Source organism: Colwellia sp. E150_009, from assembly GCF_053543955.1.
In genome coordinates this window covers 1-44,595 of sequence record NZ_JBHFOM010000039.1, presented here as the reverse complement: position 1 = coordinate 44,595, position 44,595 = coordinate 1, and the positions used below count along the sequence as shown (strand labels likewise).

34 protein-coding genes are annotated in these 44,595 nt (G+C 35.0%); 8 read left to right on the top strand and 26 right to left on the bottom strand.

The genetic code is table 11. The annotated features are described in order from the left end of the window. Nucleotides 1–328 precede the first annotated feature (328 nt). The 5 genes from ACE1OF_RS15245 to ACE1OF_RS15225 form a co-directional block, all read right to left on the bottom strand. Nucleotides 329–1,381, bottom strand: coding sequence for an XrtA/PEP-CTERM system-associated ATPase (locus tag ACE1OF_RS15245; RefSeq protein ID WP_448895510.1), 1,053 nt, complete (start codon nt 1,379–1,381; stop codon nt 329–331). Between the two features lies 1 nt (nt 1,382). Beyond that, complete coding sequence (locus ACE1OF_RS15240) at nt 1,383–2,996, bottom strand: TIGR03016 family PEP-CTERM system-associated outer membrane protein (protein WP_448895509.1); 1,614 nt, start codon at nt 2,994–2,996, stop codon at nt 1,383–1,385. Then, entirely contained in the window at nt 2,956–3,858 is a 903-nt protein-coding gene (locus ACE1OF_RS15235; RefSeq protein WP_448895508.1) for an XrtA-associated tyrosine autokinase, read from the bottom strand. Before ACE1OF_RS15235 ends, ACE1OF_RS15240 begins: the two co-directional genes overlap by 41 nt. Before the next feature lie 3 nt (nt 3,859–3,861). Beyond that, nucleotides 3,862–5,451, bottom strand: coding sequence for an XrtA system polysaccharide chain length determinant (locus ACE1OF_RS15230; protein ID WP_448895507.1), 1,590 nt, complete (start codon nt 5,449–5,451; stop codon nt 3,862–3,864). A gap of 338 nt (nt 5,452–5,789) precedes the next feature. Then, nucleotides 5,790–6,428, bottom strand: coding sequence for an XrtA/PEP-CTERM system exopolysaccharide export protein (locus ACE1OF_RS15225; RefSeq protein ID WP_448895506.1), 639 nt, complete (start codon nt 6,426–6,428; stop codon nt 5,790–5,792). A 320-nt stretch (nt 6,429–6,748) separates the two neighbouring features. Between ACE1OF_RS15225 and ACE1OF_RS15220 the strand changes: the two genes are divergently transcribed. Then, complete coding sequence (locus tag ACE1OF_RS15220; protein ID WP_448895505.1) at nt 6,749–8,152, top strand: TIGR03013 family XrtA/PEP-CTERM system glycosyltransferase; 1,404 nt, start codon at nt 6,749–6,751, stop codon at nt 8,150–8,152. A gap of 16 nt (nt 8,153–8,168) precedes the next feature. Here ACE1OF_RS15220 and ACE1OF_RS15215 read toward each other — a convergent pair whose 3' ends face one another. From ACE1OF_RS15215 to ACE1OF_RS15140, 16 genes are all read right to left on the bottom strand, one after another. Continuing rightward, on the bottom strand, nt 8,169–9,161 hold the full coding sequence (locus ACE1OF_RS15215; RefSeq protein WP_448895504.1) for a polysaccharide deacetylase family protein: 993 nt from the start codon (nt 9,159–9,161) through the stop codon (nt 8,169–8,171). Then, nucleotides 9,158–10,330: a hypothetical protein gene (locus ACE1OF_RS15210; RefSeq protein ID WP_448895503.1), complete on the bottom strand. Its 1,173-nt coding sequence runs from the start codon at nt 10,328–10,330 to the stop codon at nt 9,158–9,160. Before ACE1OF_RS15210 ends, ACE1OF_RS15215 begins: the two co-directional genes overlap by 4 nt. After that, on the bottom strand, nt 10,330–11,490 hold the full coding sequence (locus ACE1OF_RS15205) for a glycosyltransferase family 2 protein (RefSeq protein WP_448895502.1): 1,161 nt from the start codon (nt 11,488–11,490) through the stop codon (nt 10,330–10,332). Before ACE1OF_RS15205 ends, ACE1OF_RS15210 begins: the two co-directional genes overlap by 1 nt. A 3-nt stretch (nt 11,491–11,493) precedes the next feature. Further along, complete coding sequence (locus tag ACE1OF_RS15200) at nt 11,494–12,015, bottom strand: serine O-acetyltransferase (protein ID WP_448895501.1); 522 nt, start codon at nt 12,013–12,015, stop codon at nt 11,494–11,496. An 11-nt stretch (nt 12,016–12,026) separates the two neighbouring features. Beyond that, a complete protein-coding gene (locus ACE1OF_RS15195; RefSeq protein ID WP_448895500.1) occupies nt 12,027–13,238 on the bottom strand; it encodes a glycosyltransferase in 1,212 nt (403 codons plus the stop codon). Between the two features lies 1 nt (nt 13,239). Continuing rightward, entirely contained in the window at nt 13,240–13,878 is a 639-nt protein-coding gene (locus ACE1OF_RS15190) for a polysaccharide deacetylase family protein (protein ID WP_448895499.1), read from the bottom strand. A gap of 84 nt (nt 13,879–13,962) precedes the next feature. Next, the gene (locus ACE1OF_RS15185) at nt 13,963–15,099 is read right to left on the bottom strand and encodes a glycosyltransferase (protein WP_448895498.1); all 1,137 of its coding nucleotides are present in this window, start codon (nt 15,097–15,099) and stop codon (nt 13,963–13,965) included. Further along, nucleotides 15,089–16,429, bottom strand: a complete 1,341-nt coding sequence (locus ACE1OF_RS15180; RefSeq protein WP_448895497.1) for a phenylacetate--CoA ligase family protein — start codon at nt 16,427–16,429, stop codon at nt 15,089–15,091. The genes ACE1OF_RS15185 and ACE1OF_RS15180 overlap by 11 nt, the downstream gene beginning before the upstream one ends. A 26-nt stretch (nt 16,430–16,455) precedes the next feature. After that, nucleotides 16,456–17,538: an acyltransferase family protein gene (locus ACE1OF_RS15175; RefSeq protein WP_448895496.1), complete on the bottom strand. Its 1,083-nt coding sequence runs from the start codon at nt 17,536–17,538 to the stop codon at nt 16,456–16,458. Between the two features lie 132 nt (nt 17,539–17,670). Continuing rightward, nucleotides 17,671–19,002, bottom strand: a complete 1,332-nt coding sequence (locus ACE1OF_RS15170) for an O-antigen ligase family protein (protein ID WP_448895495.1) — start codon at nt 19,000–19,002, stop codon at nt 17,671–17,673. A 79-nt stretch (nt 19,003–19,081) separates the two neighbouring features. Continuing rightward, nucleotides 19,082–22,753 carry an FG-GAP-like repeat-containing protein gene (locus ACE1OF_RS15165; protein ID WP_448895494.1) on the bottom strand — a complete coding sequence of 1,224 codons (3,672 nt, stop codon included), beginning with the start codon at nt 22,751–22,753 and terminating at the stop codon, nt 19,082–19,084. 82 nt (nt 22,754–22,835) lie between these two features. Beyond that, a complete protein-coding gene (locus tag ACE1OF_RS15160) occupies nt 22,836–23,909 on the bottom strand; it encodes a GNAT family N-acetyltransferase (protein WP_448895493.1) in 1,074 nt (357 codons plus the stop codon). 46 nt (nt 23,910–23,955) lie between these two features. After that, on the bottom strand, nt 23,956–25,464 hold the full coding sequence (locus ACE1OF_RS15155) for an oligosaccharide flippase family protein (RefSeq protein WP_448895492.1): 1,509 nt from the start codon (nt 25,462–25,464) through the stop codon (nt 23,956–23,958). 125 nt (nt 25,465–25,589) lie between these two features. Next, on the bottom strand, nt 25,590–26,693 hold the full coding sequence (locus ACE1OF_RS15150; protein ID WP_448895491.1) for a CDP-glycerol glycerophosphotransferase family protein: 1,104 nt from the start codon (nt 26,691–26,693) through the stop codon (nt 25,590–25,592). Nucleotides 26,694–26,758: 65 nt separating this feature from the next. Then, entirely contained in the window at nt 26,759–27,154 is a 396-nt protein-coding gene (locus ACE1OF_RS15145; protein ID WP_448895490.1) for an adenylyltransferase/cytidyltransferase family protein, read from the bottom strand. A 104-nt stretch (nt 27,155–27,258) separates the two neighbouring features. Continuing rightward, nucleotides 27,259–28,116 carry a hypothetical protein gene (locus tag ACE1OF_RS15140; RefSeq protein WP_448895489.1) on the bottom strand — a complete coding sequence of 286 codons (858 nt, stop codon included), beginning with the start codon at nt 28,114–28,116 and terminating at the stop codon, nt 27,259–27,261. A gap of 368 nt (nt 28,117–28,484) precedes the next feature. On the opposite strand from ACE1OF_RS15140, the gene ACE1OF_RS15135 reads away from it, so the two are divergent. Beyond that, nucleotides 28,485–29,396 carry a glycosyltransferase gene (locus tag ACE1OF_RS15135; protein ID WP_448895488.1) on the top strand — a complete coding sequence of 304 codons (912 nt, stop codon included), beginning with the start codon at nt 28,485–28,487 and terminating at the stop codon, nt 29,394–29,396. Nucleotides 29,397–29,436: 40 nt separating this feature from the next. Beyond that, nucleotides 29,437–30,345: a glycosyltransferase gene (locus ACE1OF_RS15130; RefSeq protein ID WP_448895487.1), complete on the top strand. Its 909-nt coding sequence runs from the start codon at nt 29,437–29,439 to the stop codon at nt 30,343–30,345. Between the two features lie 21 nt (nt 30,346–30,366). Here ACE1OF_RS15130 and ACE1OF_RS15125 read toward each other — a convergent pair whose 3' ends face one another. The 4 genes from ACE1OF_RS15125 to ACE1OF_RS15110 are packed head-to-tail and all read right to left on the bottom strand — an operon-like array spanning nt 30,367 to nt 35,261. After that, a complete protein-coding gene (locus ACE1OF_RS15125) occupies nt 30,367–32,289 on the bottom strand; it encodes an acyltransferase family protein (RefSeq protein ID WP_448895486.1) in 1,923 nt (640 codons plus the stop codon). Between the two features lie 10 nt (nt 32,290–32,299). Further along, on the bottom strand, nt 32,300–33,121 hold the full coding sequence (locus ACE1OF_RS15120; RefSeq protein ID WP_448895485.1) for a glycosyltransferase family 2 protein: 822 nt from the start codon (nt 33,119–33,121) through the stop codon (nt 32,300–32,302). Beyond that, nucleotides 33,122–34,114, bottom strand: a complete 993-nt coding sequence (locus ACE1OF_RS15115; RefSeq protein WP_448895484.1) for a glycosyltransferase family 2 protein — start codon at nt 34,112–34,114, stop codon at nt 33,122–33,124. 46 nt (nt 34,115–34,160) lie between these two features. After that, nucleotides 34,161–35,261 (bottom strand): glycosyltransferase, encoded by a 1,101-nt coding sequence (locus ACE1OF_RS15110; RefSeq protein WP_448895483.1) that lies wholly within the window; start codon nt 35,259–35,261, stop codon nt 34,161–34,163. 141 nt (nt 35,262–35,402) lie between these two features. Here ACE1OF_RS15110 and ACE1OF_RS15105 point away from each other — a divergent pair, with 141 nt between their 5' ends. From ACE1OF_RS15105 to ACE1OF_RS15095, 3 genes are read left to right on the top strand one after another with little or no spacing between them, the layout of a single operon-like run. Next, the gene (locus ACE1OF_RS15105) at nt 35,403–36,455 is read left to right on the top strand and encodes a glycosyltransferase family 4 protein (RefSeq protein WP_448895482.1); all 1,053 of its coding nucleotides are present in this window, start codon (nt 35,403–35,405) and stop codon (nt 36,453–36,455) included. After that, a complete protein-coding gene (locus ACE1OF_RS15100) occupies nt 36,433–37,434 on the top strand; it encodes an endonuclease/exonuclease/phosphatase family protein (RefSeq protein ID WP_448895481.1) in 1,002 nt (333 codons plus the stop codon). Before ACE1OF_RS15105 ends, ACE1OF_RS15100 begins: the two co-directional genes overlap by 23 nt. Beyond that, a complete protein-coding gene (locus ACE1OF_RS15095) occupies nt 37,434–38,975 on the top strand; it encodes a hypothetical protein (RefSeq protein WP_448895480.1) in 1,542 nt (513 codons plus the stop codon). The genes ACE1OF_RS15100 and ACE1OF_RS15095 overlap by 1 nt, the downstream gene beginning before the upstream one ends. 20 nt (nt 38,976–38,995) lie before the next feature. On the opposite strand, the gene xrt is transcribed toward ACE1OF_RS15095, so the two are convergent. Further along, a complete protein-coding gene (gene xrt / locus ACE1OF_RS15090) occupies nt 38,996–40,351 on the bottom strand; it encodes an exosortase (RefSeq protein WP_448895479.1) in 1,356 nt (451 codons plus the stop codon). A gap of 155 nt (nt 40,352–40,506) precedes the next feature. On the opposite strand from xrt, the gene prsT reads away from it, so the two are divergent. Both prsT and ACE1OF_RS15080 read left to right on the top strand, forming a co-directional pair. Then, entirely contained in the window at nt 40,507–43,263 is a 2,757-nt protein-coding gene (gene prsT / locus ACE1OF_RS15085; RefSeq protein WP_448895478.1) for an XrtA/PEP-CTERM system TPR-repeat protein PrsT, read from the top strand. 251 nt (nt 43,264–43,514) lie between these two features. Beyond that, the gene (locus ACE1OF_RS15080; RefSeq protein ID WP_448895477.1) at nt 43,515–44,411 is read left to right on the top strand and encodes a PEP-CTERM sorting domain-containing protein; all 897 of its coding nucleotides are present in this window, start codon (nt 43,515–43,517) and stop codon (nt 44,409–44,411) included. Nucleotides 44,412–44,595: the final 184 nt, after the last annotated feature.

The following is a 44,595-nucleotide window of genomic DNA, read 5'->3' as shown; positions in this document are numbered from 1 at the left end:
CACTCGGTCCTTACACTCTTGGGCGGAGTTGGATGTGTATGAGATCTCAGTCTGACAATGCGGAATGAATTCCGCCCTACAGGCGATACGGCTTAATGAAGGTTAGACTTTAGTTTGACAAAGCGGAATGAATTCCGCCCTACACGGGATGTAACTTAATGTAGGTTAGAATTTATTCTGACAACGCGGAATAAATTCCGCCCTACAGGCGATACGGCTTAATGAAGGTTAGACTTCAGTTTGACAATGCGGAATGAATTCCGCCCTACAGGCGATACGGCTTAATGTAGGTTAGAATTTATTCTGACAAAGCGAAATAAATTCCGCCCTACAGGTTATCTTGTTTTACTTGTTCTTCTGCATATTGACGGCTTTTCTGTTTTAGTAATTTATCAACATAACGTGCCATCTTTATTTTCTGCTTAATATTACTTTCTAATATTTCTTCAACTTCTCGTAAAACCTCTTTAATATTTTCAACATTCTCTGACGAATTCACAATAACTTGTTGGCTTTCTGATTGATTAGTATGTTGATTGTTTTCAAGCACTTTTGAGCTTAGAGAGCCTGTTAGTTCAACTGACATCTCTTCTGCAACCTTGTTTATATCATCAACCTCAAAGTGCGTTAATTCTTCTAAAAACCCAAAGAGTAGTAAACGATCAACAAAAATATTAATTTTACGAGGTACGCCTAGTGTAGTGCGATGAATAACTTCAAATGAGTCATCAGAAAATAAAGGCTCCATTTTACAGCCCGCTTGGTGTAAGCGGTGATTAATATAGCTTTTGACTTCCTGTACACTTAAAGGTTGTAAATGAGCCGAAGCAATAATGCGCTGCCTAAATTGCTCCATATTTGGAGCTTGTATAATGTCTTTAAGCTCTTCTTGTCCAAGCAAAAAGCTTTGAATAAGCGGTTTATCATCCAGTTGAAAATTTGACAGCATTCTCAGCTCTTCAACTGTCTCTGATGGCAAGTTTTGAGCTTCATCAACAAGTAGTAAGGCGCGCTTTCCTTGCTTGTGTAGTTGAATTAAAAAGCTTTCTATACTACGCAACACTTCGGCTTTACTATTGCCTTTTAAGGTGATTTTGAACTCAGCAGCCACCAATTCAAGTAATTCATCAGGAGATAATTTGGTGGTTACTAATTGAGCCGCGACAATGTTGTCGTCACCTATAGAAGACAACAAATTACGCGCTATGGTTGTTTTTCCCGTACCAATAGGCCCAGTGATAACAATGAAACCTTCACCTTGGTTCAAGCCATATTGTAAATAAGAGAGAGCCCTTTGATGGTGGCTTGTGGCGAAGAAAAATCGAGGATCTGGGCTTAATTGAAATGGTTTTTCTGTAAAACCATAGTAACTTTCATACATATTAAAATTCTTTTGTTACGTTAACTATTACGCGAGCTTCATCGTAGGTATATTGTTCGAGATTTGAATCTCTATTTAGATGCTGAATCGTAAAGGCGCTTGTTAGTGATGAAGCTAAGTTTTTTGTGTAGGTTGCTGAAATTGTTCTGTAATAATCTTCTTGTCGACTACCTTCAGGATTGTTTTTATCAAAAATTCTATAATCATACTTTGTTGAAAAGGTTAGGCTACTCTTGCCACTAATTTTTCTTTTTATAGCGAAAGAAACGCCTAACGTATCATTTATTATTTGAGACTCAATTCGTTCTAGTCTAGTAGCCGATGTATTGAAGCTAAATGAAGTGCGAGCTAGTTGAAGGGTAGAGGCCCATGATAGACTTTTATTTAACGAAAATTCATTACCTTCTACGCGGTCCAAGTAAGAAAAGTTCACTAACCTAAAATCACCACTTGCTGGTTGTTCTGCTTGAGCAAAACATTGCAAAGTATTGCTTGGATCTATATTTTGAGGGCACCAGAAAAAACCAACATTTATTTGCTCATAATTGTTTCGGTCAAACACCTGTAAACTTTCATTATAAGTGATGGTGTTGATTAAGCGTTTTGTTTGATGTTGTAAGTTAAGGTTATATGAATCACCAAAAAAACGTTTGCTGTAACTAGCAAATAATGAGGTTCTTGCTGATGGCTCCCATTGAATGGACGTTGCCACATAATCATCACTAACCGTATCATCATCAACAATATTATACGAAAAGTCTATCGTTAAATGGTCTGAAATTAACCAACGAACACCTGGCCCCCAAGAAGCCGTTGTTTGTTGATTTTGATTAGGTAAATCACCAGAAAAGTCTTCATCGTAAAAACGGATAAAAGGATTTAAATTTAATGAAGTAACTAATCCTAATTTAGCTTCAATGTTATATTGATCAGTAGTTCTTGTTTCACCCGCATAATCCTGATCTCTTGTTGAAAAGCTGCTCGTAAGTTGCCAAAAAGTCAAACGGGCATTATTGTTATTTCTTGCATTTATAGCAGCTGATACACCATTATACTCTCCAATACCATCTTCAAACTGTTGAATATTGTAGGTTAGTGAAGAGTTCAAAGAAAAATCACTGTTATTAATGGTATATCTAAGGCCCGTTGAGTAGGATTCTGACTGTACCGTATCACCAGAAACTAAATCGGCCAGACCATTATTGGCCGAGTTTCTATTAGTATTATCAATTTTTGCACTCGCAATAAGTTCTACTCCACTAGTACCTAAGCGAAGTTGTCCTTGGGCGTCAAGTGTTAAATAGCTGTCATTTATATCGCTATCATGACTGAAAAAAAGGTTATTATTCTTACCTGAAAGTGAAAAACTCGCCAAAGGTGAATAGTATTCTGCATTTAAGTCGATAATAGCCTGAGAAACTAGGCTAGAAACAGTATCTACAGTTGTTAGTTCAACGTTATCAGTATAGGTTTCTTCAATACCAACATGGGGCACAAACCGCCATTCACCAGCAATAGCTGGTGTTGAAATAGCAAGCCAAGAGATAACTGTTAAAACGTTGGCAGTACGAAAATTATGAATGTTTCTTACCGTAGCCATAGCCATAATAACCATATTCATCCTTTTTAGATCTAACAGTTTTGTTCATTACAAAACCAATAGCGATATCTTCATGAAGTTGTGATACTGCTTTTTTCACATCCTCCAATTTTGTTTTAGATTCTTCAACCACTACCACGGCTTGCCCAACTAAACTCGATAATACTGGTGTTTCAGTAACACCTAATATTGGTGGGCAATCAAATATAACAATTCGATCTGGATAGCGCTGAGCCAGCTCTTGAGCTAATGTAGCCATTTTGGTACTGGCAAGTAATTCATTGGTTAAATGGTGTGGTTTGCCAGCAGGAATTATTTTTAAATTAGTAACATTGGTATTATAGATAACATCAGATAATGAGGTAACATCGTCTAGTAGGTACTCAAGTAAACCTTGTTTACTTTCAAATTCTAATTCTCTATGAATACTGGGTCTTAATACGTCAGCATCCACCAATAAAACAGTTTTTTCTTGCTCTAGCGCGATACTTAAGGCGAGGTTAATAGAAATAAAGGTTTTACCTTCATTAGCGTTAGAGCTGGTTACCATAATTAAATTACTGTGTTTTAATGTTTTGGCTGCAGGCCCAAAAGCATTATTTAATAATTTACGTTTAATATGGCGAAATTCTTCTTGAATATGATGAGCACTGCCTGTGCCATAGATAAACCCACGTGCAGTTAAACTGTCACCATTTAATGTTAGCGTTTCTTTCTTGCTGTTACTAACAATACTTGAGTGCTGAGTTTCTAGCTCAGCTGTTGATGTTTTTAACGCATCCTGATTTTGAGCATTTAATGATTCAGCTTTAAGATTGTCTTTATTATCTTGAGCAGACAATTTCTGCTTAGCTAATGCTTTTTCTATAGTATTCACGACTTAAAACATCCTTTTTAATGGTGCTTGAATGGTATCAGGAAATAAAAAATAACTCATAAACATAATAAGAATACCTAACAGTATTAGGTTTGAAATAATAAAAATTATGGTTTTCTTTTTATGCCACTTTTTCAGACCTAAATTGTCACTTGCTGACACAATGCCAAAAATAGGCACGCCCGTGGCTTTAGATAGTTGAGATGTTGAAGTGGTAACAGGTGATATTTGGCTCACTAGCAATGACAAACCTATTCCTGTACCAAAGCCAACAATCGTTACAATAATAAAGAATAAAATTCTTTTAGGCCCCGTTGGTTCTGTTGCTGCTCTTGGCGGATCAATCACTTTAAATTGAATTTTATTTGTATTCTCATCGGCTTGCTGGGCTAACTTAGCTGTTTCTTGTCTATTTAATAATTCTTCATATTTCTTTTTAGTAATATTATACCCTCGATTGAGTGCAATAAGCTCAGCTTCAATTTCAGGTAAAACATGAATTTTATTTTCTAAATCTTTTACTTTAGTGCGGAAATCATTTGCTCTAACTTTGATTGAAGCAACATTATTTTCATATTGGTTAACTTGAATTTGTAATTGCTGTATAACAGGGTTTTGACTGGTAATTAAAGCACCATTTTCATCATTACTGGTAACATCTAGGTATTCATCAATTTCTTTTGTTCGTTGTTTTTCTAAATGCTCTAAACGTTTTTTAGCTTCAATCACATCAGGGTGTTGGTCTGTATATCTTAACTGTAAAGAATCTAAAGAAAGCTCTAATTCTGCTATACGGTCATCATAACTGGTTTTAATAGAGCTAGATGTTTGTATTTTATTTTGAGCATTAGTTGATTCTGTTGGTACAGTGCCTAACTGCTCCTTAGCTGATTTAAGCTGAGTTTCTGCCTCTAACAAATCTAATTCAATTGTTTGTAATTGCTCTTTAGCAATATTGAGTTTGCTATAATAGCCGCCATTCTGATTAGGTAGCATATTACTGTATTTTTGTTTAAATTCGGTTAGACGAGACTCGGCACTACTTAGTCTATTTTCATACTCAGCAATTTGGCTTTTTAAAAATTTTTGCGCAGAATCTGAATCTGTGCGGTTTTCGCCAAGTGTGTTTTCTATAAACACTGTTAATGAAGATTGCACAACATTTTTAGCCATTTGAGGATTTTTATCTTCAAATGAAATAGTAAATATATTATCTCTACCTCGAGTTTTAACTATTTTTATATTTTCTCTTAAACGGTTAATAATATTTTCGTATTGTAGTGGTGTTTCTGCCTGAATGTCTAAATCCGTCATACGTGAAATACGTTCTAGATTAGGGCGACTTAACAAGGTTTTAATCATGAGGTTAATTTGATTATCAGGATTTGTTTGAACCGTTAAACCTTTTAATAATGGTGCTAAAATTGATTGTGTATCTGCATAAACTCGTGCTTTAGATTCATAAACATCAGGCATAGTAGATACAATACCCCAACCAATAGGGCATATTAGCCAAGTTGATATAATGATATATCGACGCTTAATCCAAATCCCTTTTAAATAATCTAGTAGTTCATCAATTATTTCTTGCATTCTAAACTTTAACCTTCATTCAATATATCATTGGTATGGCAGAATTCATTCCGTATCATCAGACAGAAGTCTAACCTACATTAAGCCGCATTATTTTCAAGCGGAATTCATTCCGCGTTGTCAGACTGAAGTCTAACCTACATTAAGTCACATCTCCTGTAGGGCGGAATTCATTCCGCGTTTGTCAGAATAAATTCTAACCTACATTAAGTCACATCTCCTGTAGGGCGGAATTCATTCCGCGTTTGTCAGAATAAATTCTAACCTATATTAAGTTACATCCCGTGTAGGGCGGAATTCATTCCGCGTTGTCAGACTGAAGTCTAACCTACAATTATTTAAAACCATGCTTCTGGAATGATAATGATATCGCCTGGTAACATGTCGATGTTAGCACTGATGTCACCGTCTTTTAATAAGCCATCAATCATAATTTCATATTGTTTTTGTTGACCATTTTCTATTCTTACTAACACGGCGTCATTACCGTCGGCAAATTCTGTTAGGCCGCCTACTTTTATCATTACATCGAGCAATGTCATGTGTTGAGTATAATTAATGGCTTGTGGTTGTGCTGCCTCACCAATAACGCGAATTTGTTCGCTGAATGGCCCAACAAAGCTATTAACGGTTACTGTAACAATAGGATCTCTTAAATAAGTAGCTAAAATTTGTTCAATAGAGCGCGCAAGTTCAGTGGGTGTTTTACCAGCCACATTAATATCTTCAACAAGCGAAGTTGTGATCATGCCATCAGGACGAACAACAAAAGACCCTGAAACTTCAGGGTTACGCCAAACAAATATATTTAATACATCTCCAGCGCCAATCAGATATTTATACGAGTTAATATCGGCTGTATTTGAAGGGTGTATGGTCGCCGTTGGTAAACTATGTGTGGTGGAACAGGCAGAAATGATTTGTACTAAAAATAAAGTCAAAACTACTTTGAGTGATTTGGTAAAATTTTTATCCATGGTTCATACCTTTTACATTAAAAATTATTTTTAATTCAGCTGTTGATTGTATGGTATTTTTTTCTGATATGCTACAGTTTAACCTCGGTAAATAAAGCGTTAACTTTCGTTGTATTTTTGCTAGAATCATTCGGCCATTATTGAAGTATAAGGATTTATGTGTCTAATGTGGCAAATAAATTGAAAGGGTTAAGCATATATCATCCTTATATTATAAAATAATTAGTATCAGAATAAGTCACTCTACATCAATTGATTATCGCTGTAAGATGAAGCTTATTTCAATAAACATATCATTAATCAAGGAAATCTAGTCTCTTATGTCTAGCCCTAAATTTCGCGATTTATCAGTTGCAAGTAAATCTTTAATTATCATTGAATTCCTTTTATTTTCAGGGGGAGTACCGTTAGCTATTTATATCAATAGTTTTTTGGGTTTTATTGATCTACCTGCTATACCAGACAATTACTTGCTTATTTATGCTTTAGTTTTTGCTTTGCTTAACCAATTAACGTCTTTAGCATTAGGTTTATACAATTCTAAATTACGGGTTAATTTTAGGGGCGTTATACGTCGAGTGTTAATGTGTGTTGCGGTTGCCTTTTTCGTTCTTACTATCGTTAATCCTTTTTATGGTAAATATGCGCTACCTATTGAAGTATTGGCTGTTGCTTCACTGGTGAGTTTTATCATTGTTAGTATATTTCGTTATTTAACTTGTCAAATAGATTTCTTTGGCTTTAATAAACGCATTATTTTAGTGTTGGGTGCTGGAGAAAGAGCGTCAATAATAGAAAGAAGAATGCGCAGAGATGTCGACAGACAAAATTTTTCAGTGCATGGCTATATCGTAATGGACGGTGACGCAGAAGAAGGTATTAAACAAGAAACTAGAATTGATCTTGATGGTTCATTGGTGAGTTATGCGCTTGAGCATCATATTGATGAAATAGTGGTGGCAAGTGATGAACGACGAAACAACATACCCATTAATGAGTTATTTGCTTGTAAAATTCGTGGTATTGAAATTACTGAAATTTTAGATTTTATTGAACGAGAAACAGGGCAAATTGCGGTTAATCTTATTTATCCTAGTTGGGTTATTTATTCAAATGGTTTTGCTTCATTAAACCACCTTCGTAATACCTTAGATTGGATTTTTAACGCAACAATGGCGTTTGTTCTTTTTGCCTTAACTTGGCCAATTATGTTAATAACTGCTATTTTAATTAAATTGGACGAAGGCTTTAATGCACCAATTTTTTATTATCAAGAACGTGTAGGTTTAGATGGTAAACCGTTTAATATTATTAAATTTAGAAGCATGCGTTTAGATGCAGAAAAATTTGGTGCGCAAATGGCTTCGGAAGATGACCCGCGTATTACTAAAATAGGTAATATTTTACGTAAATACCGTATAGATGAACTACCTCAAATTTATAACGTTATGCGTGGCGACATGGGGTTTGTTGGCCCAAGACCAGAACGACCAGAGTTTGTTCAAAACCTCATTAAAAATATTCCTTATTATAATGAGCGCCATAATGTTAAGCCTGGTTTAACAGGTTGGGCACAATTAAAATACCCCTATGGTGCTACTGAGGCCGATTCCTTGGAGAAACTGAAATATGATCTTTATTACATTAAACACCGCAGTTTTATGTTAGATATTCTTATTTTAATCAGAACGGTTGAAATAGTCTTATTTGGTAAAGGTCGTTAAAAGCAGTTGAATATCATTACACTTTAGGAGACGTGAGGATCATTTCTTTTAAAAACTGTTCATCAAAGGCTCTGTCTATTGAGAGCCTTCCAAGCTCAAACTGGTTAGCCTTAATACTGCAATTGATGATACTACGGAAGGTAAAGCCGGCTTTATAGCCAATTTCATCTAACAGCTTAAACATTGTATTATTATAAGTGGAATCTCCCCCTACAGGGTAAGACAAGCTTTCTATGGATAACTTTAAATAATCTTCCAATAGGCGTTTTGATTCCGTCAATTCATAAATAAGTTCTGTATCAGATAATGAAGACAAAATACGGTGTGTATGAGAATGCGCACCTACGCTAACAGTATTTTCTTCTAATTCTTTTAAATGTTCCCATTTCATAAATAAGTTATCAGCAATATTAGCGGGAATTTCTTTCTTTGTAAGAGCCCTTAATTCGGCTAATTGTAAGTTGATTTGGGCAGGAAATGATTTTACTCGGCTTAACACTCGACGAATCACATTGGCATCTCTGTTATCAGGCAGCGTAATAGCATCTGGCCAAATACTTAACTTAAATGACTCACCTGAAAATTGCTTAACATGCCAGGCTATTTCGTCCCACCAAGGTACAATATTTGAACCAATTAAACTGGTCGTTACAAAAAACGTTGCGGGAATATCCATAGCTTTCAACAGAGGGAAAGCAACGTCATAATTATCGCGATAACCATCATCAAAAGTGATTAAAGCCAGCTTTTCATTAATGGCTTCACCTGTTTTAATAATTGAACAGAGTTCTTTTAGGTCTATAATACGAAAGTTAGATTGGAAAAATTCTAAATAAAGTTGAAAATTATCACCGTCACATGAATAAACGCAAGGGTCAAACTCTGTTTGACTAGCATTGCCAATACGATGAAAATTAAAGCAATATAAGCCATTACTTCTATACGGCCATAGTATATTAGCTAATTTACCGCGTTTGACAATTTGCCTTTTAATTAATTCTAATGTCATTTATAGTTAACTTTAAATTGTGGGCGAGGCAAAATATAATCTCTATATTGGTTGGGGTTACCATCCTTATCGTCTTCAGCAGCTTTCACAATATTATACATTTCTCTTGAGTTTACATAGTGTAATACGTAGTTTTCCCCATCGTTATAGTTGTTTTCTAGGTAGGTGAACATGTCATCAATAGGTTTTCCTAGCAAAACATCCATATCTTTTTCTTGTGTACCGTGTGTATGTAATTTTATAAAACGCCACTCGGGTCTATTTTCTACATGAATATTAGATTTTACCCATAAATCTACACGATCATTAGTGGGTTCCATACCGCTTCTAAGATCAGAGTTCTCTATTTGAGGGAAAATACCTTTTTTCAGCTTTTTCCAATTGAGCATCAAAGGGCCATTAATTAAAAGTAAGTCGCCCCAAGGCTTTTGTTTAACTTTAGCATGAACCCCCGTGTTATGGGAGTTAGGAGCTAATGGATCATCTTTAGCATAATAAATACTATTGATGGTAGACGGCTGGGTTGGATGGGGAGCTGAAGGAAAAGTAAAGTCAGCATAGCAACCTGTTTCTTTTAAGATTAATAGTTCGTTATTAATGCCACAATTATTGCCACTAGGGTCACAATTATCTAGTGCCCAATTACCGTGTATAAAAGCATAAACGAGTTCGTCAGTTTCAGGATCTTTACTGAGCGCGCCATGCTCGTTGTGCAGAGTTTGGCAGAAAGACGTTAATAAGCCTCGTAAGTTTTCTTCAGTATCATTATGGTGGTGCAAATGTAGCTCTATTTCCCCAAAGCCTTGCTGACAAATATCTGCAATTTTATTTAAATGCTCATAACGATATTCTTCTTCTGGATAATAGAAGGTATGTTGCGGATGAAAACCATCGGCATCTAAGTGTTTTTTTGCCATTTTAGGGTAGTCACTTAACCAACGGTCAACACGAGCACGTTCCACTTCAATATCATTTGGTTTTCCCCATTGTGGTTCGTAATGGTCAACAATTGAAAAGAGTAAATGAATTGTTTTATCAGATTTAGCCGTTCGCTTACTGTATTGCTTCACGTATTGCGGCATCCAATTAAGCATGTTTTTTTTCTTTAAAATAGCAAGAAATGCGGCAACCCCACAGAGAAAAAGAATAAAGAAAGTAAAAATAATCATTATCGAGAAGTCCTCTGCCAGCTACCTTGAACGTTAGAATTAAAATAACGAATAAATCCCCGCATTAACGCAAGATTCATAGACACAAAAAAAGCAATCAATGAGGCTAAGGTATTAATTTCTATGTCTTGTTTTTGCTTCTTAATACCCCAGTACGCCACACCATAAAAAATAACTTGACCAAGCATAGTGAACTGATAGAAAGTCTCTGAAAGTAAAGCAATATTACTAATAAAAGCAATAACCATAAAATGGGGCACAAACCACCGTAATACTTTGTGGCTTACATAAGCAATAAAACGCCAACCTAATAAGGGATTTAATGCCCATAACATTTTAAAAAAAGCTTGATAATTACCTAAACCAATACGTACTCTTCTGCCTTCTTCTTCAGCCAAATTTGGTGCCACTTCTTCTATGGCAGTCGCTGAATGATCATAAATGGTTTTAAATTTCTGTTTCGAAACATTCATCACTATTTGAAAATCATCAACAATAGTATTGGCGGGTAAAGGCATATAAAGAGATTTTCTAATAGCATAAATGGCGCCATTGGCGCCAAGTAATGCACCTAATTTAGCTTCATGAAACTTAATAACTTGCTCATAGCGCCAGTAAATTCCGTCTTTATTAATGCCTGATTCAGCATCAACAAGGTTTAACTCACCACAAACAACACCAATAGAGTCATCTTGAAAGTGTTTTACTAAGGCATTAATCGCATCAGGGGTAAAATGAGTATTTGCATCCGACATTACCAATATTTCATCGGTAGCACTGGCAACTAAATCATTAAGCACACTCATTTTTCCACGGTTTTGTTCAAAAATGTGAGTATGTAAATTTGTCGCATTAATATTTTCAAGTATTTGTGCTGTGTTGTCAGAACTACCATCAGAGCCAATGCGTATGGTTAATTTGTCTTGGGGATAATCAAGAGAAAGTAAATTTTCTACACGTGCTTTAATACAAGAGTCTTCATTGTATGCTGCAATAATCACAGTAACATTAGGTAACTTATCATCTTCAACAAGTGATTCTTCGGTTGCCTCTTTATTAACAAAAATTTGCTTAATCGTACTGAAAATAATAAGCAAAAATGGATAAATAAAATAACTGTAAATAATGAGTCCGATGGCAGTCCAAAATATTATTTCCATTGACTACACATCCTTACTCATATTTTTTTGATAGGGTTTTGCGGGAATACCTAGCATTGTAGCTCCCATAGGCGCGTCTTTAGTTAATACGGCATTAGCACCAATTTTAACATTGTCTTCAACGACAAGCTGCCCAATAACTTTTGCACCTGCACCAATAAATATATTTTCACCAAAGTGAGGTGATTTACCTTTCTCGTCACCAATAACAACCCCGCTTTCTAACGTGATGTTTTGGCCGCCTTTCACTTTGGAATTAATGACAATACCAACGGGGTGCATAATGACAAAACCTTTATCAAAGTCTGCCCCTATCCCAATAACACAGCCGTTTAATAACTTATTTAGCCATTGAAACAAATAGGCGATTATTGCTAGGTTATGCATAGCAAACCAACGCATAATTCTATAAATAACATTGGCACTGGTGCCGTCAGACATCAATATGCGTATTATGCTGACATGTGATCCGTCTTCGGCAAAAATCTTTTGTTTTTGTTTCAAATCTGCTTTTAAATATTCCATTAACGTTGAAATTACACTTTTAAGTTAAATAAGTTTATGATTTGCTCGGCATTGTGACGCCATTGACGTTCTTTTTCAATGTAACTTCTTGCATTTAAGCCGACCTGCCTTTGCTGCGCTTGTTGTTCAACCAGTGATAAGGTTAAATCGACACAGGCTTTTCTATTATTTGCTGGAAATAACCAACTGGTTTCATTGTGTTTAACCACTTCTGCAATAGGCGAAAAGTCAGGTGCCACCATGCCTTTTTCCATCGCCATAAACTCAAATAATTTCATTGGCGAACCATAGTCATTTGAATCAGGCAAAATACCAAAGTCCATTGCCGACAAGTACGCAGGAATTTGAGCATGTTCAACCCTACCAGGTAGAATTATTTGTGACTCAACGTCTGCCTCTTGAATGCGTTTTTTAATGGGTTCAAAACACACGCCATCACCAACAAGCAGTAGCACAAGTTTGGGGTGAGACTTTAACTGCTCAACAATCATATCAACAAACCAATCTATGCCATGCCAATGAACAAATGCCCCCACATAACCAACCACAACTTTATCGTGAATATTTAACTGCTCACGTAAAGCAATACCTGCTTCTCTATCAATAATAAATTTGTCTAAATCAGCGGCATTAGGAGAAACAACAGAAGGAGAAATATTAGGATATGCCTTGGCTGCTACACGTTGAAAATGGCTTGAAATAAATACTAAGCCAGTGGCATTACTAAAAATCCATTCTTCAATTTTCCGAGCTAAACCTTTAAACGTAAGGTGTCTAACGCGATGAACTAAACAAGAGTCGTTAATTTCTAATACAATTGGTACATTGTTTCGTTTTGCCCACCAAACACTGGCAAAAAGAAATAAAGAATAACGCTCATAAATGCAATTAATATTATGGTCTTTAACTGCACGGCGTAAGCGAAAATATGAAATAACATTAAAGAACAACTCAACCCACTCAAAAACAAATTCAGGTAAGTGTGTGGTTAGCCCTGCCAGTTTAGATAAAAAACCTTTTTGTGGTTTGCTTTTTTCATCGGGTAAAGAATGAGTAACTTCTATGGTTTTGGGTACAGCCAATTCTTCGTCTTCAGGGTCAGCGCCAGGTAATGATAAAATAGCGACGCTATGACCTAGTTCTCTTAGTCCTTTTACTACGCCTCTAATATGAACGCCTTCCGCGCCTCTACCCCGTGTTCTGTGATGAAAAAGTATATTCATATTAGTTTTGACTCACTAATTTATCCATGGTGTATCCTTGTGATTGCCATAGTGGAATTAATTGCGATAATACTGAAATGCATAAATTATTATCATCATGAAATAAAATAATATCGCCAGCATTAACAGGCTGTTTTTTAAAGCGACTAATTATTACCTCAGCAGGCTCTTTTTTGAAATCTAAAGAGTCTCTATTCCAATGTACAGCGGTTATTTTTTCTTTCCATAAAAAATACATTAACTTAAGGTTCCATCGACCTTGAGGTGCTCTAAACAATTGACATGAACTATTGGTTGTTTGACTAATAATATCATTAGTTTTATTAACTTCGTTGCGCTGCTCTATATCGTTTAGCTTAGTAAAATTAGGGTGGCTATAAGAATGGTTAGCAATGGTATGCCCTTCGTTATAAAGACGATACATCAATGCGGGCTCTTTTTCAGCGCATTTACCAAGAACAAAAAAAGTCGCTTTTACATTGTATTCTTTTAATAAATCTAATAGCGACTCAGTTACTCCAGAAACAGGGCCGTCGTCAAACGTTAAAAACAGGGCTTTTTTACGACGCGATTTAGCGTATAAAAAAAGCCTGTCAGGCAATAAATAAGAGCGAATAAAAAGCTTAACCTGCTGAATCATTAAATGAAAATCCAATTAACATTTTGAATATAAGTGTCCGTTTATGCAGTGTAACAAAATTGTGAGCGGAACAAAGCTATTTTGTTACTCGTTGTCATTTGCGTTTAGCATTTCAATAAGTTGTGTTTTATTTTTCTGCCAAGTAAATTGTGAAGCATGTTGTTGTATTTTCTCTCGTGACCATTGACAACTTAATAACGCATTCAACCCCTTTGCAACAGCATTAGCATCTTTAGGTGAAATTAACTTTCCGCAAATATTTTCATCAACCACCTCTGGAATACCGCCAACGCTGGTTGCTAAAACTGGTGTGCCAGCAGCCATAGACTCTAATACCACATTAGGTACACCTTCATTGTAACTTGGTAAGCAGAGTGCCGTAGCATTTGACAACCATGCAGGTAATTTGTCGTGGGCAACATTACCCAGAAAAGTAACCCTTTCAATAAGGTTGTGAGCACTTACATACTGTATTAGCTTATTATGCATAACACCAGAACCAGCATACACAAGATGTAAATTAGGATGCTGTTCCTTAATTTGATTGAAGCCTTCAATTAACTCCATTACACCTTTATCGTGTTTAAGGTTGCCAATATAAAGACAATAGTCATTAGGGATTTTGGCAGAATGCACTAAACCGAACTTATCGTGATTTACACCGTTATAAATCACCTTTATTTTTTTGGGGTCTACACCAATAATTTCTAATTCATGGGCTAACGCTTTAGACACCGACAATATACCTTGAGCCGTATTGGCAGCGGCTAAAATTTGCTTTGATCTAGCAGGAATTTTTCCATGTAAATTAATATCACTACCATGCACCTTAAAAAAGAACTTAGTCTTGTATAAACGGCTTAACCAACTTGCAGCAACCGCCTCAGGAAAAGCCCAACTTGCCATTATTGTACTTGGGTTGCGTTTTTTTAACCAAACGCCACTGTGTAATACAATAGACAAAAACATAAATACACTATAAAAGCGTCGGCCAATTTTAGGTAAATAAAAATAAGGAACATAACGTGTATGAGAGCTTTGTTTAATTTGCTTTCTCTGCTTAAACCATTCAGGAAAGGCAACGGGAATCAATATACTTAAGTCATAATCATCTTGCAAAAGCTCGAATTGTTGTTTGTTAAAGGTGGCTCTATTTGGCTCCCAAGGAAGCGGATAGAGGTTAGTAATGATGACCAACGAGGGTTTGTTGCTAGATTTCACAAATAGTTACCCTATGCTTACCACTAACAGTTAATGGAATATCATCAACAAAATTTAAGTGGAGTGTTAGTTCGTTATCGGCATACTTATTTATTTCATCTTTAATTTTTTGTTCATCATCAGCAGACAATTTTTGATTAATAATCATGGCAATGTCTAACTCATTAATTTTACTTTGCTTGACTTGAAAACGCGTAATGTTTTCAAATTCTTTAAATAAATGAGGAAACAACTCCCCAGGAATTTTTTTACCCGAAGGGGTTTTAATAATATCGAGTTTTCGCCCATCAATACTTTTCATAATGGGTAACGGATTATTACAACCACAAGAAGAATTAACTAACGTTGCTCTGTCGCCATTAAGGTACCGAATTAACGGCATACCATAGTTATATAAGTCAGTAACCACTAAGTCGCCACTTTCACCTGTAATTGCCAAGCCATCTTCTGAAACAGTTTCTACCACTAAATGGTCAATATTAATATGCAGGTTCTTATGTTCTCTACACTCAGCCGACATTAGCATGAATTCACGACAGCCAAAGGTATTGTACACATTACAATTAAAGGCTTTTTCAATCACCTCTCGTTGAAAATCATGCAGTGGTTCCGCGCCAGTTAAAATAGTTTTTGGCGAAAATACCGATAACTTATTATCAATAATATATTTAGCTAATTCATACAACGGATTAACGTAAGACACTAATGCCTTGGGACGATAACGATTAATGTCATCAACGTATTCATGCATATTGTTTGCATTCATGGCAAACGAGTTCAGCATTTTCCTGTTATAAAACGCATGATATAAATTATTTTTAAGGGCTTTTAACTTGGTTGGTTGCCCAATATCTGCGCCCCATAAGTACAGTGTTTTCACGCCAAGGCCAGCACCCAACCAACCATAACCACGCCACATAATGGCTTCGCGTCGGGTATTGCTATCAACATTTAACTCAAACCTAAAAGGTTGCCCTGTAGAGCCTCCCGTGGCTTTTTTAATGTTTTTTGAATAATTTTTAGCAACTAATGCTTGATAATGTTTGGCAATATCATCTTTGGTAACAAAAGGCAGTTTTTCAAAATCAGCCATAGATTGAATATCATCAACTGAGTGAAAGCCTGCTTTTGCCCATATTTCAGGGTAAAACGTAGTATTGTCATAAGCATGTTGAAGGAGCTTTTTTAACTCATGCCATTGGTGTTTTTCTAACTGTGCTTTTGAAAGAGACAGATGAGATTGGTATTGATTAATATAAGTAAGCAGCTTTTTTCCTTTTATTTTTTCATACAAAGGAAGTATTAAATTTTTAAATAAAGCTGGATACATATAGGTTTTCCTTAAAGCCAAAAGAGTTAATATTTTCCATTAAATAAGAAACGTATCGTTTTGAAATGTAAAATGATTTTTTTATGAATTAAAAGTGTAATTGCAACCGTACATACTATCAAAATTAAAAAGCTGAGCGCTGGAGCTACATTGTATTTTACTAAGGTTACCGCTAATAATACAACGATTATGCTGTGAAACAAATAAATGCTATAGGCTGAGTTTGAAAGGAATAACCATGTTTTTGACGGCTTATTCGCATACATATAAAAAAGCTTAAATATGATTGATGACGAAACCCAAGCGATTAAACTTTTAGAGTATATATTGACAAAATACGTTAACACCTTACTGTCAAAAGGAAGCATAAACTGTAACAGGTACGCTACTAAAATTAAGCCAAGTAGGCTTGCAAAGTGTACTGTACTGAATTTTTTTAGCAAATCATGAGAATGAAAAAGTAACATGCCAAAAATAAAGTATGGTATATAAGAAACAATTTGATAAACGTCTAAAACGGTGAAAAAGATTGAATATAACGGAATACCTATTTTATTTAACGCAACAATAGCAAGTGAACAAAAAGGCAGTAAAATTAATAACAGTTCAGTGGGGGGCTTTTCAATAATATTAAAAATGGCACGGTGTTTTTTAATGACACCAGCAAAAAAATAAGTAATAGAAACTGCAACAAAAAAATAGATAAGTAAATTAATTAAGAACCATAAATGGGCAAGCCAATCTCCTGAAGTAAAAAACACCTCAAATGAAAAAGATTGATTATTAACATGACTTAAAAAAATGCTTTGTAATAAATTAAGCGTAAAAACAGTGGTCAATAAAGGAACTAAAATGCGTTGTACTTTATTACTACTAAACTGCTTAACTGATTGCCGCTGCAACATCATTAAACAAAAAAAACCAGAAATTATAAAAAAAGCAGGCATTCTGAAAGAGTGTATAAAAGTGACCACATAATTAAAAAAAGGATGGGTATTATCACTTAACACAAGCCAACGCTGATTGGGATTAAACACCTGTGCTGAGTGTATAAAAACGCCTAACATCATCAGAATGCTACGCATAGCATCCATATAGTAATATCTCATTGTAACTGCTGGCACAAGAAACCTTCTTTTTAATGAAAAGTTGAACGGTTAACCTTGAGCTAAGCAATTAACTTGATTCAAGATTTTAATTATTATGTGAAATAAAAAGTTAAATGTTCTTATTTAGTTTTATTATAAACCTACCTTAAGCGCCATATATACAGCAACAATAATAAACCATGAATACCCCATACACTTAAAGATCATGTTTTTATTGAACAACTCATTTTTTAATTCGGGCCGTATTTTTATCAGTCTTAAATGACTAGCCGTTTGCATGCCCAAGAAAATAAACAATAATAGCGTAAACTGACGACTTAAAAAGAATGCGGTGATCATAAAGCCAATCATTGAAAAAAACAGTGTTTGATTCATTTTTACTTCTGCTGCATATAACGTTTTATTGTCTTGAGTCACCGCTTCATCATCCCAAGTGCTGAATTCTTTTTTAATTCGATACCCAGCAAGCATAGATAAAACAATAACGCCGCCCCATAGAGAATAGCCCGGAACTCCCATTTCTCCTGCAACATGAATATATGAATTATGAGCAACTAGTCCATGATGATCCATGAAGTTACCTTTGCCCACACCAAACACAGGATTATGAATAAGCATTTGTATACCTGCGTACCAAGCTTCTAGTCGGCCATTTGCTGACGATTCAGATGAAGAAAACCCACCAAATTTTGACATTAATGTTGCAGCAATAGGCGCGAGAATTACCGCAAAGAGAATAAGCTTAGCGCCTGCTTTTTTCAGTAAAAAATAAACAGAAATAACACCTAGTAAGCCAAGTATTGTGCCCCGTGAGCCTGTCATTAATACGCCATAACAAAATAATACAAAGATAGCGAGCATAAGCATTTTATTGATTTTGCCCTTTTCAGTATAAAAGTAGCCAAGAAAAGCAAGGTTCATTATTAAAAACATGCCTAAATCATTAGGATCACCAAAAAAGCCTAAGTAGGTAATACGTATTTCTGCTCTACCAACCGACACAGAATCACCAAGTCCATAACCCATGTTTCCATCAAAAGATGTCTGTTGTAAGTAGCCGTTATAAATCATAATTAATGCAGCGGCTAATGAAACGTACATCAGCACTTTTTGGCGAGAGATAGAGGTGATTAAATTGCTATACAAGAAAAAAGGGATGATTGAAGCAACAAAGAATTTTTGTGCTTCTATTATTCCGCCACCACCCCAGCCATTTAAAAAGGCAGAAATCATAATCAAAGGCGTAAAGCCTAATAACATATAATGTTGTGGCAAAAATTTAATAGGCCTAAGCGATATTAGCGTAAATAAGAACGCTAAAATGGCAAATATTTTAATAAAAATATAATGCGAAGTTTCATAAGAAAACTCGTGCGGTCTAATTAATACCGAAATAGTGTACAAAAACAGACAGAAAAATGCAAAACCAGCATTTTTTTCATTAGTGGGAAAATATTTTGCCATAAATAATTGTATATCCAGCGTTAACGTATAAAAGAGAGTTGCGTTTGAAAGTAATGATTATATGGTATTAGCTTTATAGTTAATCGGGGCGAGTGCATGTTTGTTCAGCACTTGTTGTAGGCCAGCCTTGCCCTGGTTGCCAATTTTTTATAAGACAGCCATCCCTAAAAACAATGAATTCCTTATCAACATCAAGATTAGAATATTGATATTGAGGGCCGTTATGTGGAAATTCTACGGTTAAATCTACAGAAGTGACAGCGCCAAGGCCAGCATAAGCAATAAAACGGGCATCAGCCTGATTAAAGTTGCCTAAATAACGTGTGGTTATAATCTGTTGATTGGCTGAGTTTTTAAAAACAAATTTTGTATGGTAACCATCCGTATTGTTATTCAAACCACGGGCTCTAATTTTCATCCAATGGTTATCATTAGCATCATTTTTATAAAGTTTTAAACCTTTTATATCGCCAGAGCCATTGCTTAAAATGGCCATGTCGAGAAAGCCGTCATTGTTCCAATCGCCTACATTTCCCCAAGGTCTAAAAACGTCAACACCTGCTCCGCCATTGACAATTAAGTTTTTTAAGAGAGTAAACGTGCCATTACCGTTATTTTGGAATATTCGGGGAGAATTACTATAACTTTGGGTCATCGTCATAAAATCGATAAAGCCATCATTATTAAAATCACCAGGGTAAATACCACCATAGGTTGTCCAATGATTTTGATTTTTTAAACTGCCGTCAGTCCAAGAACCGTCGCCCGCTGTTTTTGTTACATCGGTAAAGGTACCATTGCCATTATTACGATGCAGAGAGAGATAAAACTCATCTTTTGTTTCAGCTATTGACCAGCTTCCATAACCAAAAAGAATGTCAAAATCACCATCATTGTCATAATCTAAAGGCACCTGCATATTTGGCGTAACAGAGCGAGTAACAGGGTGGGTAAACGCAACAGTAAAGCTATCAAAATCTGCTTTAGCTGGATTATAACGCCAATAACCATTACTTTGACCAGCAACCACATCAGGCCATGAGTCACCATCAACATCAACAATTAAATAAGACGAAGCCCCATAACCTGAAGCGTTTTCATCAAGTAATTCAGGCACAATAGTTGTGTTGGTTAAAGGGTCGTAAATACGTCGTCTTGAATCGCTAACAGTAGAAGACACAATAAGCTCAATATTACCGTCACCATTAATATCAAGCGCTGAGCATCTTGCCTTGCCGCCTATACAGCCTTTAATTTCACTGCTATATACTGGTGACTTACCCACACTAACATTAGAAAGTAATGGGTATATTACTGAGTCACCACCATCTGCGTCAGAGCCAAACATATCAGGCAAGCCTGAGCTCTTTTTAGTAATATTTGAAAAAATATAGCGCGACGTTATACGCCCACTGCCTAATTGAGAATACTTACCGTCGTTATTGTTATAGTACGCAAATTGATTACTGCACTTTCCTTCAATAACTTTATGTAACCACATTTGGCTGGTGCCTGCATTGTCATTGTGTGTGCCAGAAAATAAGTCAGGGCAACCATCGTTATTCACATCAGGCATACCAATCCAAAAAGGCTGGTGTGCAATAGGTGCAAAATCAATAACTTGCTCACTGACTTCTTCAAAAGAAACCATAGCATCGGTTTTTGGGGGTTCTGTTGTTAAAGGTGGCTCAACCGTTGGCTGTTTGTTGTTAATCCATTGCCATGTTCTAACGGAATTTGATCTGTGTTGCCAATTAAATAACCGATGAACATTTGAAAATACACTTGCACAGTCAGAATTAACCCAACCAGAAATTAATTTTTCAATACGTGCACTTAAACGTTTTTTATTATCATTGTTATCTTCAAAGTAATACGCCGTTGCAAGTATTAACACGGTTTCAATATTATGCGTGTCTGAATAATAAGGCCAATAATCACCACTTACGCGTACCTGATCACTAGCCCATGCGCTAGCAAAATAAAGTAAGTCTGTTGCGGTATTTGCTTTATTGCAGCTTTTTGTTCTGATGTCACCTACGGCAGAAAATGGCTGAATAATTAAATGTTCATTGGTAGTGCTATCATACATTGAAGTAAAACCGTATAAATCAACGGCATTACCCAGTTTTTTAAGCATTTCAGGTATTTCTTGATTGTTGGTTACCCAATAACTTTGCCAAAGAAAATCAGCTATGTTTTCGCTCATCCAAGTAGAAAATCCACGTGAATTTGAATCGTTTATTGGTGCGTTTGATGCGCTGTGGTTGCCTTCATGCACATCAAGATTATGTTCAAACCCCCCTGTTTTAGGTAACCAACCATTAGTTTTATCCCACGCATGTTCATCTTGCTGCATTTTAGCAAGAGAGGCAATTCTTTGATTAATATGACTATAAATAGTTGTGTCAGCAGTTATTTCGTAAGCACCTACTTCAGCTAACCCTGCCATTCCTGCGCCACGCTCAGTAAAGCCTTCATTTTCACTATTAAAATCATCTCGAGAACCATATTGGTTCCAACCTAAATCACTTTGTAATGCCATATCAATAATAAGTGAATTGTCCCATTGACTGTTATCACCTGTTAATGCCCACGCTAATTTGGCTGGTTGGGTGTAAATATATTTACCGTCTGCACAGGCAACACCCCATGTCCAGCAACCGCGACCGCCTGACTGACTTGGAGACGAACTGTCATTTTTTACATGCGAAAAATAAAACTGTTTACTTAAAATTGCTTCTTTTAAAAACTCAACTCTACCTGTTGTCATATAAGCTTTAAAGTAAGAAGTTGAGCGGTCGAACAACCAATTAGCACCACTTGAAATGCTAAAGTTTAACCCACCAGACCACCGCTTAAATTGTCCCACTTGATATTGTTCAAATTGGTCACTTTCGCCTTGAGAGCTAGCATATTGAGGAATTAACCCTGATGTTGCTAAATAGCTTTTATCATGAATAGCAAATATTCTAGGGTAGGGCATATTCGCTTTGTTAGCGTCGGCAATAGCCCAGCCATTATTATGAGGCTGCTCAATAAGATCTTTTTGAGTGTCTCGCCCATTATTGGTGATGGTTAACAGAATATTACCTAATGTCATATCAACATTTTGTAATTGTATTGTAACCGAGCGAATTGAATTGTCAGACCAATGCCAACGTAACCCTGCTTTAGCAACAATAGGTTGTTCTAAGCCCATTGCTATTACTTGAATTTCTGAAATGTCGTGAACAACGCCTTCGGCAATAGGTAGTGCAAACGTAACAAGTTCACTTGTATGTGGCTCTATTTCAGTGTCGGGCTGCAGTGTTACCGTGGTATTAAGTTGTTTATTGTTTGAGTTTGCGGGGCTTACCAAAATAACAATGTTGTCGGTTGTTTGCTCGCCTGAATTATCAATAACACTTAATTGAAATTCTAACGTGGTTTCTTCAGTAACGGTTGGCGAAGTAAACTGAATATCAGTGTCTGAAATATCAACAATAGTCACGGTTGGGCCACTCACTTGTTGCCAAAGGTAACCATCAATAGTGCCGTCAGAATCTGACGCTACACCTGTTAATAAAACAACCGCGCCGCTTTGAACCGTTTTGTCTGTTCCAGCATCAGCAACAGGCGTTGTACTGATAGGCGTTTGTACTTTGTCAACTTGTTCACTAGGGCTTTCGCTTCCACAACCAACAAGGCAGCAAAATAAAAAATAGGTGCTGAGTTTTGCGACTGCTTTCAAGGAAAAAAAATGTTTCATTAAGTGAAAATCCGTTAGTTAATTTTAAAAATATTGTTTTTTTAATTACAAGCGTACAATATCAATACATTCTAGCGTGTAATTAGCGCTTAAAAAACTTTCTTTTTATTAATTGAATGATTTTATGAATAACCAGTTTCTTTTTATTTCTTATTAAACTCACCGAAAGCATAGGTAATTTTTCACAAGAAAATTTAGACTTATAGCTATCTTTAACACCACCCATCATAAAATCATACGTTGTTGCAGTACAATGTTCAATTGACCAATAATGTAAGTATAGCCCTGGTGACAGCTTCTCGTAATTTTTTTGATCCCAACCGCTTTGGTAAAAGTAAAAAGTACTGTCGTCAACTAAATAATAGTTTATTGCAATAGGCTTGTTATCAATAAAAATAGCGCTTATTGCAATATTATTTACATGCTCTTTAATTAACGACAAATGAAACGAATTGAATTCTGGCGAACTAAATGCGCCCAAGTTACCTTTATTCAGCCACCTTGTTTGATGAAAAGCTGCCAATGTTGGCCACATAGAATAAATGTCTTCTTTGGCTAACCAGCGAATATCAACAGTAAACTGTTGTAGCTGGTTTTGAGTTCGCTTTATTCTTGAACGCGTGTTTTTAGACACACTTTGCAGTGACCATTTTTTGCATTCTATTGCATAGCGATAATTGTCACGCTGGTTAACATCACCCTTAAGTAAGGGTAAAACTTTTGCCATATGCGAGTTACCTAAAATGGCTTTCGTTATTAATAAGTCAGTAGACAAATTATTTAAATGCTGTGCAAGTTGCGAATAAAGGGCTTTTTCGTATCCTGTTTTTATTTGAACATCTAAATATTCAGACGACACTTCAGTGTTTTCAGGCTCGCCTTGCCCAATAAAATACAACGTTGACACATAAGGAAAAGCACGTTCTTTATGTATATAAAAAGGAGCAAAGCCAACAATAACGTTGTTGTGGTAATACACAATACTGTGCAGTTGCCAGTTTTGTTGCCAATAGTATTTATACCATGTGTTTAACCACGTACACGATTCAAAAAGTGTACGGCGCTCTTCTGCCTTGTCAAAAGCTAAAAAGGCACTTTCTAACTGCTCGTACGAGCTAACGATAACTTCCTGTATGTCTTGTGGTTTAATACCCATAATAGCTACAAATTTTTAAAGAATAATATTAAATAAAACGCATGCGTTATTCAGACCCTTTGCCAAGGTTAAGTTTGTCTGACAATAAATTAAAAATCATTACTCTAAGTGGTTTGTTTAACAGCATAAACCAGCAAATAAGAATAATAAATGGGAATGTTATAGCCCCTGAAACAATCAGTGTTAACCAAGTATTAATAGCGAAATACTCTAAAGCATAAGCACCAGACAAGCCTAAACAATACACAAGGAATATAGAGGTAAACAACTGAATATAAATAGCTTTGGTTTTATAATCATTGTATTTGCGAAACAGCGCCATTTTTACATAGATATTAAAAATAAGATTAGTTAACGCACCACTCATGGCTATACCAATAAGCCCATACTCTAAACCGAGATATATCGACATTGGAATATTAAACGCGACGATACAAAAACTAATAGCAGACAATAATTTATGATTAGCCTGTGCCAATAAAATACTGTTAGCGCTAGTATTAAAGCCACTACATATTGTGGAGAACACCGCAAAACATAAAATGCTGTACGAGTATTCAAACTCATCACCTACCCATAGCACAATAAACACTTTACCAAACATTAATAAAGATATATTCAACACAGTAGAAACAAATATATTAATTGTTGTTGTTTGAACAAAAATCTTTTCCATGTTTTGGTTTTTTGCCGCCATTTTATTGTAAATTGGCGAAAAAACCCCAGTAATAGTGCCGATAAAGGCTTGACCATGCATCACTAAATTTGAAGAAATTTGTTGTATTGCCAGTGAAGGTAAATCGAATAATTTGGTAATGATAATAGGGGCAGCACGTGAACCAACCGTGTTAATAACACCGTTTAATACTAAATGTTTAGAATAGGCAAATAACGATTTTATTTCATCTAACTGTACCAAACTTATTTTAAAAGAAAGGCTGGGGAATAAACGCTTAGCATAAAAAACTTTAAGTAAATTAGTAATAACATCGGCAGCGAGTGTAGCAACCACAGCACCCCAAATATTTAAGTCTGATATTAACCAAAAAACTAATAACGCCTTTACAATGGCGTTTAAAGATGACAAGTTAGCGTCAATATCAAACCGCAATAACCCGGCGAAAAACCCGTGAAAAGGGTTCATTAAAAACCCCCACAGCACCTTAACGGCCAACACTAACAATATATGCACTAAGGTTAATTGCTCTGGGCCAGTTACACCAAAGATAGCTGGCACTTGCGTTAAACCAACCATGATTAATACCGAGGCAAAACCTAATACGGCAAAAAGCACTAAGGAGGTTGAAAAAATCATATTGACACGTTGTGTGTCTTTTAACTCTAACGCTTGTACTATTTGACGTTGTACGGCTTGTGGAAAGCCTAAATCAACAACATTAAACCAACCTAAAATAGAGAGGATTAATATCCATAAACCGTAGTTAGTGGTGCCAAGTACGCTAATAAGATAAGGGGTAAGTAATAACGAGGTAAGAACAACAATGGCACGTTCAAGAAACCGAAAAATTGAGCTTTTTAAAAGGAGTTTTTTCATAATTCTCGTTGGTTATAGTATTAAAAAAATAGCTTAATAAAAGCTATTTTTTAATTATCAAAGTCTTTGGTGTATATTTCTAAGAAATAGTTCCTGTTAATCTTAAAGTACAAGCAGGCATTATTTTAACTATCACGCTTTAATATATTTTCAACTTCTTGAATAAAGTGCGTACTTGCATTGCCATTATTAAAAAGATAATTATTAATAAAATGCTCTCTTTGGCTGTGTAAATCGTCAAATTCAATTACATTTTCAATGGTTTTATCTTCAAAATCATCCCAGCACGGAGTATGACATACTTGAATTACTTCTTCATGAATATGTAGCGCTTTAGAATATTCATAAATGGCTTTATTACCGTCAAATAATACCTTTTTATTCAATGCCATTGCTTCAAATAAAATAGAACTTATGTCACTGATAACCATATCACTTGCTTTAACCAAATCCAAAGTAGTGAATTTACTTTTAGGTAAATTGATATGCATATCTGTAAAAGTACTATTTTTTTGGAAAAAAACTTGGCCATCACAACGATTAGGTTCAAATAATAAAGGGTGTGGGCTCATAATAATATTGAATTGTTTTTTAGTACTTAAAAAAGCAATTATTGCTTTTACATCAGAAACTTTGCTTATGTTATTACACCAACTAGGCGCATAAACAATAATTGGTTTACAGGCGTCAAGCTGATAGCCGTCAATAATTTCTTGTTGGCGTGATGAGCTATCATCTAAAATGGGTAATCCAACTGGAATCACTTTTTCTGTAGATAAAGCCTGAGTTTGCAACTCATAGGCTGGACGATAGGGAGAAAAAATAAAGTCGTAATCTAATAGCCCCTCATTTACAACATAATCTAATTTAGGCCCTATACCATGACCAAAATATATAGAGGGGCAACTAAACCAAAATGGTATTTTATTATACTCGGTTGAAATAAATACATCAGCCATTTTATAAAGAGGATAATCATTTACTGTTTTATAAAAGCTAACATTTTTAAGTGGCGATATACCTTTGTTGTCAGGAGTGATCACAGCGATATAATACTGGTTACTCAAAGATAGCTGATAAATAATATTTCTAAAATGCTCTAAGTGAAATGGCGTACATGCCTCTAATACAATTAAAGGTTTATATGGGATGAATAAATTGACTAAAGAGCTATAAATGGAGTTTAAAAAGGCTTTTTTTCCTTTTGGAAAGATGAGGGATAATGGCATAGCGTTGTTCTTATGTTTAGCTGTTTAAGCAAAGTGCAATAGTAATGGTTATTGTTTTTTGATAGCTATCTTGTGCTAGTGATTACTTCAATAATTTCAGTAGTAGAAACAGAAGGGGTGCGTTTTAAATATACAACTTCACAAAGTGATTTCAAATGATCGAATTTACCTTCCCAATCATCACCCATAACTAATATGTCGGCATTGTATTGTTTAATATAATCGGCTTTTTGTTCTAATGAATTTTCTGGGAAACATAGATTAACATAGCGTAAACTATTTATTATTTTCATTCTATCTTGTTCAGGATAAATAGGAGCCCTGCCTTTTTTATCATAGTTTAACTTGTCGGTAGATACCCCAACAATTAGGGTATCACCCAAGGCTGCCGCTCTTTGTAGGATATTAATATGCCCTACATGGAAAACATCAAATGTTCCAAATGTTATAACTGTTTTCATTTTAATCCTTTACATATAAAAATCAAAGTCGAGATAGTTAATGAATTATGACAGAATTATGAAACTATGAATATAGTGTATATTTAGTTATAACAATTGAAGCATTATGTTTTTAAAACATCTGCGATTGTTTTTTCAGGAAAGAATTCTTTCATTACTTCTTGGCAACCAGTTTCAATAACTAATTGCTCGATATAATCTGTATTTATTTGTGATAGTAAATTGTGTTTTTTGGGTGCTTTAAATGAATGACTACTATTAATGTTAAGTGATTTTGTTGAAATACCTAAGAACTGGCTTATATTTTTGAGATTATCTTTTATTAAACTTGTTTTAAATACCAATAAATTTGCACTACTTACTTGATTGAGGACTTCTATATTTCTTTTTGCCCAATATTGTAAATATCCTTTAATTGGATATAAGCCATTATAAGAATTTAAAACGACTTCTTCGTTGCTAAATATATCTCCTGAAGCATTATAGTTTAGATCTCTCCCAAGTTTCCAAATACAATCATGCTCAACAGGGTTATTTATTTGATGGTTAATTATTGAGTCGAGAAAACTATAGCAATCTCTTATTGGGAGTATGAATTTAGCATCAGAATCTAGTTGTATGAACTCTTTAACAAAATATCCAGCAAAATCTGAAGATTCCATATGTAGGTTGTTGCGAATATCTCTGTTTTTCAAAAACAGTAAGAGATCAGCTGTTTCCATTCGCCCTTGATTAACTTCATTTTTAAGATATATTAGATGGTCACCATTTGGCTCATGCCTTGACCGAAAGTTTTGGTTAAAAATGGCTGCAACTGAATGAGTTCCTGATTTAGCTGTACCAACACAATAAGCTTTAAAATTTCGAGGTTTTATATACGGTTTTAGTGCTATTTTTATTTTCTCTTTAATGTTTATAACGGACTGTTTCTTAATATCTTTCCCTGTCTCGACCACGTTCATTAGTTAATAACCTCCTTTAATATTGACACATAATAAGTAATTACTTTAAAAGTAAAGTATATCAGTAAGCTCCTGTTCCGTATAAAGACCTATTGATGATATAGGGTGTTATTAGGATTTAATACTATCACTTCGTTTGGTTTTGACTAAATAATTGTTAATTTTTTGCCGTGTTTTTAATAAATAATGCAGTAATAGTTAGGTTGTTACAAATAAATTAACATAAATCCTTAATATAAAGTTCATAATAAAGTCATATTTGAACTGGTATCATTTTTTAAGGGTTACCCACAATTTTTTTCTTAAATACGAAAAACCATAACTAATCAAAAATGGTTTTTTGTTCATATTATTTAAAAGGAATTGTGTTGGATCTTTCTATCGTTTTTGCCACCTACCATAATGAAGAGATACTGCAAAAATCTCTAGAATCGTACTGTTTAATTGAAACTGAATACGAATGGGAGTTGATTATTGTTGATAATGCTAATCGTGAAGAAACAAAACGCCTAGTCAATAAATATAAAACTAAACTTCCCATTCACTTTATTGAAAAATCAGAACCAGGGAAAAATAATGCCTTAAACAAAGCGTTACCTTTTATAAACGGTAATCTTATTATGTTTACTGACAACGATATTATTCCCAATAAAAATTTAATTAACCACTATATAAATGCCGCCAATAATTACCCTGAATTCGACATTTTTGGTGGTAAAATTTTACCTGATATTACGCTGCCACAATGGGTAGATACTTCTAGTGCTAGCGTTAGAGGGGCTTTTGGCATATTAGATTTAGGTAATAAAGATGTTGAGGTAGATCCCGTAGCCAGTATATGGGGTGGAAACATGATGCTAAAAAAAGCCATTTTTAACCAAGACTTTGCTTTTAATGGAGTAATTGGCCCTAAAGGCACTAACTACACTATGGGTAGTGAATCTGAATTATTAGCGCGTTTAAAAATGTCGGGTTATAAGGCAATGTATGTTGCTAACGCGGTTGTTAAGCATCAAATTAGACAAGAGCAACTATCTATATCATGGTTAACTAAGCGTTCTTTTAGATCAGGAAAAGGAGAAGGGTATCAACACGAATATAATGGGGTGAGTAAAATTTTAGGTTACCCTCGGTACTTAATTAAAGTGTTATGTAAAGATTTTATACGGGTTGCAACATCTTTATTCAGTGGAAAAAAATTAATTATATGCAACGCGATGATGACGTTATATCATACTGCAGGTCTTTTAAATCAAAGTAAAATATTAGATAAAAAGTAACATTTTATTTAATAAAGTTGACCCGCAAATAAGGATAATAATGGATCTTTCAATCATTTTTGCTACCTACCATAGTGAAAAAATACTGCAAAAGTCGCTTGAATCGTATTGCTTAATTGAAACAGAACTCCAATGGGAGTTGATTATTGTTGATAATGCGAACCGTGAAGAAACAAGGCGTATAGTTAATGCATTTAACACTAAGCTCCCTATTCATTTTATTGAAAAGTCAGAACCCGGTAAAAACAATGCCTTAAATAAGGCCATTCCTTTGGCTAAAAGCAATCTTATTTTATTTACCGACAACGATATATTACCTAATAAACACATTGTTGATCAGTACGTGAATTACGCAAAACGTGAACCTGAGTTTAATATTTTTGGTGGTAAAATATGGCCTGACAGAACACTACCAAGTTGGATAGATTTATCATCGCCAATAATTAGGGCTGCTTTGGGCGCACTAAATTTAGGTGATGAAAATAGAGAAGTAGATGCCGATGCCCTTTGGGGGGGCAATATGCTTATTCGCCGTTGTGTTTTTGATGACGGTATTCGCTTTGCTTCTAAAGATCTAACCGTGGTAAATAATCATATTACGGGTAGCGAAACAGAACTGTTAACTCGGCTGCAAAAAGCGGGTAACAGGGCAATGTATTTGCCTGAAGCAGAGGTTGGTCACCAAATTAGAGATGAACAACTAACGTTGCTTTGGCTTGTAAAACGCGCCTATAAAGCGGGCGGAGGTTACGCCTACAACAACCCTTTAGGTAATATGCCTAGCGTGCTTGGTATGCCTAGATACTTATGTAAAGTTATTGTGATTGATGTATTAAAGCTATTGGTTAATTTGCTTTCTTTTAAAAAAAATATTATTTGTATTTCATTAATGAAAATATCAAATACGTATGGCCGATTAGTGCAGTTTTATCAAGATAGAAAAGGGTAATTTTATCGTTAAAAATAGGTATTATAATTCTGTAATATCTATATCTTTCAATAACTCAACAGAAGCATCAATAGTTAAATGCCCAACATCTCGATAGATGAATGTGTTATTAATTTCAACTTTACAATTTTCATTGTCACATAAGTAATTTTTTAGCCAAACCACTTTAACGACACTTTCAATTTCTTTAAGTGTGCTAATGACATGCTGTTGATAATGCATGGCCTCATTATAATTAATAGTACAACCTTCTCTTAGTAGTAGGGCTGTTCCGAACTCTCTTTCTAGGCACTCCCCTACGTTAAACCCTGTTTTAGGGAGAGGGGAAAAAACTATTGGTGTAATGTTTAGCTTTTTCAATTCTAAAATAGTGTGCTTAAAAGCATTAATAAATAATTGATAATCACTTTTAATTGAACCGTTTTCTGTTAAGTAATTAACTCCATTAAATTTCAAGTAATTGCTGAAATTCCCGCTAAGAACCACATGCGTAATACTCTTATTATTTTTGATATATGCGAATGCATTATTATTAAAGGTTAAGCATTCTTGCGCCCACCTAGCATCATAATTTTTCATGATGGGTACTAAACCACTAATAGGCCCACAAGCGCTTTTAGTAATTTGAGCAAACTGTTTATTTTTTACCGATAATCCTGGTACTAAATGCATTGCGTAGCTGTCTCCCCACACAACAATTTTGGGTTTGTCGCCTTTAATGCAGTTGTTTTTTAACCTGTTATTTTCGTCAAAAGAGCCTTCGCAATCACGGCTTAAGCCGTGATTTATTCTTCTAATGTGAGAGAATTCATCTTCGTTGCTTTCTGCTGTGTAGCTATACGCTATTGGCACCGCAAGTAAAAGGGTTGTTGCGCTTACCGTCACTTTCCAGCTTGAGAATATCGCTTTAAATTTACCCACTCTAAATGGCATTTCAACATATTTAAATTGTAAGTAACCCAATAGTATAGAAAGTAACGTAATTGTTATTTTAACGGTGGTAGGTACATCACCTACATAACTTAGATAGGCAAAGGCAAATAATGGCCAATGTACTAAGTAAATTGAGTAAGACCAATCGCCAATTTTTTCAATTAGTCGAACTCCTATAAACTTAGGTAGCCAGTCTTTATTGCCTAATAAAATAACCATAGTTGATAGCACTACAATAACAGACTCAATGCTTGGGTGTTCATTGTTTATGTTTACTAGACAAGTGAAAAATATAAAAAATAAAGCTAGGTACTTAAGTGGCTTTGGTATGTTTATGTTGCCTTTTGTACGTAGCATTAACCATGCACATAACGATCCTCCTAATAATTCCCATGCACGAGTAAACAGTAAAAAGAATGCCCATTCAGATTTAGATGAGTCGGCAATACGCCACAAAAAAGGGGCCGTTTGGTTTTCACTGTATACCCATGAAAAACACCAAAATAAACTGATTGCAGTAAGTGCTATTAGGCCAAATAGTCGATAGTTTTTAGGCAAAAAATACAGGGTAATAGGTAATAAGAAATAATATTGTTCTTCTAGAGAAAGCGACCAAATATGCAATAAAGGTTTGCCTTCTGATGCGCTTTCAAAGTAACCACTTTGCCCAGGTAATACCATATTGGCGGTGAATGTTAATGCCCCCTTTAGCTGGGCTAAATATTCAAGCCATTGCTGATTTGTTAATATTATTAAACTAAGCAATGTGGTAAATAACAAAGTGCTATATAAAGCAGGCAATAACCTTTTTGCTCTTCTTAAATAAAATTCGGAAAAAGAAAAGTTATTATTTTCTAGCGTTTTTAGAATAATACTGGTGATTAAAAAGCCAGAAAGTACGAAGAAAACATCAACACCAAGATAACCTTGGCCTAGTAAGCCTAAATTACTGTGATAGAGAACAACAACTAATACCGCTATACCCCTTAAAAATTGTATATCTCTTCTCAATTGCTTAATCCTAGTCTTTTACGCTAAATAAAATTTTAATGAGTTTACCTAATAGGTAATAACATTTTTTTTCTAATCCGACGGTTTTACCACCAGCAGTCATACAGGTTTTATACATAAACAGATGCTTTAATTGGGGGTGTTGATTGTACAAAAATTGATGTTTTTTAAGTAATTGTCTATGGCCTATAAATATTTTTCGGCCATTAGATGAAATATTACCATGACCTTCTCGACGTAAAAATGCTAATGGTTCACTTAAAAAGCCAATTTGTTCACCTGCTTCAACTAGCCTAATGGTTATATCATGGTCTTCCGAGCACTGTATTTCAGTATCAAACCCACTAACTTTTTCAAAAGCACTTTTTTTAATTAGCCATGACGTAGGAACAACATGGCTTGATACTAATAAATCTTCAATGGTTAGCTGCATTGGTTTATTGTTGAATGTTGATATGACTTCTTGTCCAATAAAGGTTTTAATACCTGTATGACAAGAGCTAAACTCTGGTTTTGATTCTAAAAATGAGAGTTGTTTTTCTAGCTTATCAGGTTCCCATTTATCATCTGCGTCCATAAAGGCAATCCAATTACCTATGGCTTTTTTTACTCCTATATTTCTAGCCCTTGCAGGGCCACCATTTTTTTCTAAATTAATCACGTTAATATCGTTATATGAGGCTAAAAAATTTACAGCTTTTTCTCCACATCCGTCAATAACTACAATAATTTCTGTTGCGGGTAGTGTTTGTGCTTTAATTGAGTTGTATGTTTCTTCAAAAAACTCTTCAGCATGGTAAAACGGTATAACAACACTGATAGAAGTGTTCACTTAAAATTCCTTATTACTAAAAAAGTTTATTGATTTACTTTCTGGGTCTTTTACAGGGTCCCAAACAGGCTTAATCATAGTTTTAATTTTGGCGGCAATACGTGTAATAAAATTAGCTGTATTAATAGGTATATGAAGCCAACGACAATATAAAAATATTCTACGCCTAAATACCCAATGATACATGGCTTCTTCGGCATAAAATTTATAACCCCAACGTTTTTCAAATAGTCGAGAAGCTTGCCATGTTAGGCTTTTTTGCCAGCGGAAAAAGAAAAAGCGCATATCGCTATATTCCATGCGTGTACCTAAATTATCAAAAATAACTATTGATTTAGGCTGAGAAAATACTTTGTATCCCATTTTTTTCAATTGCATGGCAATGTCAATATGTTCTCTGATCACCATTTGCGGTAATTCTATTTTTTTTAATATTTCAGTATTGAAAAGTACACCGTGAAGTTCAAACATTTCAGACGGGGTAACTTCTGTTGGAATATCTTCTGGTAGCGCACGTCTAAGGTGTTTTTTCTCAATAAGGTAGTCTTCACCTTCAATAGTTAAAAAGGTAATTTCATTGGTGAATAAATGATTACGTAATGGTGCGCCTATGTCTACGCCTGCTTTTTCTAAGGTTAATGGGTTAACAAGGGCAACGTTTTTACGTTGTGCCACTTCAAGTAATGGCGGCAACCAATTTTCAGTAACGTTAGAATCATTATCAAGAAACATAACGTAGGGTGTTGTTATGTCGTTTCTGACTTTACGCATGGCTTCCATGGGAATGATTAATCCCATTTCAATTATTTCTGCGTTTTCTTTGCTGTTAATTAGTTGTATTAATTGTTTTTTTATTGCTTGAGGGTAGTCAAGATCCAACACTTTTAAATAAAAGGGTTGTGTGGTGACTTGGTATAAATTCTCTATACACTCTATAACGCCTGAATATCTGTCTCTAGGTGTAATAACCACGGTAACGTTAATATTGTCCATTTTTATATCCGTTTTTTATTGAATTGGTAATTATTTCACTGCTTATTTAAATAATCTGTTTAATTATGGTTAGGTATTTATTAACCATGTTATCAATTGAAAATTGGGTGGCTATGCGTTGATAAGCATTGTTACCCAGTAATTTTCGTTTATCTGTTGATTCTAGCAATTCTTTTAGCGCTTGTGCTAGCTTTTCTGGAGAGGCAGGAGGCACTAAATACCCTGTTTCTCCGTCTATAATAATTTCTTTTATACCGCCTACCTTAGTGGCTATTGCTGGTTTTGCCTTTGCTCCCGCTTCGGCAAATACTAAGCCAAAAGCTTCTTCTATTGAGGGCTGTATAAAAATATCACATGCTTCAAGCCATTGGGGGGTATTATTTATTTGTCCTAAAAAAGTAATATGGTTTTGCAGTTGCAGCTTTTCTATTAACGTTAATAACGTGTTTTTTTCAGTTTCACTGCCGTCACCTGCAATGTATAAGTGAATATTTTGTTGTTCATTAATAACAGAAGCTAATGCGGTAATGGTATCTTGATGACCTTTTATTTCACCAAGATGACCAATACTTAATAGTACGGTTTGTGTTTCAGGAATGTGTAAGGTGTTTCGTGCTTCGGTAACTGATGCTTCGGTAGGGGCATCTTCAATAATAGCTCCGCCATGAACCACATGACACTTTTTTTCTGGCAAAGCTAAGTTTTTTGTTAATAATGATAAACGGTCATGCGACACGGCAATATAGTGTGAAAGTAAAAATTTAAGCAGGGTGTTAACTTTACTGGGTTGATATTTACTTAAATCAGAACGGTGAAAAGTACCTATGGTTGGTACACCACAAGTAAAACCAGCAATGCCAGCATACAGCTGGCTAAGTTCGCAATGTGCATGAATAACTTGTATGTTATGTTGCTTTATTAACTTTCGTATTTTTAAAATTAATTGTAGCGCAGAGAGGTTTTTTCGTTCAATTAACACAAGTTTCGGTATGTTAACCCAAGGCTCTGGTTGAGATAAGCATAAAGGTGTTATGTTTTGATTATGTGCGCGTAGCCCCATAACGGTGTCAGTAAATCTTTTGGTTCGCCCCCCTTTTTCTAGGCTTTGAACTATTTCTAAAATCCTCAATTGAGGTTGAAACTTCATACTACTTCCTTGATTTTATGTACATATGTTTGTTTTCTACGTATCAATCATAACTAAACTCAATTATTATACCTTTAAACTGGGTAGTTAGAATATAGCTGATTTATCCAAAAAAGATAAATTAGTTATGGGTGAGTTGTAGTGATAAAAGTAGCACATATTGTAGGTAGTTTAAAAATTGGTGGCGCAGAGCGCTTTGTAATTGATTTATGTGAAGTGCAGAAAAATAATGGCAAACAGCCTATTATTATTTCTTTAGGGCAACCAGGTGAGCCATTAGAGCAGGAATGTCATCAACTAAAGACACCTGTTTATAGTAATAATGACTTGCTTATTGTTAAATTAATAAAGGTTTTTTATCAATTACGCACGTGTAATATTGTACATATTCATTCGCCACATGCGTTAAAGTTTCTTAGCCTTATATTACCTTTTATTAAAGCAAAAATTATATATACCCGACATGGTGCGGCACCATTAACTGATTCTCAATGGATTAAATTACATAAAAAAGCGGGTCAATATATTAGTGCTATTACTTTTGTTTCTCAGGAGGGGTTAGATAATTTTCAACAAACCCATCGGTGGAAAAATATGCCTAGTTATGTCATTGATAACGGTGTGCTGATTCAGCCAATAGCGAAAAAAACAGCCGAAAATATTGGGTTAAGTATTGGTTCTGTGGGCCGTATGATCCCGTTAAAAAACCAAATTGCCTTATTACGGGCAGCAGCATTGTTACCTAGCGCGATACAAGAACATTTAACAATACATTACTTTGGTGATGGAGAGTGTATGGCGGCTTTACAAGCATATAACAGTGAACAGCAATGGCCTGTTAAGGTGGTTTTTCATGGTATGGTTAACAATAGAGATGTTATTTATTCAAGCTTTGATGTTTTGGCGGTAACGTCAGAAACTGAGGGGTTGTCTATGGTGATTATAGAAGCCATGGCGAATAAAATACCTGTTATTGCTAGCAATGTTGGTGGTAATCCTAAATTAGTGATTGATAACGAAACAGGCTATTTGTTTGACTATAACGACGATAAAAAATTAGCACACCTTTTGCAAAAAGTTGCTGAAAATAAGCAATTAATTGACAAGTTAGGTGACAATGCATTTTCTTATATTAAAGATAATTTTTCATTAGAAGCCACTGCGAAAAAGTATGCTGAACTTTATAAAGCGTAAGTTTAAAGCACTAACTACTTTATATTTTTACTTATTAGTAATAGCGGTAGTTGCTGTTTCATTATTACCTTGGTGGCCCTTTTTTCAGGGCTTGACCATTCCTAAATATTTATTGTTATTTGGCCCGCGTTGGTGGTTATTGCTTGTTAGTTTACTGGTGTTTATTTGTTGGCCTGTTTTAAGTAAGCAGAAAAAGTTGTTATTACCAGTGCTTTTCATTGGGGGGTTAAATTATTTAGATTTTCAGTTACCTGCATTAGCACACTATGTTCAGTTTCAGCATACGGCAGAAGATAAAAGTACAATAAAAATTATTCAGGCGAACATTGGCGGTGGCGGTTCTATTTATGAAATACAATTATTAGTAGAGAATGAGCAGCCTGATATTTTGCTGTTACAAGAGGTAAGAAATACTAACTTTTCAGAATGGATTTCACCAGAGTACCAAACCAATTGTAGGGGCGGGCTTTGTATTTTAAGTAAGTTAACGTTTGAAGTAACTGGTCAGCTGAGCAGGAACTTAATTGATGGCTGGGGAAACTTTGCTATGCTGTATAAAATTAAAACAGCTCAAGGTGATTTTTCGTTGGCGAATATTCATATGGAAACACCACGCTCAGTTATTATGAGTTTTATTCACAGAGAATGGGCGCAAACGGCGGCGAATAAATTAGAAGACAATAGACAATATGAGTCATTATTAATTGCGTCATGGGTAGATGCTCAAGAAAAAGTAATCATTGCGGGCGATTTTAATATGCTAGAAGATGAAAATATTTATCAAAAATACTTTTCGTCAATGAATAATGCCTTAGGTAATGCAAGCTTTGGGCTAAATTATACTAAAAAAACGTCGTGGCATGGGGTTCGTATTGATCATCTTTTATTTTCAAATGACTTTGTTTTAAAAGATGCTACCGTGTTAAATTTTATAACAGGAGATCATCGACCTGTTGTTTCAATATTAAGTATTAAATAATGAATGTTAACTCAATAACTTCTATTTTCAGTGTTATCCTATTTTTTATTCTTTATTCTTCGCTTGCGATTGGAGAAAATAATACGGTTTCTTTGGATGTAGCGCTTGATTCTGATACCTCGTTATTACTTTTACCTGTTCCTAATAATACTATTCCATTAAATTCAACCCTGAAAATTCAATATAAAGATATTTCTATAAATTCAAAATTTCATGTTGTAACGCTATGGCCTAATACTCAACCTAACGCATACATTAGAACCTTATTAATTGATTCAGTTGATCTTAAGGGGTTTGTAGGGAAGCTGTCATTTACTTGGTCTGAACTACCCAATGTTAATGTGCAAGATGCGGGTATTTTATCTCAAAACATATCACCGTTATTGGTAAGCTTGAGTTCTCAAAAAAAGCGTTTAGTGTACCCTTCACAGCAATGGTTAAGACAAAGCCTATTATTGCATGCTGATAGCAAAGATCACGATACTGATTGGTATGTTTTACCCCAACAAAAATATGCACATTTTATTACGAATAAAAAGGCTTTGAAAAAGAAAGGTTACCCTCCTACAAAGGCGGGGCAATGGTTATATGACAGACCACAAGCGCTTTATCAGTTGTATATTATGACAGAAGATAAAGCATGGCTTAATGAAGCAAATATGGCGGTGGACTTTTATAAACAGCATATTGATGACCAAGGACAATTTACCTTAATTAAGCGCTTTGATCCTAAATACTTAATGCCAAGAGGTTTAGCGCTTCAATATTTGTTAAGTGCTGATAATAGCGCACTGGAAGCGTTAACTAAGATATTTCAAAGCTCATTAGGTTGGGATGAAGAATATTCATTGTCTCGTGGTTTTTGGACTGAACGTAATCAGGCTGCCGCACTTAATGTAGCGGTAACTTATTGGGAGCTTACAGGTAGCCAAGCAGCATTAAGTAGAATAAAAGAGATAATAGATGCCACAATAAGCATGACATTTAGGCCTGAAAATGACTGGCCACTAAGAGGTTGCCCACAACATGGTTTTAAGTCGCATGAAGGCTGGGGTGATGACACAGCAGCCTGTTCTCCGTGGATGATGGCTTTATTAGGTGATGCTTTATGGCGTTATTATAGATTAACAGGCGATGAGAAATCAGCGGCATTGATTGATGCTTTTGGCGATTTTATTTTGAATTATGGTATTTATTTTGGTGACAAGCGTGTTCATAAGATTGTTATTCCTAAATATATCGTGTCAATGGACAACCCAACTCAAGAAGAATTGAATCAATGGTCAGACCCTCAGCATGCTTGTGATGTGGCTGCATTGCTAGGAAAATCAACCTATATAAAAGAGCAAAAGAAACAAGATAGTTTTATGGTTAAAGAATTGTTTAGTTCGCTTGTGCACCAGTGCAAAGGCTCTTACCGTAAACTTAACGCTGAAAAAAAGGTGACAAAATATTGGTCAGTCATGCCACCTCGTCGGTTTGCTTGGATGTATTCTTCAACAAGTGATTTACCGTGGTTAGTTGTTCATTTGTTGAAGTGATTGCCATGCATTGTTATTTTTTACTGAATAATAAAATGCCATTGCAGGGATGTTGTTCCTTGACCCGTTAACGCTTTTTTGAGTCGTTCTTTTTTAAACTGCCCAATGCTTGCTATTTGTTTGCCGTTAATAACGTAACTCATTGTAATATTTGCTTTTTGTTTGCCTTTCTGAATGCTAATAATTTGTTGTTGGTTCAGTGTTTCTGTATTTAAAATATGCCAACCTTCAGGTATTAAATTGTTATCATAAAATGTTGGTTTGCCTTCTAATTCATTGCCATGAAAATGATAAATTAAATGTACGTTATCAGGACGTGCTGTTTTTACCTCAAGTAACGAATAATGAAATATAGTCGGTTTTATCGTTAGGTTTTGTGCGTTATCTTGTTGAATTTTTTCTGGTGAATTCAATAGATATGCTTGCTTTAAACCAGTAGAAGAAATTATTAATAGCGTGAACAAAGCTGATAGTGCTAACCCATTTAGTTTATTTGGCTGTTTTTGTGTTGAGCTGCTTGTTGTTGTTACATTGTTACTTTCTTTATCCGTAAGATAGCTACCAAATTTAAAGAGTAACAACATAAATGGTGCGTATAGATACCAGCCAAACATATTATGGTCGGTCATTAAATCGCTGGTCATTTCAGTTTGGTGGCCAATAATAATTAAAATAGCAATGCGTAACCAGTTGGTTACTAGTGCGCCTAAAATAGCAACCAAAGCAAAAATAGCGATGTTTTTAATGTTGCGAAGGTGAAGAAAAATATATAAAGAGCTAATAGCTAAAGAGGTGAGTAAATAGCGTAAGCCACTGCATCCTCCTGCAATTTCAAACACCCCCGAAGGTATGTGTACAAATTCATCTTCAACAAAAACAGGGATACTGGTAAAGCTCATTAAGAAATTTACTGCAATAACCGAAAGGTTTTGCAGAGGAATAGTAAGAATACCCCACACAGGAATGAGAAAAATAAAATAAAGTGCAGGAAAAATTAACTTTATACTAAACTTAAATAAAAAGTTAATGCTAGCGCATAGCAGCATTAAGGTGGCTAACCAATACGCCAAGGTGATTTGCGCTGTAGATGCCACAAAAAGGCTGTAGGCCGAAAAAAGCAATAGGGTTAACGCAAACCAAGAAAGTTTTTCTCTAAATTGTAATTCGTTGTTTTCAAATAACGTATAGTACAAATAGAGTACAATAAAGGGTATTAGGTATGCGTGCGAGTAGGTGCCATCATCAAAACTGTAACGCCATAAAGTTACCATAATAGGCGCATTGAATAGGGCAACGAGTACAGTAATGAGTATGATACTAATGAGTGGAATAAAAGAACGTTTGAATACGTAAGCTTCCGTTTTTTTTATATTCAAAATATTGACCTTGCTGGTATTAATTTAATTTGGGCTGAATTTTAAGCGCTTGTATTTGTTCATAGTATAACTATTTTTGTGTTATTGTCGTTAATATAAGCATTTACAAATAAATAATATAATAATTTAGTGGATAAATCTCCAAAGGAATAAAGATGAATTCTAAAAAAAGTTTACTACCCATAGTGTTTTCTGTTGCTTTAGCGGGGGGATTAGTTAGCTGTAGTCAGGATAAAACGACAGAAGAATATTTAAATGACGCCCAAACTTATTTGCAACAAAATAAAACAGCAGAAGCAATTATTAGTCTTAAAAATGTGCTGAAAGTTGACGCTAATGATGTGCAAGCGCGTTTTCTGTTAGGTAAATCATATATTAATCAAGGTAATTGGTTAATTGCAGAAAAAGAACTGAGTCGTGCCAAAAAATATAATTACGATATTGAGTTGGTTTATCCTTTATTAGCTGAGGCTTATAGCCATTTAGAAGATGGTATTGGTATAGAGCAGCTTTTAAAAGATATTGTTGACAATAAGGCGCTTGAGCAAAGTTTACGTTACTTTTTGGCTGTGACTTATATCTACGAAGGTGAAGAAATTTTAGCATTAGGTGAACTTGATAACGTGGTTGGGTTGGATGTTGACTCGGTTTACGGGCAGTTAGGGCAAGCATGGCTTTATACTTTAAGAAAGCAATTTGATGAAGCGATAGGTGTTGCCGATAAGTTGATTAATAGTGACGGGTACGAATCAATAGTTCTTGATTTGAAAGCTAAAACGTATTTTACCGCAAACAAAATGGAACTTGCCGCAAATAGCCTTAAAGATTACTTGCAATTAAGGCCGTTAGATAATCAAAGTAGACTTATGTATGCTATGGCTTTAGCGGCGTCTTCAAATTTAGCTGAGGCTGAAAAGCAAGCTGATTTATTTCTAACTATTTCCCCGAACAATCCATTGATAAATATGGTAAAAGCGCAAAGCAGATTAGTGGCCGAAGATTATGCTGGAGCTAAACAATTTGCAGAGGTAGCGCTGAAAAATAAAGGTGATCTTACTGGGGCGGCAATTATTGCAGGCTACAGTTATTATAAATTAGGCCAACCAGAAAGGGCTTACAGCCATTTAAAGAAAATTAAAAACCAATTATCTTTGCTACACCCAGCACGAAGATTGCTAACCGCAATAAGTATAGAGCTAGGGTATATTGATGAATCATATGAAGATATTGAAAATGCAACAGATGGAGAGCTAGATGCTAGCTTTTTATCGCTATCTTCTAGTCAGTTATTCAAACAAGGTGATGTAGATAAAGCAGCAAATGTACTTGATAAAGCGCAACAACTTGAGCCGTTAAACGGACAATTAGCTTATCAACAAGGGCTTCTTAAAATGTCAGTGAATGATCCTGAATCTATTCGTTTTTTTGAGCAAGCTATAAAGAGTAACCCTGAATCAGAACAAGTTATTTCTTTGCTTATTATGGAACATTTAAAGCAAAAGAATTTTGATGAAGCTTTAAAAGTGGCGCGCTCTACTTTAGACAGTAATTTTGTTTTGTCTAAAACGTTAGAAGGTGTTACTTATAAAATGCAGGGAGAGTATGCGCTTGCAGAAAATGCTTTCAATGATATTTTAAGTAAAGATCAAGAAAATATTCTTGCGCTATTTAATTTAGGCAACATTGCTGAAAGCAAAAATGATATAGCCACCGCTATTAAGTTATATTTAAAAGTGCTCACAATAGACACTTCAAATGCGCCAACTATTAATGCTATTTACCGTATTGGAAAAACTGATGAGCATAAAGCATTAGTAAATGAAAAGCTGACAGAGTTAGTTAAAAATAGTGAGTATTCACCTAACGAGAGCCTTATTTTGTTAGGGTTCTACATGCGTGATGAAAAAGTAGCAGAGGCTACGTCAGTCTTAACCCAATCCCTTGACAAAAATCCTGAGAGTTTTCCATTACGCATTGTTGAAGCTAGGTTATTAGCATTTGAGGATAAAGGTGAATTAGCGCTGAAAAAATTAGACCAATTGTTAATTTCATCTCCAAATGCTTTACAAGCAAGAAAGCTTAAAATTGCGATACTGAATGCTAGAAAACAAAATTTTGATACAGTTCAAGAACAAGAGCTTATTGTAAAAATGGGGTTAGGTGGCAATAACGAAGTACTCAATTTAGTGTTTTTATATATTCAGAATAATAATTTAGAAAAAGCTAATCAATTATTCTCTAAATTGCCTGATATGTCTAATATTTCGCCTAAGTATGAGGTTATTAAAGGAAAGCTTGCTTTTATGAAGGAAGACTTTACGCAAGCCATTCATTATTTAAAACCCGCTTATGAGAGAATACCTTCGGCCCCTATTTTAATTGATCTTGTGCAAGCAATGCAGAACACAAATCAGGCAGACGAAGCACTCGCGTTAATTGTTGGTTTTGAGAAAAATAATGAATTAACGATTGAGTTAATACTTAAACAAGCTGAGTTATATACCGAAAAAGAGCCAGACAAGGCATTGGCAATATATGAACGCTTAGCCAAAAAAACCAATGAGCATTATGTTGTACTGAATAATATTGCCTACGTGTTATTAGTACAGAAAAAACTACCAGAGGCACTGAGTTATTCGAAAAAAGCACTTTCGAAAGCTGAAAATGTTCCCGCTGTTATGAATACCTATGGACTTATTCAGCTAGAAGCGGGAAATGTTTCTGAAGCCGTTCAATATCTTCATAAGGCTTATAAAGCGAATATAAATAATCAAAACTATCTTGTTCATTATATACAGGCGTTATTTGTTGATAAACAGTATAGCTTGGTAGATTCATTACTACTTAAAGTAGATAAAAATATGCTGAGCAGTGAGTCGTTAGCAAGGTTGGCAATAGTGCAATCAAAGTAAAAAGAATAAGTGATTAACGCTGTAAGTTTAACGACTGTATCGCGGAGTTTGGTTGTCAGGTTTTTTTACATCAGTTTGAGGTTTATATTATTGATTATTTAAAAAATGCAATAATATCAATATGTTGTTTGTTTTGGCATTAAAGCTGCATAGTGTAAGGGAGTCTGTTTACACATAATAAATTTTTGGTTACCGCAAAAAGCAAGTTAACTAAAATAAAGCAGTTTTTAATTTATTTAATGGAGAATAAAATGAAAAAATTTATAACATCAATTGCTATACTAGCTAGCTTGTCAGGTACTGCAGTTGCTGATCAAATCTCTTGGGATGCAAGCTGGGGTGCAAGTACACAAGGCGGCGTTCAAGTTGCTGACCCTGCAAACACTAATTTCGGTTCTGATCCTATTGAAGAGTTCGTATTTGCTTATAACTCACAATCTTTAGTTACTGATAATGGCGATGGTGTATTATCTGTAGGTGATACCATTCACTCGTACGGTGGCTTTGGTCCTGCTGGTTTTAATGCATTACCTAGTGGTTTAGATACATTAGGCCTAGGTTCACTTGCTAATAATAACGTTGGTAGTTTCATACCTAACCCAATTCCAACTATGGATGGTTACGGTAGTGATTATTTGTTTACCTTTTTCTTCAATGACTTAATGGGAACGTTTGACGGTACTGATTTTGCTTATACTTCAGGTACTTTACAATTTGGTCTTGTTTCGTTAAATGCCGCTAATACTGGTTTAGCTGTAGGTTTTCATAACTTATTTGACTTAAATATTTCTTCAGGTGGTGCTGAGAATGTTGGTGGTCAATCTAAGCAAGTATTTACAGGTACTGTAGATAACTTTGCTAATAATGCAGGTGATGATTTTTCAATCAATCATGGTGGTTCAGAGATGACATTAAGCGAATGGGCTGCTTTAGGCGATGTTCGTTGGTCTTCTAACCAAACAGTAACTGCTGGTTTTGCTGGTTTCCCTTCAGCGCCATTAGATATCGTTTTTGATAACAATGGTCAAGCTATCCTTGCTGCAAACCACACTGGCCGTATGAGCATGCAAGTTCCAGAGCCTGCTTCTATTGCAATTTTAGGTTTAGGTTTATTAGGTCTTGCTGGCGCACGTCGTCGTAAGTCTTAATTAATAACTAGAATGAAAAAACCGCCAACTGGCGGTTTTTTTATGCCTGAAAATCTGGTGTTTTTGTAGGGCGTAATTTATTGCGCCACTTTGTAGAATAAATTCTACCCTACCTTGGCTAGTGTTTTTGTAGGGCGTAATTCATTGCGCCACTTTGTAGAATAAATTCTACCCTACCTTGGCT

What these genes read in the sequence shown, in the direction of transcription:
- ACE1OF_RS15110 (WP_448895483.1), bottom strand. Translation starts at nt 35,261, where the DNA reads ATGAAGTTTCAACCTCAATTGAGGATTTTAGAAATAGTTCAAAGCCTA.
- ACE1OF_RS15205 (WP_448895502.1), bottom strand. Translation starts at nt 11,490, where the DNA reads ATGGAAATAATATTTTGGACTGCCATCGGACTCATTATTTACAGTTAT.
- ACE1OF_RS15100 (WP_448895481.1), top strand. Translation starts at nt 36,433, where the DNA reads ATGCTGAACTTTATAAAGCGTAAGTTTAAAGCACTAACTACTTTATAT.
- ACE1OF_RS15145 (WP_448895490.1), bottom strand. Translation starts at nt 27,154, where the DNA reads ATGAAAACAGTTATAACATTTGGAACATTTGATGTTTTCCATGTAGGG.
- ACE1OF_RS15130 (WP_448895487.1), top strand. Translation starts at nt 29,437, where the DNA reads ATGGATCTTTCAATCATTTTTGCTACCTACCATAGTGAAAAAATACTG.
- ACE1OF_RS15140 (WP_448895489.1), bottom strand. Translation starts at nt 28,116, where the DNA reads ATGAACGTGGTCGAGACAGGGAAAGATATTAAGAAACAGTCCGTTATA.
- ACE1OF_RS15165 (WP_448895494.1), bottom strand. Translation starts at nt 22,753, where the DNA reads ATGAAACATTTTTTTTCCTTGAAAGCAGTCGCAAAACTCAGCACCTAT.
- prsT (WP_448895478.1), top strand. Translation starts at nt 40,507, where the DNA reads ATGAATTCTAAAAAAAGTTTACTACCCATAGTGTTTTCTGTTGCTTTA.
- ACE1OF_RS15080 (WP_448895477.1), top strand. Translation starts at nt 43,515, where the DNA reads ATGAAAAAATTTATAACATCAATTGCTATACTAGCTAGCTTGTCAGGT.
- ACE1OF_RS15115 (WP_448895484.1), bottom strand. Translation starts at nt 34,114, where the DNA reads ATGGACAATATTAACGTTACCGTGGTTATTACACCTAGAGACAGATAT.
- ACE1OF_RS15190 (WP_448895499.1), bottom strand. Translation starts at nt 13,878, where the DNA reads ATGATTCAGCAGGTTAAGCTTTTTATTCGCTCTTATTTATTGCCTGAC.
- ACE1OF_RS15180 (WP_448895497.1), bottom strand. Translation starts at nt 16,429, where the DNA reads ATGTATCCAGCTTTATTTAAAAATTTAATACTTCCTTTGTATGAAAAA.
- ACE1OF_RS15215 (WP_448895504.1), bottom strand. Translation starts at nt 9,161, where the DNA reads ATGACATTAGAATTAATTAAAAGGCAAATTGTCAAACGCGGTAAATTA.
- ACE1OF_RS15225 (WP_448895506.1), bottom strand. Translation starts at nt 6,428, where the DNA reads ATGGATAAAAATTTTACCAAATCACTCAAAGTAGTTTTGACTTTATTT.
- ACE1OF_RS15240 (WP_448895509.1), bottom strand. Translation starts at nt 2,996, where the DNA reads ATGGTTATTATGGCTATGGCTACGGTAAGAAACATTCATAATTTTCGT.
- ACE1OF_RS15170 (WP_448895495.1), bottom strand. Translation starts at nt 19,002, where the DNA reads ATGGCAAAATATTTTCCCACTAATGAAAAAAATGCTGGTTTTGCATTT.
- ACE1OF_RS15150 (WP_448895491.1), bottom strand. Translation starts at nt 26,693, where the DNA reads ATGCCATTATCCCTCATCTTTCCAAAAGGAAAAAAAGCCTTTTTAAAC.
- ACE1OF_RS15155 (WP_448895492.1), bottom strand. Translation starts at nt 25,464, where the DNA reads ATGAAAAAACTCCTTTTAAAAAGCTCAATTTTTCGGTTTCTTGAACGT.
- ACE1OF_RS15175 (WP_448895496.1), bottom strand. Translation starts at nt 17,538, where the DNA reads ATGAGATATTACTATATGGATGCTATGCGTAGCATTCTGATGATGTTA.
- ACE1OF_RS15200 (WP_448895501.1), bottom strand. Translation starts at nt 12,015, where the DNA reads ATGGAATATTTAAAAGCAGATTTGAAACAAAAACAAAAGATTTTTGCC.
- ACE1OF_RS15095 (WP_448895480.1), top strand. Translation starts at nt 37,434, where the DNA reads ATGAATGTTAACTCAATAACTTCTATTTTCAGTGTTATCCTATTTTTT.
- ACE1OF_RS15220 (WP_448895505.1), top strand. Translation starts at nt 6,749, where the DNA reads ATGTCTAGCCCTAAATTTCGCGATTTATCAGTTGCAAGTAAATCTTTA.
- ACE1OF_RS15245 (WP_448895510.1), bottom strand. Translation starts at nt 1,381, where the DNA reads ATGTATGAAAGTTACTATGGTTTTACAGAAAAACCATTTCAATTAAGC.
- ACE1OF_RS15195 (WP_448895500.1), bottom strand. Translation starts at nt 13,238, where the DNA reads ATGAATATACTTTTTCATCACAGAACACGGGGTAGAGGCGCGGAAGGC.
- ACE1OF_RS15160 (WP_448895493.1), bottom strand. Translation starts at nt 23,909, where the DNA reads ATGGGTATTAAACCACAAGACATACAGGAAGTTATCGTTAGCTCGTAC.
- ACE1OF_RS15210 (WP_448895503.1), bottom strand. Translation starts at nt 10,330, where the DNA reads ATGATTATTTTTACTTTCTTTATTCTTTTTCTCTGTGGGGTTGCCGCA.
- ACE1OF_RS15230 (WP_448895507.1), bottom strand. Translation starts at nt 5,451, where the DNA reads ATGCAAGAAATAATTGATGAACTACTAGATTATTTAAAAGGGATTTGG.